Source organism: uncultured Sphingomonas sp., from assembly GCF_937871615.1.
Lineage (GTDB): Bacteria > Pseudomonadota > Alphaproteobacteria > Sphingomonadales > Sphingomonadaceae > Sphingomonas.
This window is the reverse complement of sequence record NZ_CALMPA010000045.1, coordinates 223,528-276,045: the sequence shown is the minus strand read 5'-3', so window position 1 is coordinate 276,045 and position 52,518 is coordinate 223,528. Positions and strand designations below refer to the sequence as shown.

At 66.0% G+C, this 52,518-nt stretch carries 55 protein-coding genes (1 of these 55 only partly in view); 35 read left to right on the top strand and 20 right to left on the bottom strand.

Features of this window, described 5'->3' with window-relative positions:
* Positions 1 to 104 precede the first annotated feature (104 nt).
* Both recO and leuB read left to right on the top strand, forming a co-directional pair.
* Complete coding sequence (gene recO, locus Q0316_RS12845) at positions 105 to 836, top strand: DNA repair protein RecO (protein WP_298673057.1); 732 nt, start codon at positions 105 to 107, stop codon at positions 834 to 836.
* Positions 837 to 880: 44 nt separating this feature from the next.
* Positions 881 to 1,924, top strand: a complete 1,044-nt coding sequence (gene leuB, locus Q0316_RS12840) for a 3-isopropylmalate dehydrogenase (protein WP_298673054.1) — start codon at positions 881 to 883, stop codon at positions 1,922 to 1,924.
* A gap of 6 nt (positions 1,925 to 1,930) precedes the next feature.
* Here the strand turns inward: leuB and Q0316_RS12835 are convergent, their stop codons facing one another.
* On the bottom strand, positions 1,931 to 3,181 hold the full coding sequence (locus tag Q0316_RS12835; RefSeq protein WP_298673052.1) for a glycosyltransferase family 39 protein: 1,251 nt from the start codon (positions 3,179 to 3,181) through the stop codon (positions 1,931 to 1,933).
* An 84-nt stretch (positions 3,182 to 3,265) separates the two neighbouring features.
* On the opposite strand from Q0316_RS12835, the gene metZ reads away from it, so the two are divergent.
* The 11 genes from metZ (at position 3,266) to tatC (ending at position 12,238) form a co-directional block, all read left to right on the top strand.
* The gene (gene metZ / locus Q0316_RS12830) at positions 3,266 to 4,474 is read left to right on the top strand and encodes an O-succinylhomoserine sulfhydrylase (protein WP_298673051.1); all 1,209 of its coding nucleotides are present in this window, start codon (positions 3,266 to 3,268) and stop codon (positions 4,472 to 4,474) included.
* Positions 4,471 to 4,869: a Co2+/Mg2+ efflux protein ApaG gene (gene apaG / locus Q0316_RS12825; protein WP_298673048.1), complete on the top strand. Its 399-nt coding sequence runs from the start codon at positions 4,471 to 4,473 to the stop codon at positions 4,867 to 4,869. The genes metZ and apaG overlap by 4 nt, the downstream gene beginning before the upstream one ends.
* Entirely contained in the window at positions 4,866 to 5,657 is a 792-nt protein-coding gene (locus Q0316_RS12820) for a LysR family transcriptional regulator (RefSeq protein WP_298673047.1), read from the top strand. Before apaG ends, Q0316_RS12820 begins: the two co-directional genes overlap by 4 nt.
* Positions 5,658 to 5,768: 111 nt before the next feature.
* Complete coding sequence (gene argS, locus Q0316_RS12815) at positions 5,769 to 7,493, top strand: arginine--tRNA ligase (RefSeq protein WP_298673045.1); 1,725 nt, start codon at positions 5,769 to 5,771, stop codon at positions 7,491 to 7,493.
* Between the two features lie 3 nt (positions 7,494 to 7,496).
* Entirely contained in the window at positions 7,497 to 8,237 is a 741-nt protein-coding gene (locus Q0316_RS12810) for an SPOR domain-containing protein (RefSeq protein WP_298673044.1), read from the top strand.
* A gap of 59 nt (positions 8,238 to 8,296) precedes the next feature.
* Positions 8,297 to 9,298 (top strand): beta-N-acetylhexosaminidase, encoded by a 1,002-nt coding sequence (gene nagZ, locus Q0316_RS12805; protein ID WP_298673043.1) that lies wholly within the window; start codon positions 8,297 to 8,299, stop codon positions 9,296 to 9,298.
* A 140-nt stretch (positions 9,299 to 9,438) separates the two neighbouring features.
* Entirely contained in the window at positions 9,439 to 10,170 is a 732-nt protein-coding gene (locus Q0316_RS12800) for a ScpA family protein (protein WP_298673042.1), read from the top strand.
* Complete coding sequence (scpB, locus tag Q0316_RS12795) at positions 10,167 to 10,742, top strand: SMC-Scp complex subunit ScpB (RefSeq protein WP_298673040.1); 576 nt, start codon at positions 10,167 to 10,169, stop codon at positions 10,740 to 10,742. The genes Q0316_RS12800 and scpB overlap by 4 nt, the downstream gene beginning before the upstream one ends.
* A 30-nt stretch (positions 10,743 to 10,772) precedes the next feature.
* Positions 10,773 to 11,009, top strand: a complete 237-nt coding sequence (locus Q0316_RS12790) for a twin-arginine translocase TatA/TatE family subunit (protein WP_298673039.1) — start codon at positions 10,773 to 10,775, stop codon at positions 11,007 to 11,009.
* 45 nt (positions 11,010 to 11,054) lie between these two features.
* Positions 11,055 to 11,459, top strand: coding sequence for a Sec-independent protein translocase protein TatB (gene tatB, locus Q0316_RS12785; protein WP_298673037.1), 405 nt, complete (start codon positions 11,055 to 11,057; stop codon positions 11,457 to 11,459).
* Positions 11,456 to 12,238, top strand: coding sequence for a twin-arginine translocase subunit TatC (tatC, locus tag Q0316_RS12780; protein ID WP_298673035.1), 783 nt, complete (start codon positions 11,456 to 11,458; stop codon positions 12,236 to 12,238). Before tatB ends, tatC begins: the two co-directional genes overlap by 4 nt.
* A 44-nt stretch (positions 12,239 to 12,282) precedes the next feature.
* On the opposite strand, the gene Q0316_RS12775 is transcribed toward tatC, so the two are convergent.
* From Q0316_RS12775 to Q0316_RS12765, 3 genes are all read right to left on the bottom strand, one after another.
* Positions 12,283 to 12,417 carry an entericidin A/B family lipoprotein gene (locus tag Q0316_RS12775; RefSeq protein ID WP_298673033.1) on the bottom strand — a complete coding sequence of 45 codons (135 nt, stop codon included), beginning with the start codon at positions 12,415 to 12,417 and terminating at the stop codon, positions 12,283 to 12,285.
* A gap of 264 nt (positions 12,418 to 12,681) precedes the next feature.
* The gene (locus Q0316_RS12770; RefSeq protein ID WP_298673032.1) at positions 12,682 to 14,223 is read right to left on the bottom strand and encodes a sensor histidine kinase; all 1,542 of its coding nucleotides are present in this window, start codon (positions 14,221 to 14,223) and stop codon (positions 12,682 to 12,684) included.
* A 64-nt stretch (positions 14,224 to 14,287) separates the two neighbouring features.
* Entirely contained in the window at positions 14,288 to 14,479 is a 192-nt protein-coding gene (locus Q0316_RS12765) for a NepR family anti-sigma factor (protein WP_298673031.1), read from the bottom strand.
* A gap of 237 nt (positions 14,480 to 14,716) precedes the next feature.
* Here Q0316_RS12765 and Q0316_RS12760 point away from each other — a divergent pair, with 237 nt between their 5' ends.
* Positions 14,717 to 15,514 carry a response regulator gene (locus Q0316_RS12760; protein WP_298673029.1) on the top strand — a complete coding sequence of 266 codons (798 nt, stop codon included), beginning with the start codon at positions 14,717 to 14,719 and terminating at the stop codon, positions 15,512 to 15,514.
* 298 nt (positions 15,515 to 15,812) lie between these two features.
* Positions 15,813 to 16,454: a sigma-70 family RNA polymerase sigma factor gene (locus Q0316_RS12755; RefSeq protein WP_298673028.1), complete on the top strand. Its 642-nt coding sequence runs from the start codon at positions 15,813 to 15,815 to the stop codon at positions 16,452 to 16,454.
* Between the two features lie 9 nt (positions 16,455 to 16,463).
* Here Q0316_RS12755 and Q0316_RS12750 read toward each other — a convergent pair whose 3' ends face one another.
* Positions 16,464 to 16,631: a hypothetical protein gene (locus Q0316_RS12750; protein WP_298673027.1), complete on the bottom strand. Its 168-nt coding sequence runs from the start codon at positions 16,629 to 16,631 to the stop codon at positions 16,464 to 16,466.
* A 54-nt stretch (positions 16,632 to 16,685) separates the two neighbouring features.
* On the opposite strand from Q0316_RS12750, the gene Q0316_RS12745 reads away from it, so the two are divergent.
* Both Q0316_RS12745 and Q0316_RS12740 read left to right on the top strand, forming a co-directional pair.
* Positions 16,686 to 19,400 carry a bifunctional [glutamine synthetase] adenylyltransferase/[glutamine synthetase]-adenylyl-L-tyrosine phosphorylase gene (locus Q0316_RS12745; RefSeq protein ID WP_298673024.1) on the top strand — a complete coding sequence of 905 codons (2,715 nt, stop codon included), beginning with the start codon at positions 16,686 to 16,688 and terminating at the stop codon, positions 19,398 to 19,400.
* Complete coding sequence (locus Q0316_RS12740; protein WP_298673021.1) at positions 19,369 to 19,815, top strand: peroxiredoxin; 447 nt, start codon at positions 19,369 to 19,371, stop codon at positions 19,813 to 19,815. Before Q0316_RS12745 ends, Q0316_RS12740 begins: the two co-directional genes overlap by 32 nt.
* A gap of 30 nt (positions 19,816 to 19,845) precedes the next feature.
* Here Q0316_RS12740 and Q0316_RS12735 read toward each other — a convergent pair whose 3' ends face one another.
* From Q0316_RS12735 to Q0316_RS12715, 5 genes are all read right to left on the bottom strand, one after another.
* Positions 19,846 to 20,538, bottom strand: coding sequence for a hypothetical protein (locus tag Q0316_RS12735; protein WP_298673019.1), 693 nt, complete (start codon positions 20,536 to 20,538; stop codon positions 19,846 to 19,848).
* Between the two features lie 81 nt (positions 20,539 to 20,619).
* Positions 20,620 to 21,090 (bottom strand): cyclic pyranopterin monophosphate synthase MoaC, encoded by a 471-nt coding sequence (moaC, locus tag Q0316_RS12730; RefSeq protein WP_298673017.1) that lies wholly within the window; start codon positions 21,088 to 21,090, stop codon positions 20,620 to 20,622.
* Positions 21,087 to 21,866, bottom strand: coding sequence for an indole-3-glycerol phosphate synthase TrpC (trpC, locus tag Q0316_RS12725; RefSeq protein WP_298673015.1), 780 nt, complete (start codon positions 21,864 to 21,866; stop codon positions 21,087 to 21,089). The genes moaC and trpC overlap by 4 nt, the downstream gene beginning before the upstream one ends.
* Positions 21,863 to 22,852 (bottom strand): anthranilate phosphoribosyltransferase, encoded by a 990-nt coding sequence (trpD, locus tag Q0316_RS12720; protein WP_298673012.1) that lies wholly within the window; start codon positions 22,850 to 22,852, stop codon positions 21,863 to 21,865. The genes trpC and trpD overlap by 4 nt, the downstream gene beginning before the upstream one ends.
* Entirely contained in the window at positions 22,849 to 23,418 is a 570-nt protein-coding gene (locus Q0316_RS12715; RefSeq protein ID WP_298673089.1) for an aminodeoxychorismate/anthranilate synthase component II, read from the bottom strand. The genes trpD and Q0316_RS12715 overlap by 4 nt, the downstream gene beginning before the upstream one ends.
* A gap of 137 nt (positions 23,419 to 23,555) precedes the next feature.
* On the opposite strand from Q0316_RS12715, the gene Q0316_RS12710 reads away from it, so the two are divergent.
* The 11 genes from Q0316_RS12710 (at position 23,556) to Q0316_RS12660 (ending at position 33,518) form a co-directional block, all read left to right on the top strand.
* Positions 23,556 to 24,041: a hypothetical protein gene (locus Q0316_RS12710; protein ID WP_298673011.1), complete on the top strand. Its 486-nt coding sequence runs from the start codon at positions 23,556 to 23,558 to the stop codon at positions 24,039 to 24,041.
* Positions 24,042 to 24,153: 112 nt separating this feature from the next.
* Positions 24,154 to 25,002: a formyltetrahydrofolate deformylase gene (purU, locus tag Q0316_RS12705; protein WP_298673007.1), complete on the top strand. Its 849-nt coding sequence runs from the start codon at positions 24,154 to 24,156 to the stop codon at positions 25,000 to 25,002.
* 124 nt (positions 25,003 to 25,126) lie between these two features.
* Positions 25,127 to 27,061 (top strand): heme lyase CcmF/NrfE family subunit, encoded by a 1,935-nt coding sequence (locus Q0316_RS12700; protein WP_298673006.1) that lies wholly within the window; start codon positions 25,127 to 25,129, stop codon positions 27,059 to 27,061.
* Positions 27,058 to 27,585: a redoxin family protein gene (locus tag Q0316_RS12695; RefSeq protein ID WP_298673005.1), complete on the top strand. Its 528-nt coding sequence runs from the start codon at positions 27,058 to 27,060 to the stop codon at positions 27,583 to 27,585. The genes Q0316_RS12700 and Q0316_RS12695 overlap by 4 nt, the downstream gene beginning before the upstream one ends.
* Positions 27,582 to 27,998: a cytochrome c-type biogenesis protein gene (locus Q0316_RS12690; protein WP_298673003.1), complete on the top strand. Its 417-nt coding sequence runs from the start codon at positions 27,582 to 27,584 to the stop codon at positions 27,996 to 27,998. Before Q0316_RS12695 ends, Q0316_RS12690 begins: the two co-directional genes overlap by 4 nt.
* 74 nt (positions 27,999 to 28,072) lie before the next feature.
* Complete coding sequence (locus tag Q0316_RS12685) at positions 28,073 to 29,284, top strand: LLM class flavin-dependent oxidoreductase (protein ID WP_298673002.1); 1,212 nt, start codon at positions 28,073 to 28,075, stop codon at positions 29,282 to 29,284.
* Positions 29,281 to 30,351: a zinc-binding dehydrogenase gene (locus Q0316_RS12680; RefSeq protein ID WP_298673000.1), complete on the top strand. Its 1,071-nt coding sequence runs from the start codon at positions 29,281 to 29,283 to the stop codon at positions 30,349 to 30,351. The genes Q0316_RS12685 and Q0316_RS12680 overlap by 4 nt, the downstream gene beginning before the upstream one ends.
* Positions 30,348 to 31,328 carry an alpha/beta hydrolase gene (locus tag Q0316_RS12675; protein ID WP_298672998.1) on the top strand — a complete coding sequence of 327 codons (981 nt, stop codon included), beginning with the start codon at positions 30,348 to 30,350 and terminating at the stop codon, positions 31,326 to 31,328. The genes Q0316_RS12680 and Q0316_RS12675 overlap by 4 nt, the downstream gene beginning before the upstream one ends.
* An 11-nt stretch (positions 31,329 to 31,339) precedes the next feature.
* The gene (locus tag Q0316_RS12670) at positions 31,340 to 32,695 is read left to right on the top strand and encodes a cytochrome P450 (protein WP_298672996.1); all 1,356 of its coding nucleotides are present in this window, start codon (positions 31,340 to 31,342) and stop codon (positions 32,693 to 32,695) included.
* 16 nt (positions 32,696 to 32,711) lie between these two features.
* Positions 32,712 to 33,083, top strand: coding sequence for a VOC family protein (locus Q0316_RS12665; protein ID WP_298672993.1), 372 nt, complete (start codon positions 32,712 to 32,714; stop codon positions 33,081 to 33,083).
* Between the two features lie 12 nt (positions 33,084 to 33,095).
* On the top strand, positions 33,096 to 33,518 hold the full coding sequence (locus tag Q0316_RS12660; protein WP_298672991.1) for an OsmC family protein: 423 nt from the start codon (positions 33,096 to 33,098) through the stop codon (positions 33,516 to 33,518).
* A gap of 23 nt (positions 33,519 to 33,541) precedes the next feature.
* Here the strand turns inward: Q0316_RS12660 and Q0316_RS12655 are convergent, their stop codons facing one another.
* A complete protein-coding gene (locus Q0316_RS12655) occupies positions 33,542 to 33,925 on the bottom strand; it encodes a VOC family protein (protein WP_298672989.1) in 384 nt (127 codons plus the stop codon).
* A 196-nt stretch (positions 33,926 to 34,121) separates the two neighbouring features.
* Here Q0316_RS12655 and cysQ point away from each other — a divergent pair, with 196 nt between their 5' ends.
* Positions 34,122 to 34,958, top strand: coding sequence for a 3'(2'),5'-bisphosphate nucleotidase CysQ (gene cysQ, locus Q0316_RS12650; protein ID WP_298672986.1), 837 nt, complete (start codon positions 34,122 to 34,124; stop codon positions 34,956 to 34,958).
* Positions 34,959 to 34,966: 8 nt separating this feature from the next.
* Here the strand turns inward: cysQ and Q0316_RS12645 are convergent, their stop codons facing one another.
* From Q0316_RS12645 to Q0316_RS12625, 5 genes are all read right to left on the bottom strand, one after another.
* On the bottom strand, positions 34,967 to 35,707 hold the full coding sequence (locus Q0316_RS12645; RefSeq protein WP_298672983.1) for an SDR family NAD(P)-dependent oxidoreductase: 741 nt from the start codon (positions 35,705 to 35,707) through the stop codon (positions 34,967 to 34,969).
* Positions 35,708 to 36,224: 517 nt separating this feature from the next.
* Positions 36,225 to 36,434: a hypothetical protein gene (locus Q0316_RS12640; protein WP_298672981.1), complete on the bottom strand. Its 210-nt coding sequence runs from the start codon at positions 36,432 to 36,434 to the stop codon at positions 36,225 to 36,227.
* 117 nt (positions 36,435 to 36,551) lie between these two features.
* Positions 36,552 to 37,616 carry a ribonucleotide-diphosphate reductase subunit beta gene (locus Q0316_RS12635; protein ID WP_298672978.1) on the bottom strand — a complete coding sequence of 355 codons (1,065 nt, stop codon included), beginning with the start codon at positions 37,614 to 37,616 and terminating at the stop codon, positions 36,552 to 36,554.
* An 82-nt stretch (positions 37,617 to 37,698) separates the two neighbouring features.
* Entirely contained in the window at positions 37,699 to 37,896 is a 198-nt protein-coding gene (locus Q0316_RS12630; protein ID WP_298672975.1) for a hypothetical protein, read from the bottom strand.
* Positions 37,893 to 38,519: a methyltransferase domain-containing protein gene (locus tag Q0316_RS12625; protein WP_298672972.1), complete on the bottom strand. Its 627-nt coding sequence runs from the start codon at positions 38,517 to 38,519 to the stop codon at positions 37,893 to 37,895. The genes Q0316_RS12630 and Q0316_RS12625 overlap by 4 nt, the downstream gene beginning before the upstream one ends.
* Positions 38,520 to 38,625: 106 nt before the next feature.
* On the opposite strand from Q0316_RS12625, the gene Q0316_RS12620 reads away from it, so the two are divergent.
* Positions 38,626 to 38,853: a DUF2171 domain-containing protein gene (locus Q0316_RS12620; protein ID WP_298672969.1), complete on the top strand. Its 228-nt coding sequence runs from the start codon at positions 38,626 to 38,628 to the stop codon at positions 38,851 to 38,853.
* A gap of 397 nt (positions 38,854 to 39,250) precedes the next feature.
* Here the strand turns inward: Q0316_RS12620 and Q0316_RS12615 are convergent, their stop codons facing one another.
* Positions 39,251 to 40,564 (bottom strand): AAA-associated domain-containing protein, encoded by a 1,314-nt coding sequence (locus Q0316_RS12615; protein WP_298672966.1) that lies wholly within the window; start codon positions 40,562 to 40,564, stop codon positions 39,251 to 39,253.
* A gap of 30 nt (positions 40,565 to 40,594) precedes the next feature.
* Positions 40,595 to 42,343, bottom strand: a complete 1,749-nt coding sequence (locus Q0316_RS12610; protein WP_298672963.1) for an ABC transporter permease subunit — start codon at positions 42,341 to 42,343, stop codon at positions 40,595 to 40,597.
* Positions 42,344 to 42,727: 384 nt separating this feature from the next.
* Between Q0316_RS12610 and Q0316_RS12605 the strand changes: the two genes are divergently transcribed.
* Positions 42,728 to 43,726, top strand: coding sequence for a phosphatase PAP2 family protein (locus tag Q0316_RS12605; RefSeq protein ID WP_298672961.1), 999 nt, complete (start codon positions 42,728 to 42,730; stop codon positions 43,724 to 43,726).
* 60 nt (positions 43,727 to 43,786) lie between these two features.
* Here Q0316_RS12605 and Q0316_RS12600 read toward each other — a convergent pair whose 3' ends face one another.
* Positions 43,787 to 45,676, bottom strand: coding sequence for a ribonucleoside-diphosphate reductase subunit alpha (locus tag Q0316_RS12600; protein ID WP_298672958.1), 1,890 nt, complete (start codon positions 45,674 to 45,676; stop codon positions 43,787 to 43,789).
* A gap of 532 nt (positions 45,677 to 46,208) precedes the next feature.
* Here Q0316_RS12600 and Q0316_RS12595 point away from each other — a divergent pair.
* A complete protein-coding gene (locus Q0316_RS12595; RefSeq protein ID WP_298673088.1) occupies positions 46,209 to 46,859 on the top strand; it encodes a glutathione S-transferase family protein in 651 nt (216 codons plus the stop codon).
* A gap of 12 nt (positions 46,860 to 46,871) precedes the next feature.
* Here the strand turns inward: Q0316_RS12595 and Q0316_RS12590 are convergent, their stop codons facing one another.
* Positions 46,872 to 49,526 (bottom strand): EAL domain-containing protein, encoded by a 2,655-nt coding sequence (locus Q0316_RS12590; protein WP_298672955.1) that lies wholly within the window; start codon positions 49,524 to 49,526, stop codon positions 46,872 to 46,874.
* 235 nt (positions 49,527 to 49,761) lie between these two features.
* On the opposite strand from Q0316_RS12590, the gene Q0316_RS12585 reads away from it, so the two are divergent.
* The 3 genes from Q0316_RS12585 to Q0316_RS12575 form a co-directional block, all read left to right on the top strand.
* The gene (locus tag Q0316_RS12585; RefSeq protein ID WP_298672953.1) at positions 49,762 to 51,963 is read left to right on the top strand and encodes a ribonuclease R family protein; all 2,202 of its coding nucleotides are present in this window, start codon (positions 49,762 to 49,764) and stop codon (positions 51,961 to 51,963) included.
* A complete protein-coding gene (locus tag Q0316_RS12580; protein ID WP_298672951.1) occupies positions 51,960 to 52,274 on the top strand; it encodes a hypothetical protein in 315 nt (104 codons plus the stop codon). Before Q0316_RS12585 ends, Q0316_RS12580 begins: the two co-directional genes overlap by 4 nt.
* 103 nt (positions 52,275 to 52,377) lie before the next feature.
* A protein-coding gene (locus Q0316_RS12575; RefSeq protein ID WP_298672949.1) for a carboxymuconolactone decarboxylase family protein crosses the window boundary here: on the top strand, positions 52,378 to 52,518 show its 5' portion. The gene runs 330 nt beyond the window's last position; the window shows 141 of its 471 coding nt (coding positions 1-141); its start codon is at positions 52,378 to 52,380; the stop codon falls past the right edge of the window.

Genomic DNA, 52,518 nt, shown 5'->3' with positions numbered 1-52,518 from the left:
CCGCGCCGCGCGCGCGCGCGCGCTGGCGGGCATCGCGCGCCGCATCCGCCGCGCCTGAGCGATAGCGCGAGCAATCGCGCGCGGCTTCGCCTACATTGTCGCTCATGCATCTGATCGCCGACGCCATCGTCCTCGCGGTTCGCGCGCACGGCGAACATGGCGCGGTGGTGCGCGCGCTGACGCCGGTGGACGGGGTGCAGGCGGGATATGTGCGCGGTGGCCGCTCCCGCCGGATCGGGCCGATTCTCCAGCCAGCGAATGTGATCCGGGGCGAGTGGCGCGCGCGTAGCGACGAGCAACTCCCCGCACTGGCGGTCGAGTTGCTCCGCAGCCGCGCGACATTGTTCGCAAGCCCGCTGCCCGCCGCCGCCATCGAATGGCTCACCGTGCTAACGGCGATCGCGCTGCCGGAGGGGCAGCCCTATCCGCGCCTCCACGAAGCGCTCACCGGCGTGCTCGACGCGATCGAGGCGGCCCCGGCGGCGCGTGGCTGGGCCGGGAGCGTCGCGCGTTACGAATTGCTGCTGCTTGCCGAACTCGGTTTCGGGCTCGATCTCGATCGCTGCGTGGTGACCGAGGGCGCGGGCGATCTCGCCTTCGTCAGCCCAAAATCCGGCATCGCGGTGAGCCGCGCGGCGGCGGCGGGGTATGAAGCCCGGCTGTTCGCGCTCCCCGCCTTCCTACGCGATGGCGGGGAAGCGGATTGGGGTGACGCGCTGGCCGCGCTGGCGCTGACCGGCCATTTCCTCGCGCGCGATATCCTGAGCGATCGCCGCGCCGAGCCGCTCGTGGCGCGCGAGCGGCTGCTCGACCGGCTGAAAAGGGCGGTTGCCTGAACGTCGGCACGGCCTAAGAGCAGCCGCGAACGAAAGGGACTTTCATGGCTTTGATCGCGATCCTCGCCGGCGACGGCATCGGCCCCGAAGTAACCGCGGAGGCGCGGCGCGTGCTCGACGCGCTCGGGCTCGATCTCACCTATGAGGAGGCATTGGTCGGGGGCGTCGCCTATCACGCGACCGGCCATCCGCTGCCGCCGGAGACGCTCGACGTGGCGCGGCGCGCGGATGCGATCCTGTTCGGCGCGGTCGGCGATCCAACCTGCGATGCGCTGGAGCGGCATCTGCGTCCCGAACAGGCGATCCTCGGTCTGCGCAAGGAACTCACCCTGTTCGCCAATCTGCGCCCCGCGCGGCTGTTCGCCGGGCTGGAGGAGGCTTCCGCGCTCCGCCCTGAAGTGGCGCGCGCGATCGACCTGCTGATCGTCCGCGAGCTGAACGGCGACGTTTATTTCGGCGAAAAGGGGATGCGCACCACCCCCGCCGGGCTGCGCCAGGGCTATGACGTGATGAGCTATGACGAGGCCGAGGTGCGCCGCATCGCCATCGCCGGGTTCGAGGCGGCGCGGCGCCGCGGCGGCAAATTGTGCTCGGTCGACAAGGCGAATGTGCTGGAAACCTCGCAATTGTGGCGTGATGTGGTGATCGAAACGGCGGCGGATTATGCCGATGTCGCGCTGACGCACATGTATGTCGACAATGCCGCGATGCAGCTCGTGCGCGCGCCGGGGCAGTTCGACGTGATCGTCACGGGCAATCTGTTCGGCGATATCCTGTCCGATCAGGCGTCGATGTGCGTCGGCTCGATCGGGCTGTTGCCATCGGCCTCGCTCGATGCGGCGGGCAAGGGGCTGTATGAGCCGATCCATGGTTCGGCGCCGGATATCGCCGGGCAGGGCAAGGCCAATCCTTGCGCCGCGATCCTCTCCGCCGCGATGATGCTGCGTCACTCGCTGGGGCAAGCGGAAGCGGCTGATCGGATCGAGGCGGCGGTCGCGAAGGCGCTGGCGGCGGGCAAGCGCACCGGCGATCTTGGCGGCAATTGCTCAACGCGTGAGATGGGCGACGCGGTGCTCGCGGCTTTGTAACCCGGTTCACACCCAGGACGGCAGCCACGTCCAGTAATGGAACGCTGCCGGCCCATCGAGCGCCTGGGCCGATAGCGCGGGGAAGAAATAGAGCGCCACCGCGAATGCGGCGAGCGTCAGCCCCGCGTCCCAGCGGCCCAGCCGTTCCCGCCAATGATCGAAGGCGGCGGCGATCGCGATCACGATGAAGATGCTGGACGGATAGTAATAATAATAAAATCCCAATGATTTCGGGATGATCGCGAAGATCGCCACGCTCGCCGTCCATAGCGCGAAAGCGGCGAGCAGCCGGGGGCTGGCGGTTTTCATCCAGCCCCACAGGCAGGCCGCCACCGCGATCAGCCCGCCCCACATCAAGAGCGGGTTGCCGATCAGCAGGATGCCGCGCTGCGCGCCCTCGATCGGCTCGTAGAGATACCAGATCGGTCGGATCAGCAGCGGCCATGTCCACCAGCTCGATTGATAGATGTGCGAGGGCAGCACCTGCACCTGCTGCGCATACATATAGTGCTGCAACGGCAGCAGCCCGCGCCAGGTCAGCGGGTCCGCCCTGAAATGGAAGGCGGGGAGGAAGGTGGCGAAATAGGTCGCGACGGAGATAACGCCCAGTACGGCCAGTGCCGGCAGCGGGCGAAGCCCCGGCCAGCGCCGCGCATTGCCCCGTTTCAGCAGCAGGAAAGCGATCGCGGCGAAGCCGACATAGGGCGCGGCGGCCCATTTGCACGCCGTCGCCGCGCCGAGCAGCGCGCTGCCCGCGATCCACTTGCCCCAACCGCCACGCTTCATCGCCCAGGCGATCATCGCGATCGCGGACAAGAGGAACGCCGCCATGAACCCGTCGAGTGTCGCCACCCGCGCCTGGACGAAAATCGTGCAATTGAGGATCGCCAGCACGCCCGCGAACAGGCTGGCGCGCAGCCGCCCGGTCATCGACTGGACGATCGCGAACACCGCGATCACCGTAGCGGTGCCGGCGAGCGTTGACATGAAGCGCCAGCCGACGGGCGTGTCGCCGAACAGGCGGATGCCGATCGCGATCAACTCCTTGGCGAGCGGTGGATGCTCTATGTTGAGCAGGCGCGTGTGATCGAGGAACGCGCGCGCCGCCGGCACGTAATAGATTTCGTCGAACACCGGCTTGTGCGGCACCGCGAGGCGCACGAGGAACAGCGCCTCCGCCACCGCGCCGAGCAGGATCGCGATCGGCAGCGGGCTTCGCGGAAGCCAGGAGGAGATCGCCGTGCGGGTTTCGCTCATTGGGGCAGGGTCTAGCGGGATGAGGCGCGGCGACAAGCCCGTGCATCTTGCGGTGGCCGGGGGTTTGCGGGCAAAGGGCTGGGCATGAAACGCCGTACCGGACAAGACCGCTCGATCACCGCCAACTGGCGCCCCGCCACCCGCGCGATTCGCGGCGGCACTATGCGATCGGAATTCGGCGAGACATCCGAGGCGCTGTTTCTCACCTCCGGCTATGCCTATGATTGCGCCGGTGATGCCGCCGCGCGCTTTGCGGGCGAGCAGCAGGGGATGACCTATTCCCGCCTCCAGAACCCGACGGTGCAGATGCTGGAGGAGCGGATCGCGCTGCTCGAAGGGGCCGAGGCGTGCCGCACCATGGCATCGGGCATGGCGGCGATGACAGCGGTGCTGCTGTGCCAGCTTCAGGCCGGGGATCATGTCGTCGCCGGGCGCGCGGCATTCGGCTCGTGCCGCTGGCTGGTCGATACGCTGCTGCCGAAGTTCGGCATTTCGACCACCGTGGTCGACGCGCGCGATCCGCAGACCTTCGCCGACGCCGCGCGCCCGGAGACGAAGCTGTTCTTCTTCGAGACGCCGGCCAACCCGACGATGGATATCGTCGATCTGCGCGCGGTGTGCGGCATCGCGCGGGAACGTGGCATCACTTCTGTGGTCGATAACGCCTTCGCGACGCCCGCGCTCCAGCGCCCGCTGGAATATGGCGCGGATGTCACCGCTTATTCCGCGACCAAGATGATGGATGGGCAAGGCCGCGTGCTGGCGGGTGCGGTGTGCGGCACGAAGGATTTCATCGAGAACACGCTGCTTTCCTTCACCCGCAATACCGGGCCGACGCTCTCGCCGTTCAATGCCTGGGTGGTGCTGAAGGGGATGGAGACGCTCGATCTGCGCATCCGCCACCAATCCGAAAGCGCGCTGAAGGTCGGTCGGTTCATGGAGGGGCGCGTGCCGCGCGTGCTCCATCCGGGGCTGCCGAGCCACCCGCAGCACGAACTGGCGATGTCGCAGATGGACGCGCTTGGCCCGATCTTCGCGTTCGAGGTCGATGGCGGGCGCAAGCAGGCACATGCCTTGCTCGATGCGCTGCAACTGATCGACATTTCGAACAACATCGGCGATTCGCGCTCGCTGATGACCCATCCTGCCACCACCACCCACAATTCGGTGGCGGAGGAAAAGCGGCTTGAGATGGGGGTGAGCGACGGGATGCTCCGCCTGAACGTCGGGCTGGAGGATGTCGACGATCTGATCGAGGATCTCGATCAGGCGCTGAGGGCGGCGGGATTGTGAAGGCGCTGTTTCCTTATGAGGAAACAACCGATGGCGTGACGGTGCGTGTAGCGGTCAGCTATCTGCCCGAACAGTCGGAGCCGGCGCGCGGCCGCTGGTTCTGGGCCTATCACATCCGCATCGAGAACGACGGCGACCGGACGATCCAGCTCCTCGCCCGGCGCTGGATCATCACCGATGCGCGCGGCGCGCATCATTCCGTGGAGGGCGAAGGGGTGGTCGGCGAACAGCCGGTGATCGCGCCCGGCGGCAGCTATGATTATGTATCGGGTTGTCCGCTTGCCACCTCGTCCGGCTCGATGCAGGGCAGCTATCGCATGACGGGGGATGATGGCGCGATGTTCGATGTCGGCATTCCGAAATTCGCGCTGCTCGCGCCGGCGGTGGGGGCATGAAGCGGACGCATCTGCCCCTGAACGGGCTGCGCGTGCTCGATGCGGCGGCGCGCCATCTGTCGTTCACCCGCGCGGCAGACGAACTGGCGGTGACGCCCGCCGCCGTCGGCCAGCAGATCCGCGCGCTTGAGGATACGCTTGGCGTGGTGCTGTTCCGCCGCACCACCAAGGGGCTGGAACTGACGCCGGAGGGCGAGGCGGGGCTTGCCGCGCTGCGCGATGGCTTCCTGCATTTCGAGGATTCGGTCCGCGCGATGCAGGCGGGGCAATCCTCCAAATCGCTCACCATCGCCGCCCCGCGCGACGTGACGCAGAAATGGCTGATGCCGCGCCTTGCCGAGATCGCGCGGAGGGATGGCGAGATGCGCTTCATCCTCGTCGCCGCCGACGATGTGATCGACTTCACCGAGGCCAATCTCGATCTCGCGATCCGCTGGGGTGAAGGCCCCGGCGCGCATGAGGGCGAGGCGCTGGAGAGCGAGGGGATGATTACCATCCAGCGCCCCGGCGCCGACAGCGAGTTGCGGATCGCATGGCCCGGCTGCGGGGCGGAGGATGCGAGCGCGCCGATCCGCGTCGCCGATGCCGGCCTCGCGATAGACGCGGCCGCGGCGGGGCTTGGGCGCGCGACGGTGCCGGAATTGCTCGCCGCGCGCGATCTGGCGGCGGGCCATGTGGTGCGCATCGGGGAGGCGAAGCCGTCGCGGATCGGCTATTGGCTGGTCGCGCCGCTTCCACAATGGCGGCAGAAGAAGGTGCAGGAACTGGTCGACGCGCTGACCGCCTGAGGTGAAAAGAAGGGCGTGCGCCCGCTCCGCGCGATCGCCAAATTTGAAGCCGGCGCCGCCTTGCTCTATCGGGCTCTGATTCCCGGCATTCCCGGCACCCGAACGGATACCATGACGCTTTATTCCCGCTTTGCCGCACACGTCGATGCGGCGCTCGATGCCCTTGTCGCCGCCGGTTCGCTGCCGGTCGATCTCGATCGCCGCAATGTGACGGTGGAGCCGCCGCGCGACACCAGCCACGGCGATCTCGCCACCAACGCCGCGATGGTGCTGGCGAAGGCCGCCAAAACCAATCCGCGCGCGCTCGCCGAGCAGATCGCGGCGGAAATGCGCAAGCTGGACGAGGTGGCGGCGGTGGAGATCGCCGGCCCCGGCTTCATCAACCTGCGCCTCACCGACGATACCTGGCGGGTGGAATTGTCCGCGATTCGCGATGCGGGGGGCGATTATGGCCGCTCACAGCGCGGGCATGGCACGCGCGTCAACGTCGAATATGTCTCCGCCAACCCGACCGGCCCGATGCACATGGGTCATTGCCGTGGCGCGGTGGTGGGCGATGCGCTGGCGACGCTGCTGGAATTCGCCGGCTATGACGTGACGCGCGAATATTATGTCAACGATGCCGGCGGGCAGGTCGATGTGCTCGCGCGCTCGGCCCACCTCAGATATCGCGAGGCGCTGGGCGAGCCGATCGGGGAAATCACCGAGGGGCTGTATCCGGGCGATTATCTCGTGCCGGTTGGCCGCGCGCTGGCCGATGAATATGGCGATCGCTATGTGGGGGCGCCCGAAAGCGACTGGCTCGTGCTGTTCCGCACTCGCGCGGTCGATGCGATGATGGCGCTTATCAAGGCCGATCTCGCACTGCTCGGCATCCATCACGCCGTGTTCGCGTCCGAAGCCGAGTTGCAAGCGGCGGGCAAGCCCGAGGCCGCCGAGCAATGGCTGCGCGAACGCGATCTCGTTTACGATGGCGTGCTCGAAGCGCCCAAGGGCGAGACGCCGGAAGATTGGGAGCCGGTGGAACTGCCGCTGTTCCGTTCGTCAAAATTCGGCGACGATCAGGATCGCCCGATCAAGAAATCGAACGGAAGCTGGACCTATTTCGGCGCCGATCTCGCTTATCATTTCCAGAAGGCCGAGGCCGCCGACGAACTGATCGACATCTGGGGCGCGGATCATGCCGGCACGGTGAAGCGGATCACCGCCGCCGTCGCCGCGCTGACCGAGGGCAGGACGCGCTTTGACGTGAAGCTCGTCCAGATGGTGCGGCTGCTGCGCGGCGGAGAGCCGGTGAAAATGTCCAAGCGCGCCGGCAATTTCGTCACGCTGGCGGATGTGGTGCGTGAAGTGGGCAAGGATGTGGTGCGTTTCACCATGCTCACCCGCCGCGCCGATGCCCAGATGGATTTCGATTTCGCCAAGGTGGTGGAGGCGTCGAAGGACAATCCGGTCTTTTACGTGCAATATGCCCATGCCCGCGTCGCATCGCTGCATCGCCGCGCGGCGGACGCGGGGATCGACGCGCTTGCGCCCGATCTGTCCCGTCTTGATACGGAAGAATTGGCGCTGGTGAAGCTCGCCGCGCAATTCCCGCGTGTCGTGGAAACCGCGGCGGCAGCGCGCGAGCCGCATCGGGTGGCCTTTTATCTCTATGATTTGGCAGCGGCTTTCCATTCGCTCTGGAACGTCGGCAATGATCGGCCAGATCGCCGCTTCCTTGTCGTGGAGGATGCGCAGGCGAGCGCGGCACGACTGCTCTTGGCGGATGGGTGTGCGCAAATTATCCGCAATGGTCTATCCATCATGGGGGTGGAGGCGGTCTCGGAGATGTAAGCCATGACGGGCGTTGATAAGGTCGATCTGAACAATCTGGATCGGCTGCCCTGGTTGGAATCGGCGGAGCCGGAGGATGATGGCGAGCCGGGCGCGCTGCGCATCGTCGCGCTGGTGATCCTTGGCCTGCTGCTGCTCGCGGGGCTGATTTTCGGTATCTACCGGATGCAGCAGACCAGCGCCGTTGCTGGCGCGGGCAACGGTGGCCTCATCAAGGCCCCGGCGGGCGAGTACAAGATCAAGCCGGAGGAGCCGGGCGGGCTGAAGGTCAGCGGCGAGGGCGATTCGGCGATCGCCACCAGCGCGGGCGCCAATTCCTCCGCCGCGATCGACCTGAAGGCGGTTCCCGAAACGCCGATCGACGGTCGCCGCGCGGCGGCGAAGCCGGTGCCGGCGCCCGATGCGGGCACGCGCACGGTCGCCGTCGCGGTGCCGGGGGCTGGCGGCAGGCTGAAGGCGGCGGAGCCGGTTTCCGCGCCGCGTGCGCCGGTGCCGGGCGCTGGATCGGGCGGATCGCTCGTCCAGCTCGGCGCCTTCCCGAGCGAGGCGGTGGCCAATGCGGCGTGGAGCGCGCTCGCCAAGCGCTTCACCTATCTCGCGACGCTGGGGAAATCTGTGCAGGCCGCCGATGTCAACGATCGCAAGGTCTATCGCCTGCGCGTCAATGCCGGCAGCGCGGATGCCGCCTCGGATATCTGCGGGCGGCTGAAGGTGGCGGGGGAAAGCTGCTTCGTGACGAGTTGATCGCCCGTGCGCCGCATCACCGCTTTCGCGGTGATCGCGGTGGCGGTATCGCCTTTCGCATGAAGCCAGTGATCTTCGGCCTCGCCGGCCACGCCCTCTCCGATGACGAACGCGCCTTCTTTCGGGAGGCGCGGCCAGCGGGTTACATTCTGTTCAAGCGCAACGTGGCCGATCGCGCCCAGCTTCGCGCGCTCACCGATTCACTGCGCGACCTGGAGGGGCGCGGCGATGTCGCGATCCTCGTCGATCAGGAAGGCGGGCGGGTCGCGCGGCTCGGGCCGCCGGAATGGCCGGCTTTTCCAGCCGGGCCGGCGTTCGACGCGCTGTATGAACGCGCGCCGATGTCCGCGATCGAGGCGGCGCGCGCCAATGCCCATGCGATCGGGCTGATGCTGGCGGAGGTCGGCATCACGGTCGATTGCCTGCCGCTGCTCGATGTCGCGCGCGAGGGGACGACCGAGGCGATCGCGTCGCGCGCTTACGGGCACGAGCCGAAGCGTGTCGCGGCGATGGGCCGCGCGACGCTTGAAGGGCTGGCGGCGGGCGGTGTCGTCGGCGTGGTCAAGCATATGCCGGGGCATGGCCGGGCGATCGTCGATTCGCATTATGATTTGCCCACCGTCACCGCCTCGGACGCGGAACTGGAGGAGGATCTCGCCCCGTTTCGCGCGCTCGCTGGCGCGGCGATGGGGATGACCAGCCATATCGTCTATGAAGCATGGGATCGCGAACGCCCGGCGACGCTGTCTCCCATCGTGATCGAGGGAATCATCCGCCGCCGTATCGGTTTCGATGGCCTCTTGATGACCGATGATATCGACATGAAGGCCCTGTCCGGCACGGCGGGGGAGAAAGCCGCTGGCGCGATCGCGGCGGGGTGCGATCTGGTGCTCGATTGCTGGGCGCGGATGGACGAGATGGTTGAGATCGCCGGGCGGCTGGGGGATATCTCCGCTGCGTCGCGCGCGCGGCTCGATCGCGCGATGGCGAGCGCCGCGCCGGGCGAGGGCGATCTCGCCGCGCTGCTCGCAAAGCGGGACGCCTTGCTCGCGCTGGCTTGAAGAAGCAAATGGCGCCAAACGCGACGCAATATTCACTCGTGCGAACTTCGTGAACTTCGCCCGTCAGGCCGGGGACTGTGCAACGCCGCATCGTTCTGCCAGCATGATGCAATGAAACCCAGCGCTCCTGATTGTCGCCGTTGACTGACGAAGCTGATACGCTGACGCTCGATCTCGACGGGTGGGAGGGACCGCTCGATCTGTTGCTCGCGCTCGCGCGGTCGCAGAAGGTCGATCTGAAGCAGATTTCGATCCTCGCGCTGGTCGAGCAATATCTGCTGTATGTCGATCGCGCGCGATCGCTGCGGCTGGAACTGGCGGCGGATTATCTGGTGATGGCGGCGTGGCTCGCCTATCTCAAATCGGGCCTGTTGCTGCCGCGCGACCCCGAGATCGAACCGAGCCCGGAGGAACTGGCGCTCAGGCTCCAGATCCGCCTCGAACGGCTCAATGCGATGCGCGAGGCGGGCGCGCGGCTGATGGCGCGTGACCGGCTGGGGCGCGACGTGTTCGCGCGCGCCATGCCCGAGGGGCTGCGCACCGTCCGCAAGGCGCGCTGGACGGCGGAAATCTATGATCTCATTGCCGCTTATGGCCGGGTGTCCGCGCGAACCCGGCCCGTGCTGCATGTCGTTCACGATCGCCAGGTGATGACGCTCGAAGCGGCGATGGAGCGTGTCTCGGGGCTGATCGGTGCGACGATCGAATGGTCGATGATCGAGCATTTCCTGCCGGATGGCGCCTCTGGCCCGTTCCGCAAGTCCGCGCTTGCCTCCAGCTTCCTCGCGGCACTGGAACTGGCGCGGCAGGGCAGGGTGGAACTGGCGCAGAAATCACCCTTCGCGCCGCTCTATCTCCGGGCGCCGACATGAGCCCGCCGGACGATCTCGCGCGCGCGGTGGAAGCCGTGCTGTTCGCCGCGAGCGAGCCGATGACGGTCGATGCGATCCGGGCGCACGTTGGCGAGGGCGATGTGGCGGGGGCGCTCCGGGCGCTTGTCGCGGATTATGCCGAGCGGGGGATCAATCTCGTCCGTCGGGGCGAGCGATGGCATTTCGAGACCGCGCCTGATCTCGCTCACCTGCTGCGCCGCGATCGCGAGGAAGCGCGCAAGCTAAGCCGCGCGGGCATCGAGACGCTGGCGATCATCGCCTATCACGAGCCGGTGACACGCGCCGAGATCGAGGCGATTCGCGGCGTGCAGATATCGAAGGGCACGCTCGATGTGCTGATGGAGGCGGGGTGGGTGCGCCCCGCCGGGCGCCGCGAAGTGCCAGGGCGACCGCTGATGTTCGCGACCACCGCGGGCTTCCTCGACCATTTCGGGCTGGAAAGCCGCCGCGACCTGCCGGGAATCGACGATCTGAAGGCGGCGGGGCTGCTCGACCCGGTCGATCTCGCTTTCGACCAACTCGCGGTGGAAAAAAGCGATGAGGATGACTAGATACGTCGCCTGTATTTCAGGAGAGCCGTCATGGGCGCGTTTGGCCCGCTGCATTGGATCGTCGTCGCCATCATCGCCATCCTTCTTTTGGGAGGTGGCCGCTTCTCGAACCTGATGGGTGATGTCGCGAAGGGCGTAAAGAATTTCAAGAAGGGCATGGCAGAGGAAGACGAGGATGCCGTCGCCAAGCCGGCGCCGCGTATCGAAACCCAGCAGCCGGTGCGGCCGGCCGCTGAAACGATCGTTCAGGACGAGAAGACGCGCTGATTCGCCGTCGCCTCGATCTGATCCTTCCGCACCGCCGGGCCGATCATGCTTGATTTCAATTTCTCCGAATGGGCGGTCGTGGCCCTGGTGGCGCTGGTTGTCATCGGGCCGAAGGATTTGCCCAAGGCGATGCGCGTTCTCGGCTATTGGGTCGGTCGCGCGCGTTCGGTCGCGCGCCAGTTCCGTTCCGGCTTCGACGAAATGATCCGCGAGGCCGAACTCGCCGAGATGGAAAAGAAGTGGAAGGAGGAGAATGCGCGGATCATGGAGATGCACCCGCCTTCACCTCCTGAAATGATCGAACATGCGCCCGCCGCGCCCGCCGCGCCCGATACGGAGGATGCGGCGCCGGTGATGGTGGAGAAGCCCGTGGTCGCCGCGCCGCCTGAAGCCGGGCCGGCTGACACGCCCGCGCCGGCTGCGGCGGGCCAGGAGAAGCCCGCGGCATGAAGGAGATAGACGACAGCAAGGCGCCGCTGCTCGACCATCTGATCGAACTGCGTCGGCGGTTGCTTTACTGCATCGGCGCGCTCATCGTGGCGTTCTTCGTCTGCTATTATTTCGCGGAGGACATCTTCGCGGTTCTCGTCCGTCCGCTGTTGCAGGCGGGGCAGACCAAGCTGATCTACACCCAGATATTCGAAGCGTTTTTCGTGAAGGTAAAGGTCGCCTTCTTCGCCGCGACGATGGTGTCGTTCCCCGTGATCGCCAACCAGTTATGGCAGTTCGTCGCGCCCGGCCTCTACCGCAAGGAGAAGCGGGCGCTGCTGCCGTTCCTGCTTGCGACCCCGGTGCTGTTCGGGATCGGGGCGGCGATGGCCTATTTCATCGCGGTGCCGATGGCGCTGCATTTCCTGCTGAGCTTTCAGGGCAATATCGGCGGCGTGCATCAGGAAGCATTGCCGGCGATCGGCAATTATCTGTCGTTCATCATGCAATTCCTGTTCGGCTTCGGCATTGCCTTCCTGCTGCCGGTGCTGCTGATGCTGCTGGAGCGCGCCGGTATTGTCACCCGCCAGCAGCTCAAGAGCGTGCGGCGTTATGCGATCGTCGCAGCTTTCGCGATCGCGGCGGTGCTCACGCCGCCGGACGTGGGATCGCAGCTTCTGCTCGCGATACCCTTGTGCATTCTCTACGAACTGGCGCTGATCGGCATCTGGTTCACCGAGCGCGGGCGCTCGCGCGAAGCGGCTGCAACGGTGGACGCGGACGTGGTGGCCGGGGAATAACGGGCGCGCTGCATCCGGCCCAAAGGGGATGCAGCGCCGGCGAATTACTTCGCGTCGTGCGCCGTCTTGGAAACGGTTTTGCCCGCGGAGGACACGTCCTTGCCGATGCCCTCGATCGTGTTGCACCCTGCCAGCAGCACCGCCGCCGTAACCGCCATCAATCCGAAAACCTTGCACATCGTGCGTCCTCCTGCGCGGGGCAGATGGTCGATTTCCGCCGAGAGCGCAAACCGGGATGGCGCCGAAAGACGATGACGGGACAAAATTTAAGGCCCGAAAGCGTCACCGGGGGGGAGGGGACGACGCTTTCGGGCCTGTGACTTGGATAGCGAGAGCGGGGGGGCAAATATTCGCTATCCGCAGGTCAGAACGATCCCAAATCCGCCGGGTTCCGATCGTCGCGAAAAAAAGTCGGCTGATGGCGCCACCGTCTTTGATCGTGGCTATTCGCGGCCGATGACCGGAATGGTGATGGCATAGGCGCCGTTTTCCGGATCATATTGCAACGGCGCGCGAAGTTGCCGCGACAGCCCTTCCATCACGCGGCCATAACGCTGTTCGAGCCGGGCGGACAGGGCCGCGCTCGGGATGAGCGCGGTGGAGGAAACGCGCAATATCGCGCGATCGTCATGTTCGCCATCCGGCTTCAGCGAGATGCGAATCTCGGCCTGGGCATCGTCGGCCAGCGCAAGTTCGACCGCCTCGGTGACGAGAAAGGCGATCGGAACCGCCACGTCCTGCCCGACATAGAAGGGATCGAGATCAAGCGCGATGCTCAGCCGGCTGCCCTCTGGCGCGGTCGCCCGGATATTGGTGGCGAGTTCGCTGATGACGGGACGAAGGCCAAGCCCGCGATTTTCCTCCATTTCGGCGAAGTGATTGCGATGCACCACGGCGAGCGCATCGACACGGCGCTGGATCGAGGCATAGGCCTGTGACGCGTCGGGGGTTCGCGCACTGCGGGCATGGAGGTTTATCAGGCTGGAGATCACCTGAAGATTGTTTTTCACGCGATGATGCACTTCACGCGTCAAACGTGTTTGTCGCACCAGCCCCTCCGCCAGCCCGGCCTCGTGCAAGGCCACCGTGCGGGTGAGCGCGCGCAGCGTGTCGCCGAGTTCACGAATTTCCTGCGCGGGCAGGGCGCGGAGCAGCGCCGGGTCCGGCTCCTCGCCGGGCGTCAGCGCCGCCATGCCGGCGCGCAGATCGCGCAGTGGCCGCACCAGCAGGCGATCGACGACGAACCAGGAAACGCCCGCCGCCGCCGCCCACATCAACAGCGGCAACAGCAACGCGATCACCAGCGAGGAGGTGATCGGCGTACTGCGCATCTGCATTTCCAGCGCGAGATCGGCAAAGCCCAGATTGGTTCGGTTGGTGGTGCGGCGTTCGAGCGCGGATTCGCGGGGCAGGTGATCGACGATCAGTTGATGCCCGCCATGCATCAGCACGAGTTGATAGGGGTGCGGCATTCCGCTCGGTCGGCTGACCGCCGCCAGGAATTCCCTGGGAAAGAAGGCCGCGCCGAACAGGCGATGTTGGGTCCCTGCCACGCCGAGTGAAAGGCCGCGTTCCGGCTGCACGCGGGCTGCGACCGTCGCGCCCTCGGCCTGCCGTCCGATATGGCGCGCGCCGACGAAAGGCGTGCCGCACAATGCCCGGCCTTCGCGATCGAAGATCACAAAACGCGTGCCGTTGGTCGATAGCTGCGCGAACACCCCCTTCACGCGCGCGCAACTTGGCGCATCCTGCGCGTCCGCGGCGAGCGCGTTGACCGCGGAGCGTAGCGCGGTCATGTCGCCGATAAGCTCGATCGCCATCGCCCGGCTGCTTTCGGCGGAGGCGAGGCGCAGGCCGGCGCGCGATTCGCTATCGGCGTTGCGCGTGGTTTGCAGCGTTGCGAAAACGGCGATCATCGCCAGCGGCAGCAGCGCGATGCTCAGGATGAGGAATAATTTGGCCCCGGTCGGCCAGCGGGCGATCATCAGTGCCGCGAAAGCCGTTGCGGAGCCGGGACGATCCACCTTCCCAGCCATTGCGATCGGCGTCCTAATCCAGCTTCCCGAGCAGCAGCAGCATCTCGTCCGGGATCTTTTCTTCTATGGTTTGCTGATAGATCGAGCGCAACGCGGAGCCCATGTCACGATCCTTTGCGGGAATCGTCGCGTTCTTTTCTCGATGCGGTAATTTTGCCTGATCGTCCGAACTCAACACCTGCCCCCCGGAACCGCCCGACCGCACGGGATTTCTACATTTCTAAAAGACGCGGCTGGGTAAAACCGCAAGCCCCGATACGCATCGCATTCCAGGGAGAACCTATGAAACCAAAGACGCGCTCGTTGGTTCCACTCCCAACAACAAAATCATCAAAGCGGCGTGGGCCTGCGATACGGGATTGCATGTCGATACGTTAGAGGTTTTGAGATCGTTGGGGCGGCGTTCGCGCAGGCCCGGTTTGGTACGGAGAAAATAACGCCCATGTCGCTTGGACAACAGCTCGCGCCGCACCTTCCATTCCTCCGGCGTTATGGCCGCGCGTTGACCGGAAGCCAGCACCACGGCGACAAATACGTCCGCGCCACGCTGGAGGCGATCGTCGCGGCGCCGGAGGAGTTTCCGCGCGATGTGGACCCCCGGCTTGCCCTTTACCGGACGTTTCAGGCGATCTGGGCATCATCGCATATCGACGAATTGCCGGAGGCGGGCGACGCCAACGAGCAGGAAATGGTGGCGCGCGCGCGGCTCGCGCGGATGACCCCGCTTTCGCGGCAAGCGCTGCTGCTTACCGCGATGGAAGGCTTCACCCCGGAGGACGCGGCCTATCTGATCGACGTCGGGGCCGATGAGGTCGAGGATCTGGTCAGCGAGGCGATGGCGGAGATCGAGCGGCAGACGCGCGCGCGCGTGCTGATTATCGAGGATGAACCGATCATCGCGATGGACGTGGAAACGATCGTCCGCGATCTCGGCCATGATGTGACCGGCGTGGCGGTGACCCGTGACGAGGCCGTTGCGCTGGCGATGGAGGATCGCCCCGGCCTGGTGCTGGCCGATATCCAATTGGCCGACGACAGCTCCGGCATCGACGCGGTGAAGGATATTCTCGCCGAATTCCGCGTGCCGGTGATCTTCATCACCGCCTTTCCCGAACGGTTGCTGACGGGCGAACGACCGGAGCCGACCTTCCTGATTACCAAACCGTTCCAGCGTTCGACGGTGAAGGCCGCGATCAGCCAGGCATTGTTCTTCGATCAATCGACCGTTCCCGCCCTTTGAGGTTGATACGGACCCAAAACGGTTCTTGTTCGTTTGGCCTTCATGACAGACGAACAGGAACCGATCCATCGAAGCACGGAGGAGGCGAGGGCCGGGGCCACACCGCATATGACGCGGTATATCCTTGGTTATTCGCTCGCGCTCGTGATCGTGATCTTTGCCATCGTGGTGTTCACCCGGCTTTAGGCAGCGCCTGAATTGCGTTGCCGGGGCGGGTGGAAAAACGCGCCCGTTGGCCATATCTTATTGAAACTGGCCGGACTGGTTTCCGGTCGCGGCGGGGAATGATCGCGACAGAATGACGCAGGATCCATCTCAGACAGATGGCGCGGGCGCCGATGCGCAGGGCGAGCACGTATCGCTCTCCGATCCCGAATTCAAAGAGCAACTCGCGCGGGTGATCCCGCACCTGCGTGCCTTTGGGCGTTCCCTGTCGGGGAATCGCGACCTCGCCGACGATCTCGTGCAGGAGACGCTGCTCAAGGCGTGGGCCGCGCGCAAACGCTTCCAGGCCGGTACGAATATGCGCGCCTGGACCTTCATCATCCTGCGCAACCTGTATCTCTCTCAGATGCGGCGCGCGCGTTTCAAGGGCGAATGGGATGATCTGGTCGCCGATCGCCTGCTCGCCGCGCCCGCCGGGCAGGACAAGCATGTCGAACTGGCGGATATGCAGCGCGCGCTGATGCACTTGCCACAGCCGCAGCGCGAGGCGCTGATTCTGGTGGGCGCCGGTGGCTTCGCCTATGAGGAAGCCGCGGATATCTGCGGCGTCGCGGTCGGCACGATCAAAAGCCGCGTCGCGCGCGGCCGCGTTGCGCTGGAAGCGTTGATGAACGGCAAGGATATGACGCCTCGCACCGGCCACAAGAGCGAGGGCAGCGGGACCGTGCTTGATGCGATCATGAGCGAGGTGAACGAACTCAGCCGGGATCGTTGACCGGCGCCGTCAAGCGATCCGATCGAGCCGCGCGAGCAGATCGCTCATTTCCATCGCGCTGCTCCTTGGCCGAAACGCCTGACGCAGCGATTCGCCGATCGCGTCGCTCGCGCGCGGTTTCGGCACGAATTGGGGCGGCGCGGTATCTGCATCGTGAAGGGCGGTGGGGCGATCCATGGCGATTAAAACGGTTGAATGACCACGAAGTTTCTCGGCAGGTAAGCACCAGCCATGATTGATTCTGCCGTACCCGAAAAAATCGCCGCGCAAGCCGCGGCGCATGACGCGATCGAGCGCGCACGAACGAATGCGCCCTTCCTCGCGATGCTGCTCGATCGCGAGCCGGAGCTTGCCGCCACGCTGGAGACCGGCGCATTGCCGCTCGCGGCTGTCGCGTGGCTCGACGAGGGTGGAGCGGCGCGGACGCTCAGGCTCGCGCGGCGACGGCTCGCGCTGACGGCGGCGATCGGCGATCTTTCCGGTGCGCTTGATCTCACCACCGTTACCAACGCGTTGTCCGATTTCGCCGATGCCGCGCTGGATCGCGCGATCCGCGCGGCGATCGAGGAGAGGACGCCTGGCGCCGAACCCACGGGCTTCGCGGCGATCGCGCTCGGCAAACTGGGCAGTCGCGAGCTGAATTATTCGTCGGATATTGATCCGATCCTGCTGTTCGACCCGCTGACCTTGCCGACCAGGCCGCGCGAAGACCCGGCGGATGCCGCCGTGCGGATCGGTCGGCGCGTGATTGAATTGCTGCAGGCGCTGGACGCCGACGGTTATGTCCTGCGCATCGACTTGCGGTTGCGGCCATCGCCGGAGGTGACGCCGATCGTCATCTCGGTGGACGCCGCGATCGGCTATTATGAATCGCAGGCGCTGCCATGGGAGCGCGCCGCGTTCATCCGCGCGCGGGCATGTGCGGGCGATATGGCGCTCGGCTTGCGCTTTCTGGAGGCGATCCGGCCCTTCGTATGGCGCCGAAGCCTCGATTTCGGTGCGATCGGCGAGATCGTCGATATCACGCGCCGTATTCGCGATCACCATTCGCAAGGGCAGGCATTCGGCCCCGGCTATGATCTGAAGCGCGGGCGCGGTGGCATCCGCGAGGTGGAGTTTTTCGCGCAGATTCATCAGTTGATCCACGGCGGGCGCGATCCGGCGCTGCGGATGGGGGATACCCGTGCCGCGCTGGCTGCGCTGGCCGCGGCGGGGCGAATCGACCCCGATGACGCACGGGCGCTGACCGAGGCCTATGTCGCGCTGCGCACGATCGAGCATCGCGTGCAGATGATCGACGATCGCCAGACGCATCATCTGCCGGTGGGCGACGCGCTCGATCGCGTCGCGCGGCTCGACGGGCGGGCGGACGGCGCGGCGTTGCTCGATCACCTGCGCCCGCATGTCGAGCGGGTGGCCGCGGTGTTCGACGTGTTGGCCGCGCCCGCGGGCGCTGCGCTCTCGGCGCATCACGAACGGCTGGTGGAGCAACTCGCCGCCGCCGGCTTCGCGGACGCGGAAGGTGCGGCGACGCGGATCGGGTTGTGGCGCTCCGGCCGCTATCCGGCGTTGCGCAGCCCCGCGGCGAAAGCGGCGCTGGAGGCGGTGCTTCCGGGCATCGTCGCGGCCTTCGCCGATGCGCCGGTGCCGCGCGCGGCGCTGCAACGGCTGGACTTGCTGCTCGAACGGCTACCAAGTGCGATCAACATCTTCCGTCTGCTCGAAGCGCGCCCGGCGCTGACCAGCCTGCTCGCGGCGATCCTGAGCCATGCGCCGACGCTCGCCGAGGAGCTGGGCCGACGCCCCGATCTACTCGACGGGCTGATCGACGCCACCGCGCTCGCCCCGGTCGGCGATCTTGCCGCGCTGGTCGCGGAAATGGAGGCGGTCGAGCAGGATGCCGATTATCAGGAGCGGCTCGATCATGCGCGCCGCGTGGTTGGCGATAAAAGGTTCGCGCTGGGCGCGCAGATCGTCGCCGGCGTGGCCGATCCGCTTGAGGTGGCGACCGGCTATGCGCGCGTCGCCGAGGCCGCGATCGAGGCGCTGACGAGCGCGACGATCGACGAATTCGTCCGCGCGCATGGCCGGGTGCCCGGCAGCGAGTTCATCATCCTCGCGCTTGGCCGGCTCGGTGGCGGGGCGCTTACGCACGCATCCGATCTTGATCTCATCTATTTGTTCACCGGCGAATTTTCGACCGAATCCGATGGGCCGAGGCCGCTTGGCGCGACGCTATATTACAACCGCCTGGCGCAACGCGTGACGGCGGCACTGTCGGTCGCCACGGCGGCGGGGCCGCTCTATTCGGTCGACACAAGGCTGCGACCATCGGGCGCGCAGGGGCCGCTGGTGGTGAGCGTCGATTCGTTCGCGCGATATCAGCGCGAGGATGCCTGGACTTGGGAGCATATGGCGCTGACCCGTGCGCGCCCCGTTTTCGGGTCCGAGGTCGCGCGCGCCGCGCTTCAGGCCGAAATCCACGCGGTGCTCGCCGGCGCGCGCAAGGATCGCGACGTGGTGGCGGATGCGGCGAAGATGCGCGAGGAGATGGCGGCGCACAAGAAACCCGCCGGCCCGCTCGACGCGAAGTTGCTGCCGGGTGGGCTCGTCGATCTCGAATTCGCGGTGCATACGCTGCAACTCGAACACAAGAGCGGCTTCGATCCGCGACTGGCGCGCGCGATCGATTTGCTCGGGCCGCTGCTGCCGGCGGGGATCGGCGCGGCTTATGAATTGCTGACGCGTCTGCTCGTCACCTTGCGGCTGGTCGCGCCCGATGCGCAGGAACCGGAGGCGCTGGCGACGAGCGCGCTGCTGGCACGGGCGCTTGGGCTGAATGATTGGGCGCAGGTGCTTGCCGGGCTGGATGCGGCGCGGCAGGAGGTGCGCGATACCTGGCTGGGAGTGATAGATGGACGCGATTCCCGATCTGACGCTGGTTGATCCGCGCGGCGCGCCGGTGCAACTCGCCGCGCTGCCCCGGCCGCTGGTGGTCTATTTCTATCCCAAGGACGATACGACCGGCTGCACCCGCGAGGCGCAGGACTTTTCCGCGCTGGCGGCGGATTTCGCGCAAGCAGGCGTGGCGCTGCTCGGCGTGTCGAAGGACAGCCCGAAGCGACACGGCAATTTCATCGCGAAATATGGTCTGACCGTGCCGCTGGCGAGCGACGAGGATGGCGCGGCCTGCGAGGCGTTCGGCGTATGGGTCGAGAAATCCATGTACGGTCGCAAATATATGGGCATCGAGCGCGCGACCTTCCTGTTCGGCAAGGATGGCAAACTCGCGCGCGAATGGCGCAAGGTGAAGGTGGCGGGTCACGCGGCGGAAGTGCTGGAGGCGGCGCAGGGATTGTAGCCGGCGAGCCGGTGCCCGGCGCGAATCCGGTTACGCGAGCATGACAATATCGAAGGTGAAGGCAAGTACGCCCGGTTCGCTCGACTGAACCGGCTTGCAGATGACCGTTGCCGGATTGCGCCGCCGCGCCGTTAGTGTCGAAAGCAGAATGTCGGTCTGATTGAGGCTCTCGCCCGGAAAGTACATTTGGGTGACAAGCCGATAATCGGCGTGGGTCACGTCCCAGTGGATATGCGGCGTGCGGATCGTTCCCGATGGCTCGGGATACGGTCCAGGCTTGATCGTGCGTATGCGATAAGTGCCATCCTGAGCAGTCTCGAAGTCGACCACGCCGAGGAAGTTCGGATCAAGTGGCGCGATATTGGTGTCGACGGGATTGGTGTAGCGACCGGCGGCATTCGCCTGCCACAACGTGACAGCGGTATGCGGCAGCGGATTCCCCCTCCTGTCAGTGACTCGCCCGCTGAGTTGCATAACCTGACCTGCCGCCCGACCGCGCTTGCCCGGATAATGGGTTAGGTCGAGATCATGTCCGCGTGGTCCCCGGACGGGATAAAACGGACCAAAGGTTTCCTGCCCCGTCGGCGACAGGAGATTTGTCGGCTGGTCCGGCGCGACGGATGATCGGGCCATCAGCGGGAGCGATAATCCTCCGAGCATTGCATCGCGGCGTGACACATCCATCGCAATCGCCCCTGCGTGGTCGCGGCTGTGTTTTATCATTCAGGCCGGGTTCGCGCAATTTATGCGCCGTATCGGCTTTCCGACAATCCCGGCCCCGTCAGCTTACTTGCCGGTTTCAGGTCAGTCGGCGTGCCAGTCCCCGGAACGGCCACCGCTTTTGGCGCGCAGGCGGATGCCCTCGATCCGCATTCCACGATCCAGCGCCTTCGCCATGTCGTAGATCGTGAGCAGCGCGGCCGAAACCGCGGTCAGCGCCTCCATCTCCACGCCGGTCTTGCCGTCGGTCGCTGCCGTCGCCGTTGCTTCGACATGGTCGTTGCCCAGCGACAGATCGAGCGACACGCGGGTGAGGGGGAGCGGGTGGCAGAGCGGGATCAGGTCGCTGGTGCGCTTCGCCGCCATGATCCCGGCGACCCGCGCCACCGCCAGCACATCGCCTTTCGCCACCGCGCCATCACGGATCGCGGCGGCTGTTTCGGCGGACATCAGGATGCGGCCGGTCGCTGTGGCCTCGCGGCGGGTCACCTGCTTGTCACCCACATCGACCATGCGCGCGGCGCCGGCCTCGTCGAGGTGGGTGAGGCGCGTCATCCCACCAGCGCCCGCGTCGCCGCCTCAACATCGGCCTGACGCATCAGCGATTCGCCGATCAGGAAACAGCGCACACCATGCGCGGCCATCGCATCGAGGTCCGCGCGGGAGGTGAGCCCGCTCTCGGCGACAAAGGTGCAACCGGCGGGGGCGTGCTCCACCAGTTCATAGGTGCGCGCGAAATCGACCGTGAAGTCCCGGAGATCGCGGTTGTTCACGCCGATGAGGCGTGATTTCAGCTTGAGCGCGCGTTCCAGTTCGCCGGCATCGTGGACCTCGACCAGCACGTCCATCCCGCGCTCGATCGCGGCCGCCTCGATCTCCGCCAGCGCCACATCGTCAAGCGCCGCCATGATGAGCAGGATCGCATCCGCGCCGATCGACCGCGCCTCCGCCGCCTGCCACGGATCGACCATGAAATCCTTGCGCAGCACCGGCAGATCACACGCCGCGCGCGCGGCGATCAGATAGGCATCCGCCCCTTGAAAATATTGTTCGTCGGTCAGCACTGAGAGGCACGCTGCGCCTCCGGCCTGATACGCGCGGGCATGGGCGGGCGGATCGAAATCGGCGCGGATCAGCCCTTTCGACGGGCTGGCCTTCTTGATTTCCGCGACAAGGCCGTAGTTCGGCGCGCGATCCAGCGCGGCGCGGAAGCCGCGTGGCGCGCTCTGTTCGCTGGCGCGCGCGTCCAGATCGGCGATCGAGGCGCGCGCGCTGCGGGCACGCACCTCATCGCGCTTGGTGGCGAGAATCCGGTCGAGTACGTTCGTCATTTCCATGCGATCCAGCGGTCGAGCAATGCCTCCGCCGCGCCCGTGTCAATCGCTTCCGCCGCGCGCGCGACACCGGCGTGCAGCGTTTCGCCGACCAGCGCCAGCGCGGCGGCGGCGTTGAGCAGCACGGCGTCGCGATAGGCGCCATGCTCCCCGCGTAACAGGCGGCGCAGCGCGGCGGCGTTATAGCCAGGGTCTCCGCCGTGGATCGCGGCGATCGGGTGGCGCGGCAGCCCGGCGTCCTCCGGCGCGATGCGTTCGGGAAGCGCGATCGCGCCTACCGATACCGCGATCGTCGGCCCGGCGCCGGAAACCTCGTCCAGCCCTTCCTCGCCGGAAACGACGAGCGCGGCTTCCGACCCTAGTTCGGCGAGCGCGGCGGCATAGACCGGCGCGTAATCCGGGCGCGCGATGCCGATCAACTGGCGGGTGACGCGTGCCGGATTGGCGAGCGGCCCCATCAGATTGAAGATCGTGCGCTTGCCGATGTGGCGGCGGATCGGGGTGATGCGCCGCATCGCCGGATGATGGTTCGCCGCGAACAGGAAACAGATGCCGAGTTCGCTGAGCGTTTCCTCCGCGCCGGCGCCGGCGCGATCCATGTCGAGGCCAAGCGCCTCCAGCGTATCGGCCGCGCCCGCCTTTGACGAGGCCGCGCGATTGCCGTGCTTGGCAACGGGCACGCCACAGGCTGCGACGATCAGGCTGACGGCGGTGGACACGTTGAGCGTGTGGTGGCCGTCACCGCCGGTGCCGCAAACGTCGATCGCGCCGGCGGGCGCGCTGATCGGGATCAGGCGTTCGCGCAGCGCGCGGGCGGCTTCGGCGATCTCAACAGCGGTTTCGCCGCGATCGCTCAGCCGGATGAGGAACTGGGCGATCGCCTCCTCGCTCGCGCGCGCATCGAGAATGTCGGCGAACGCCCGCGCGGCGTCTTCGCGGGCCAGTGGCAGCGCCGGATCGGGCAACTGGACGAAACTGCTCATGCCGTGCCGGTGGCCTTCAGGAAATTGGCGAGCAGCGCGTGCCCGTGTTCGGTGGCGATGCTCTCGGGGTGAAATTGGACGCCATGGATCGGCAGTTCGCGATGCCGCAATCCCATCACCGAACCGTCCGGCGCGGTGGCGTTGACGACCAGCGCATCCGGCACGTCCTCTACGATCAGCGAGTGATAGCGCGTCGCCGTGAACGGTGAGGGGATGCCCGCGAACACCCCCGTGCCGTCATGCGTTATCGGCGAAGTCTTGCCGTGCATCAGCCCGCCGCGCACCACATGGCCGCCGAAATGCTGGCCGATCGACTGGTGGCCAAGGCACACGCCGAGCAGCGGCCGGGCGGTTTCCGCACAGGCGGCGACAAGCCCCAGGCTGATCCCCGCTTCGTTGGGGGTGCAGGGGCCGGGCGATATCAGAAAGCCCGTCGCGTTGGTCGCCAGCGCATCCGCCACGCTCATCGCATCGTTGCGCACGACGCGGACCTCCGCCCCCAGTTCCATCAGATAATGGACCAGGTTCCAGGTGAAGCTGTCATAATTATCGACAACGAGGATCATCTCGCTGGCCTTACTCCATTCCGTTCGCATCGCAACGGCTGTTGCGATGCGGAAACTTGCGGTAACCGGATCGGAACGTTCAGCCGGGATACAAGGCCGCCGGACGACGTTACGTTGTTTGCCGAGGAGACCATGCGATGTTCCGTCCCCTGACCATGCTGGCGTTCGCCACTTTGCCGGCGGCGGCACTCGCGACGCAGGCGACGCAACCGGCTCCATCCGCCAAGCTCGCCGAAACCGTGCATCAGGAGATGCAGACGCAAACCGGGGAGCCGCCCAAGCGCATCCGCAGCGTGACGCTTACCGGCAACGAGAAATGTCCGCCTTCCACCTCGAACGAGGTGGTGGTGTGCAACCGGCTGGACCCCAACGAGCAATATCGCGTGCCCAAGGAATTGCGCCGCCCGCCGGAGGTGCCCGCGAAGAACCAGAGCTGGGTCAATCGCGCGCAGACGGTGGATGAGGTGGGGCGCACCGCGGGCGGCCTGCCCAATACCTGCTCGGCGGTGGGCACTGGCGGGCAGACCGGCTGCGCCCAGATGAACGCGCGGCAATGGTATCTCGAACGGCAGGCGATCAAGCGCGCCGAACAGGCCGGCACCAGCCCGCCGCCGCAGGATTGAGCGCGGATCGCCTTTCGACAACGCTCTTTTGACAGACCAGACGCTCGCCGCACCCCCCGCGCCGGTGCGTTTCAATCAACACTGCCGTGCCCGACGGGCGGAGGTTTCCCCGATGACCGATACGATTGTCCTGCGCCTTTCATGCGAGGATCGCCCAGGCTTGGTCGCGACGGTCGCGGGCTTTCTCGCGGGCCACGGCGGCAATATCATCGACGCGCAGCAATTCGACGATCGGCTCAACGGCCGGTTTTTCATGCGCGCGGTGTTCCAATGCGACGCCGGTGTCGAAGGGCTGCGTGAAGGTTTCGGCCCGATCGCGGATGCGGTGGGCGCGGACTGGTCGATGGAATCGGCGGCGGTGCGCAAACGCGTGCTGCTGATGGTGTCGAAATTCGATCACTGTCTCGCCGATCTGCTCTATCGCCATCGGATCGGCGAACTGCCGATGGACGTGGTGGCGATCGTCTCCAACCATCCGCGCGAGGCGCTGCACGCCGCCGCGATCGGCGATATTCCGTTTCACCATCTGCCCGTCACCAGGGAGAACAAACCGGCGCAGGAAGCCGCGCTGAAGCGGATCGTGACCGGGAGCGGAGCGGATCTGGTGGTGCTGGCGCGCTATATGCAGGTGCTGTCGGACGATCTGGCGGCGTTCCTTTCCGGGCGCTGCATCAACATTCACCACAGCTTCCTGCCCGGCTTCAAGGGCGCCAAACCCTATCATCAGGCCTATGCCCGCGGGGTGAAGATGATCGGCGCGACCGCGCATTACGTGACCGCCGATCTCGATGAAGGCCCGATCATCGCGCAGGATGTGGAGCCGATCAGCCACGCCGATACGCCCGATGATCTGGTTCGCAAGGGCCGCGATATCGAACGGCGCGTGCTGGCGGAGGCGGTGACCTATCACCTTCAGGATCGCGTGCTGCTCAACGGCGCGCGCACCATCGTCTTCCGCTGAGGCAGCGCGGCCTTGTATCGCGCCGGTTCGTGTCGCAAGAGCGACGCCGGCACGCGGGGGAACCCGCCACGGGGATTGGTGAGATCAAGGTGACGCTCGAAATTAGCGCGTGGACGCGGGCCGCATGACCGCCGAAGCCGGGCTGGCCGCTCTGTGGTTCGCCGCCGCGCTGGCCGCGTTGCAACTGGTGCTGGCGGGAATCGCGGTGCGTCGCGCCGATGCGACGCTGCTCGCCGCCGTCCGCCCTGTCGCGGTGGTGCAGGGGCTGATGGCCGCGCTGTCGATGATCGCGCTGATCGCGGTGTTTTGCGTCTCTGACATGTCGGTCGCGCTGGTCGCCGCGAACAGCCACTCGGCCAAGCCGCTCCTCTACAAATTCGCCGGCGCGTGGGGGAATCACGAAGGCTCGATGCTCCTCTGGGTGACGATCCTTGGCGTCGCGGGCGGTGCGGTGGCGTTGCTCGAACGCCGGCTCGACGAGCGCCCGTTGATCGCGACGCTCGGCGGACAGGCGGCGATCGCGCTTGGTTTCTACGCGTTTCTGCTGTTCGCCTCCAATCCGTTCGCCCGGCTCGATCCGGCGCCGCTTGACGGGCAGGGGCTGAACCCGCTGCTGCAAGACCCTGGTTTGGCCTTCCATCCGCCGACGCTTTACATCGGCTATGTCGGCCTATCGGTGGCCTTCTCCTTCGCGATCGGCGCGCTGGTGACGCGCGAGGTGGGGCCGGCGTTCGCGCGCGCGATGCGGCCCTGGGTGCTGGGCGCATGGATATTCCTGACCTTGGGCATCACGGCGGGGAGCTATTGGGCCTATTACGAACTCGGCTGGGGCGGCTGGTGGTTCTGGGATCCGGTGGAGAATGCCTCGCTGATGCCGTGGCTGGCGGCGACCGCGCTGCTCCATTCGGTGACGGTGCTGGCGACGCGTGATGGCTTGCGCGCGTGGACGGTGATGCTGGCGGTGGTCGCCTTCTCCATGTCGATGATCGGCACCTTCCTCGTCCGTTCGGGCATCCTCACCAGCGTCCACGCTTTCGCCGTCGATCCCGAGCGCGGGGCGTTCATCCTCGCGCTGCTGGCGATCTATATCGGCGGCGCGCTCACGCTGTTCGCCACCCGCGTGGGCACGGTGCGCGCGGGCAATACCTTCGAGTTGCTGAGCCGCGAGGGCGGGTTGGTCGCGAACAACCTGCTGCTTTCGGTGATCCTCGGCATCGTGCTGATCGGCACCTTCTATCCGATCGTCGCGGCGGCGATGGGGACGCAGCTTTCGGTCGGCCCGCCGTTCTTCGACAAGACCGCCGGGCCGGTGGCGCTGGTGCTGGTGGCGATCATGGCGGTCGGGCCGCTGCTGCGCTGGCGGCGGGACGAGGCGCAGGCGGTGCTGGAGCGGATGATGTGGCCGATCGCGGCGACCGTCTTTACCGCCGCTGGTCTCGTCGTGCTCGCGGGCGGGATGAGTTTTCTGCAACTCGCGGGGCTGTCGCTCGCGACCGGGTTGGCGGTGGCGAGCGTGGCGCCGCTGTGGAAGCGCGATCTGCGACGCGCTCCCTTGTTCCTCTACGGCATGGTGATCGCGCATCTTGGCATCGCGGTGAGCCTTGCAGGGATGGCCGCATCAACCGCATGGACGCAGGAGCGGCTGGTCGCCGCGCGCGTTGGCGAGCCGGTTCAGGTCGGGCCGTTCAGTGTCACCTTCGAGGGCGTGAATCCGCTGATCGGCCCCAATTGGTCCGCGCTGGAGGCGCGGCTGAGCGTCAGGCGCGGCGAGGACGGCGAAATATTCTATCTCCGCCCACAATCGCGGTTCTTTTCCAATCCGCCCACCACGACGAGCGAGAGCGCGATCGCGACGCGGCTCGATGGCCAGCTCTATACCGTGCTCGGCCAGCCCGATAATGCCGGGCGCTGGCAGCTTCGCCTGTGGTGGAAGCCGTTCGTCACGCTGATCTGGCTTGGCGGCGGGCTGGTTGCGCTGGGCGGGGCGCTGTCGATGCTCGGTCATATCCTGCGCGAGCGTCGCTTGGCACGCCGGGCGCGGGAGGCGGCGTGGCAATGAGGCGCTGGCTCCCCTGGCTACCACTCTTGGCTGTGGTGGTGGTGCTGGCCTTTGCGGCGCGCGAGCTGATGAAGCCTGCCGATCGCACCGTCTATTCGGCGATGATCGGCAAGCCGATGCCCGATTTCACGCTCGCGCCGCTCGTTCCCGGCAAACCGGGGCTCGATGCCGCCGCGCTACGTACCGGGCAGCCACGCCTGCTCAATATCTTCGCGAGTTGGTGCATCCCGTGCATCGCAGAGGCGCCGCAACTCATGCGGTTGAAAGCCATGGGTGTGCCGATCGACGCGATTGCGATTCGTGACACTGGGCCGGCGGTGAGCGAATTTCTTCAGCGTTATGGTGACCCTTATCGCGCGATCGGTGACGATAAGGTGAGCGAAGTGCAACTTTCGCTGGGTTCCTCCGGCGTGCCGGAGACATTCATCATCGACGGCGCCGGACGGATCGTGAAACAGCATGTCGGCGACATCCGCGCCGACGACGTGGACGCCATCTACCAGGCATGGCGGCGCGCGAAATGAGGCGGCTGGCGCTATCCGCGTTGCTGCTGCTGGCCGCGCCGGCGGTGGCGGATTCGGGGCTGCCGCCCGCGATGCTCGCTTATACCCAGCTTCCCGATCCGAAGCAGGAGGCCGAGGCCAAGGCGCTGATGGAGACGGTGCGCTGCGTCGTCTGCCAGGGCCAGTCGGTGGCGGATAGCGATGCGGATATGGCGGGCGACATGCGCGCGCTGATCCGCCAGCGCATCGCCGCGGGGGAAAAGCCCGCCGAAATCAGGGCATGGCTGATCGCGCGTTATGGCGATTACATCACATATGATCCCCCGCTTTCCGGGGTGACGCTGCCCTTGTGGCTTGCGCCGCTGGTGTTGCTGGCGCTTGGCGCATGGGTTGCGCGCGGCAGTTTCCGCCGGCGCAAGCGCCGTTCCGAATAGGGCTGGATTCTCCCCTCACTCTCCCATAGCCTTCGCTGCAGAACAAAAGTTACGTAGCAAGGAGAGACCGGCTTATGGGCCAGAAGTTGCGATTCGGCACGTTCATCGCGCCGTTCCATCCGCTGCGCGAAAATCCGACGCAGGCGCTGGAACGCGATCTCGATCTGGTCGCCCATCTCGACAAGCTCGGCTATGACGAAGCCTGGATCGGCGAGCATCATTCCGCCGGCTACGAACTGATCGCCAGCCCGGAATTGTTCATCGCCTTCGCCGCCGAACGGACGAAGCATATCCGCCTTGGCACCGGGGTTTCCTCGCTCCCCTATCACCATCCGCTGATGCTGGCGGATCGCATCAACCAACTCGATCACATGACGCGCGGACGGGTGATGTTCGGCGTCGGGCCGGGGGCGCTCCCTTCCGATGCGTTCATGATGGGCATTCCGGTGGCGAAGCAGCGCGACCGGATGGACGAGGCGCTCGACGTGCTCGTGCCCTTGCTGCGCGGCGAAACGGTGACGAAGAAGACCGACTGGTTCGAGCTTGCCGAGGCGCGGTTGCAGATGACGCCATATAGCCGCCCATCGGTGGAGATCGCGGTGGCGAGCCAGGTTTCGCCCACCGGCGCGCAGGCCGCCGGGCGGCACGGTGTCGGCATCCTTTCGATCGGCGCGACGCAGACCGGCGGGTTCAACGCGCTCGCCTCCAACTGGGCGATCGCGGAGGAGGTGGCGAGGGAGCGGGGCCAGCACATGAATCGCGATGGCTGGCGGCTCGTTGGCCCGATGCACGTCGCCGCGACGCGTGAGGAAGCGCGCGCGCAGGTGCGCTTCGGGATCGAGGACTGGCTTTATTATTTCCGCGAAGTCGCAGCCCTGCCGCTGGCGCCGACCGACGGCGATCCGATCGACGCGCTGGTGAACAATGGCATGGCGGTGGTCGGCACGCCTGAGGATGCGATCGCGCAGATCGCGCGGCTTCAGCGGCAATCTGGCGGCTTCGGCGCGTTCCTGACGCTCGACACCAATTGGGCCGAGTGGGATGCGAAGAAGAAATCCTATGAACTGATCGCGCGTTACGTGATGCCGAAGTTCCAGAACCTCAATTCCAGCCGCGATGCCTCGCTGGCATGGGCGCGGGACAATCGCCCGCGCTTCATCGGTGAGGCGCAAGCCGCGGTGGGCGCGCGGGTGGCGCAGCATATCCGGGAGAAGGGAACGGAGAATATCCGCCCCGAAATCCTCGCCGCGATGGGGCTCGACAAGAAACAGGATGCGGCGGAATGAGGGCCGTTGTCCGCCGCGGCGCCGAACTGGTGCTGGATAACGTGCCCGATCCGGTGCCGGGCGCGGGGCAGGTGCTGGTCAAAACCCTGTGCTGCGGCATTTGCGGTTCCGATCTCCACGCCGTCCATTCGATGGAGAAGATGGTCGACCTGGGCCGCCGCAGTGGCGAGCCGGTGCTGATCGATCCGGCGAAGGATATCGTGTTCGGCCATGAATTCTGCGCCGAGATACTCGATCACGGCCCCGGCGCGGACAAGCGGCTGAAAACCGGCACGCGCGTCGTGACGGTGCCGGTGGTCGCCGCGCCGCAGGGATTCGAGACGGTGGGTTATTCGAATCGCTTCCCCGGCGGCTTCGGCGAAGCGATGGTGTTGACCGAACAGATGCTGCTGGCGGTGCCCAACGGCCTGTCCGACGTGCAGGCGGCGATGACCGAGCCGTTCGCGGTGGGCGAACATGCGGTGGCGCAAAGCGATGCCGGGCCGGATACGGTGAACCTCGTGGTCGGCTGCGGCCCCGTCGGCCTCGCGGTGATCGCCGCGCTCAAGGCGCGCGGGCTGGGGCCGGTGATCGCATCGGATTATTCGCCCGCCCGCCGCAAGGTGGCCGAGGCGTTCGGCGCGGATGTGGTGATTGATCCGGCGGCGGAGAATCCGCACGCCCGCTGGAGCGCGATGGGCGTGCCGCATTCGCGCACCGAACGATCGGTGCTGGCGATGGGCGGCAATGCCGGCAAGCGGGCGATCGTGTTCGAATGCGTCGGCGTGCCGGGCGTGATCCAGTCGCTGATCGAGGCGGTGCCGGTCGCGTCGCAGATCCTCGTCGTCGGCGTGTGTATGCAGACCGATGCGATCGAGCCGTTCCTGTGCATCAACAAGAGCCTGGAGCTGAAATTCGTGCTTGGCTACACGCCCGATGAATTCGCCGCGACGCTCCACCATATCGCTGAAGGAACGATCGACGTGCGCCCGGCGATCACCGGCGAAGTCGGGCTGGATGGCGTGGCGGCGGCGTTCCGCGCGCTGGGCGATCCCGAAGCGCAGTGCAAGATGGTGGTGCGGCCATGAGCGGGGATGCGCTGCCGGGGATGCCCCCGCTCACTTATGTCGAGACGAACGGCATCCGCATGGCATGTTACGACGTGGCGGGGCGGGGCGTGCCGGTGGTGTTCTGCCATGGCTTTCCCGAACTGGCTTATTCGTGGCGCCATCAGCTTGCCGCCTTCGCCGCCGCCGGGCATCGTGCGCTGGCGCCCGATCAGCGCGGCTATGGGCTGACCGACCGGCCCGAGGCGATCGAGAGCTACGACATGGAGCAGCTTTGCGCCGATCTCGTCGGGTTGCTCGATGCCAAGGGGATCGAGCGCGCGATATTCTGCGGGCATGATTGGGGCGGGTTCGTCGTGTGGCAGATGGCGCTGCGCCATCCGGCGCGCGTGGCCGGGGTGATCGGGCTGAACACGCCGTTCATGCCGCGCATGTCCGCCGATCCGATCGCGCTGATGCGCATGGCGCTGGGCGAGGACATGTATATCGTGTGGTTCCAGAAGCCGGGCGAGGCGGATGCGGCGCTGGCGAAGGATGTGGACAAGACCTTCCGTTTCTTCATGCGCCTGCCGACGATGACGCCGGCGGAATTCGCCGCGCTGCCCGCCGAGCAGAAGAATTTCGCGCTGGGGCTGATGCTGGAGAGCTATGACCCGGCGGGCGATGCGCATCAGTTGCTTGGCGACGAGGAGCGCCGCGCGTTCGTCGACACCTTCGCCCGCACCGGCTTCACCGGCGGGATCAACTGGTATCGCAATTTCACGCGCAACTGGGAACGCTCGACCGGGATCGCCGATCGCGTGAATGTCCCCGCGCTGATGATTACCGCCGAATGCGATCATGTCCTGCCCCCGTCGATGGCGGCGGGGATGGAGAAATATGTTCCCGATCTCGATCGGCACATGGTCGCCGGATCGGGCCATTGGACGCAGCAGGAAAAACCGGCGGAGGTAAGCCGCGTGATCCTTGACTGGATCGCGCGCCGTTTCCCCGATTGAGGAGAGATAAGATGCGGCTTGTGAGTGAGCATATCGTAGAGGGGCGGCAGGGGCCGACCTTCCCGCAGGTCTATCCGACGCTGGAGGGCGTGGACCTGGGCGACATCCATGCCTTTACGAAGGGCCAGCCCTGGGCGGATTATGCGCGGATGCGCGCTGAGGCGCCGGTGATGTGGCACCCGCTGCGGCGCGAAGGCGTGGGCTTCTGGGCGGTGACGCGCTTCGAGGATGTGAAGCGCGTGAATGGCGATCCGGAGACGTTCAGTTCGGAAAAAGGCGGCATCCTGATGGCGCTCGGGCCGGAGGAGACGCGGCATCCGACGCTATTCTCCGCCTCGACCAACTCGATGATAAACCTCGACGCGCTGCCGCATCGCCAGCTCCGCAAGGAGCATATGCCCTATTTCACCGCGAGCTATGTCAAGGGCTTGCGCGAACGGGTTTCGGGGGAGGTGACGCGGCTCCTCGATACGATGGCGCCGCTCGGCAAATGCGACATGGTGGAGAAGTTCAGCCAGCGGCTGCCGATCTTCACGCTGTGCGAGATGCTGGGTGTGCCGCTGGCCGATCGCGAACGCTTCATGTCGTGGATCCATTTCCTCGAAATGGCGCAGCAGGTGGCGATGGAGCAGATAGATCAACTCGCCGGCCTGTCGGAGCCGACGCCCGAGATCGCCGCGTTCATCGAGCTGTTCAACAAGAACGTGGCCGAGATGTTCGATTATGGCCGGCATATGCTCGCCAAGCGCCGCGCCGATCCGCAACCCGATCTGATGAGCGCGATCGCCAACGCGGTGGTGGATGGCGAGCCGCTGCCCGATCCCTATCTGGATGGCGCATGGCTGCTGATCGTGTTCGCGGGCAATGATACGACGCGCAATTCGCTGTCCGGTGCGATGAAGCTGTTCACCGAAAATCCCGATCAGAAGGCGCGGCTTCAGGCGGATGGCGGGCTGCTCAGCAATGCGGTGCACGAGATCACGCGGGTGGTTTCCCCCGTCATCTACATGCGGCGCACCGCGACGCGCGATACCGAGATCGGCGGCCAGCGGATCGCGGCGGGCGAGAAGGTCATCATGTATTATGGCGCGGCCAATCGCGATGCGGCGATGTTTCCCGATCCCGATCGGTTCGATATCGCGCGCGCCAATGCGGAAAAGAACATCGCCTTCGGCTATGGCCCGCATATCTGCATCGGGCGGATGACCGCGCAGTTGCAGCTCGAGGAAGCCTATCGCCAGTTGTTCGCGCGCTTCCCCGATATCCGCTGGACCGGCGACATGGATATCGCGCCCAATAATTTCGTCCATGCGGTGCGGCGGCTGGAGGTGGAGTTCACGCCGGAACGCGCGGTGAAGGCGGCATAAAGGGGAGGGGGCGGCGATGCTCGATCACATCACTTTCGGTGTTTCGGATATCAGCCGCTCGATCGCCTTTTACGATCGGGCGCTGGCCCCGCTCGGCGTGCGTCGCCTGCATGACGGCAGCGACGGCGCGGTGCGGGTGGCGGCTTACGGCGATGACCGGGCGTGGTTCTGGATCGCGGAACACGATCCGACGCGCGGCAAGCTGCACATCGCGCTGACCGCGCGGGATCGCGCGGCGGTGGACGCGTTCCACCGCGCGGGACTCGCGGCGGGCGGCGCGGATAATGGCGCGCCGGGCCTGCGCCCGCATTATCATCCCGGCTATTACGGCGCCTTCGTGCTCGATCCCGATGGGCATAATATCGAAGCGGTGTTCCACCGCGGATGAAGGACGCGGGCGATGAGCGAACTGGCGGTGGAATATCAGGGACGATTACGCTGCCGGACGGTGCATGAGGAATCCGGCGCCGCCATCATCACCGATGCGCCGCGCGACAATCACGGATTGGGGGAGGGGTTTTCGCCCAGCGATCTGCTCGGCGTTGCGCTCGGAAGCTGTATCCTGAGCGTTCTGGGGATCGTCGCGCGCAACCATGAACTCGATATCGCGGGCGCCAGAGCGACGGTGGAAAAGGAAATGGCCAGCCTGCCGTCACGCGCGATCACGCGGCTGGCGGTGACGATCCACATGCCGCGCCTTCTCGCCGACGATCATATCCGCCGGCTGGAGGCGGCGGCGCACACCTGCCCGGTCCACCGCAGCCTCCACCCCGATCTCGACGCCCCGATCCGCTTCGTCTGGGGCGAGGCGCCGGCGGCCTGAGCGCACCGGCGCCGGCACCCGTGTTACGCGGGCATCCGATGTAGCGCGCAAAGCTTGTTGCCATCCGGATCGCGCAGATAGGCGAGGTACATGCTCATCGCCGGGCTGGCGCGGACGCCGGGCGCGTCCTCGATCGCGGTGCCGCCGTTTTCGGTGCCGGCCTTGTGCCACGCATTCGCCTGCTCCGGCCCGTCCATCGCGAAGCCGATCGTGCAGCCGTTGCCATGCGTCGCGGGCTTGCCGTCGATCGGCTGGGTGACCATGAAAATCCCGCCATTGTGCAGATACATCAGCCGGCCCTTATCGTCCTGGATGCCGGGCTTGCCGCCGATCGCGCCGAACAGGGCATCATAGAATTTGCGCGAACGAGCGATATCGTTCGATCCGACCATCATATGGCTGAACATGGCTTTCTCTCCTTCTTGGTGCGTTATCGAGTCGTGTCTCGCTGAACCGCCTTTTCCGCATAAGCGTGCGCGCCCGCGCGGCAAAGGGATTGGCGATTCCGCCGGTTGAGTTTGCCCCCTAGCCGTGCTTGGCCGCGCATAGGAAAGTCTTGCTGGCGCGGCGGCGTTCGGCGGAGCTAGCGCGTTGAGGATGAACATGACAGGCACAGCGAACGTCGACGGTCTGGATCGCGCGGCATTGATGGACGCGCTGGTCGCGCTGGCGGAGGCCGGTGGTGATATCGTGTGGCGGCATTTCCTCGACGGCGCGGACGTGACGATCAAGCCCGACGAATCCCCCGTCACCGCCGCCGATCATGCGGCGGAGGCCGCGATCCTCGCGGGGTTGATGGAGGTCGCGCCGCATATCCCCGTGGTCGCCGAGGAGGCCGCCGCCGCCGGTCGCATCCCCGCGGTGGACGGCGCCTTCTTCCTGGTCGATCCGCTCGACGGGACCAAGGAATTCATCCGGCGCGGCGACGATTTCACGGTCAATATCGGGCTGATCGAGCAGGGCGCGCCGACGATGGGGGTGGTCTATGCCCCCGCGCGCAAGGCGCTTTACTGGGGCGATGCGGCAAGCGGCGTGGCGCGTCGGGCCGAGCGCACGCCGTTCGCCGCGCGTGGGGCCGAAAGCGAAATCGCGGTGCGCCCGATCCACACGCCGCCCTGCGCGGTGGCCTCGCGCAGCCATGCGGATCCTGCGACCGCGGCCTGGCTCGACGCGGGCGGGATCTGCGACTGTGTGTCGGTCGGCTCCAGCCTGAAGTTCGTGCTGGTGGCGAGCGGCGAGGCGGATGTCTATCCGCGCACCGGCCCGACGATGGAATGGGATACCGCCGCCGGCGATGCGGTGTTGCGCGCCGCCGGGGGGAGAACGCTCGATCCCGACAATCGCCCGTTCCGCTATGGCAAGCCGGGGTTCCGCAATAGCGGCTTCATCGCTTGCGGGCGCTATGAGCCGGCGCCGCTCAGGCCCTTCGTCACCGGCTGAACGCGCGATCAGCATCCCCCGTCGCAGCGGATCACCGCGCCGGTGACGAAGCTGGAGGCGGGGCTCGCCAGATAGAGCGCGGTGGAGACGATCTCCGCCGGCCTGCCGGGGCGCCCCAGCGCATTGTCGGAATGCTCGCGCGCCTCCTTGCTCCATGCTTTGGAGATATCGGTCAGGAACGGCCCGGCGGCGATCGCGTTGATGCGCACCTTCGGCCCATATTCGTGCGCCATGCTTGCCACCATCGCGTTGAGCGCTGCCTTGGCGGCGGCATAGGGGACGACCTGCGGCGTGGGCCGCAGCGACGCGATCGACGAGGTGGCGAGGATCGCGCCGCCCTCGCTCTCCGCCATGCGCTGCGCGATATTGGCGATCAGGCGGAATGGCCCCTTGAAATTGAGCCCGACGACGCTGTCGAACAGCGATTCCGACACCTCATGGCTGGGCACCAGCGGCCCCATCCCGGCATTGGCGACGAGCAGATCGAGGCGCCCGAACGCATCCCACGCCGCCGCCGCCAGCCGATCCATCTCATCCCATTTCGCGGCGTGGGCGGGCAGCGCCAGCGCGCGGCGGCCCTTCGCCCTGATTTCGGCGACCACCGATTCGCACGCATCGGCCTTGCGGCTGGAGACGATCACGTCCGCGCCGGCATCGGCGAAGGCCAGCGCGATTTCACGCCCCAGCCCGCGCGAACCGCCGGTGATGAGCGCAACCTTGCCGGAAAGATCGAACAAGGGGTGGGGCATCGCTGATTTCCTCTCCGCGCCGGGCTTTGTGCGCCCGATCCATAACAGTTGTTATGCCCGTTTCCGGGCGGTGCGCAACCGCCGGCCATTGGAGTAATTTCAGGACGGGTAAGCCACCTGCTGGCTCGGAGAAGGAGGATTGAGCGGCGATCCGATCCAGTCGGATCGAAACCGCTTCGACGGTCCGGCAGCGGGGAGGGACATGCGGCGCGGCGGGCAATGCGGCGTTCTTTTTCAGCGCGACAGAATGGGTGGCGAAATCCGGCCAACGCACACGAAACCGAATCGTCTTTTATCTTGCACTGCAACAATTCCGGGGCCAGTGCGTTGGTCCTATCCCGGCGTATCGAAACGGTGCGACCGTTTGGTCGATGCCGGGGAAACGAAATTGTACCGTCATGACGAGTTCCGCGCGCGTAGCGTATTCGCGCGGGCATGGCGGGAGGGGCGGGGCGGCGACGTTCCCGCCCCTTCTTTCGTTCGGTGCGATCTGGAAGGCGGTGGAAGTGAGGCCGCGCTAGCGCCCCATCACGTTCGCGAGCGTCGCGAGATCGCGCTGATCGACTGGCATACCAACCGCGTCAGTCGCGGGGGCGGGCGCCGCCATATTGTTGGCGGGGGCGTCCGGCTGGGCCGAGCCGGCTACGTCGATCGCGAACCAGATGATGCCGCCCGCCCATAACAGGGCGAACCAGCGGCTCCGGAAAATGCGCGGCGACGGCAGCATTCCCGCACCCTGCCCCCATATTGGTTAAGGCGCGGTGGATCGCGCTGGTTGATGCCGGGCTGACCAGATCGGCGGGTGGGCCGGCGCCGGAACTTGCCGGCCCACCGCGTGATGCGCTTATTCCGCCGCGACGCCGGCTGCCGAGAACATGTCGCCCTCGCCATGGCCGTCGCCACTATCCTCGTTCGCGGCGATGCCGGTCTTCGCCTTCTGGCGCTTGTCGAACGAATCCCACACATCGGACCATTGGCCGCGCGTTGCCGCCTTGGAATATTCGGTCGCGCGGGTTTCGAAGAAATTGGCGTGCTCCACGCCGTTGAGCAGCGGGGTGAGCCAGGGGATCGGATGCTCGTCGATCATGTAGATCGGCTTCAGCCCGAGCTGCCCGAGCCGCCAGTCGGCGATATAGCGGATGTAACGCTTGATATCCTTCGGCGCCATGCCGTTGACCGGCCCCATCTCGAACGCGAGGTCGATGAAATTGTCCTCCAGCCGGATCGTCGTCTGGCATTGATCGGCGATATCGTCCTTCACCGCCTTGGTGAGGCAGCCGCGTTCCTTCACGAAGGTGTGGAACAGCTTGATGATCCCCTCGCAATGCAGGCTCTCGTCGCGCACCGACCAGGAGACGATCTGCCCCATGCCCTTCATCTTGTTGAAGCGCGGGAAGTTCATCAGCATCGCGAAGCTGGCGAAAAGCTGCACGCCCTCCGTAAAGCCGCCGAACATCGCCAGCGTGCGCGCGATATCCTCATCGTTATCGACGCCGAACTTCTGGAGATAATCGTGCTTGTCCTTCAGCTCGGCATATTCGAGGAAGGCGCCATATTCGCTTTCGGGCATCCCGATCGTGTCGAGCAGGTGCGAATAAGCGGCGATATGCACCGTTTCCATGTTGCTGAACGCGGTCAGCATCATCTTGATCTCGGTCGGCTTGAATACGCGGCCGTATTTCTCGTGATAGCAATCCTGCACTTCCACGTCCGCCTGCGTGAAGAAGCGGAAGATCTGGGTGAGCAAATTGCGCTCATGATCGGTAAGCTTCTGCGCCCAATCGCGACAATCCTCGCCCAGCGGCACTTCTTCTGGCAGCCAGTGAAGCTGCTGCTGACGCTTCCAATATTCGAACGCCCATGGATATTCGAATGGCTTGTACTGTTTGGATGCTTGGAGGAGGGGCATGGATTTTACTCCGGAAGAAACTGAATAAGAAAGAAGGCGGAAAGGCCGATAATAGCCGCGGTGCCAGGGACGAAGCCGCTCATCACTCCAGCCCCCCGCGCCACATCGCGGTGGCGCTCATCGCGAGCACCGCGCTCGCAGCCAACGCCATGATCCCGGCCATGCGGAAGACATAGACCTTCGCCGGGCCACTCGGCCGCGTGAGCGCGAGCAGCAGGCCCGCGCCGACCAGCGCCAGCAGCGCCGCGACAAGATACATGATGGCGACCGGCAGCGTCATCGGATCGCGATCAACGATTTGGTGAGCGGGCCGATGCGCTCGCGCTCGATCCGCGCATCGGGGAACAGCGCCCCCATCTGGCGCGCGGTGAGCAGCGCCACCGACTGGATGTTGCGCATCGCCTCGTCATAATCGGATGCGATGCGGAAGCCCCGGCGCCGGTTCACCAGCCGCGCGGCGCGATAGGATTCCGGCAGCCAGTGAAACATCACCGAGCGATAATGCGGCTCCACCGGGAACCAGAAATTGGGCGTCTGAAGGTAATAATGCGGGGCGAGCCGACGCACTTCGCGCGCCATCGCCGCCATTTCCGGCCAGCGCCCGACATGTTCGATCACGCTGTTCGAATGAACCACATCGAACGCCATATCGGGATATTGGAGCGCGCACGCATTATCCGAACGCAGATGATAGATATCATCGTCCTCGGCTGGCTGATCGAGGTTGACGATCGTGATGTCTACTTTGCGCCCCTCCCATAGCGGGCGGAGCGCCTGCCAATATTCCCTGGTGCCGCCGATATCGAGGATACGCGTAGGGCCGTCCTTCGCGGGCAATTTATCGAGCAGCGAAAGAAAGCGCGCGAAACGCTTCATCCGGAAGCGATTGCCGTCAACCTTCATGCGTGGTGCCTTTCGGATGATGGCTGCGATAAATATCTGCGCGAGGATGCGGCGCTTTGCCGCTGCGCGCGTTGAATCCCCCGAGCGGATCTGCGCGGGGGAATTGATGCACGACCTCAATAATATCAGGCCGGCGATGCGGATCGTTGCCGCCGACGGCATCCATATCGGCACGGTCGACGGGATGGATGGCGCGCGGATCCGCCTGATCCCGCCCGACGGCGCGGATCATCGCTATCTGGCGGTTGGCCTGGTGATTGCGGTGCGTGGCGACACGGTGTGCCTCGCCGCCACGGCGCAGAACACGCGCGAACTGTTCGAGGAATATGACTGATCCGCCGCGCGCCCGTGGCGGGCGGATGTTCCCGCCCGTGGCGAGGACAGCGATCGCGCGAGGGTGCATCGGATCGAGCGCGGGCGATGCTGCCGAGATGCGGGGTACATGCACCTTTTTCGCCTTTCCGAATGACTTGCCCCAGCGTGATACGAAGGGGCGAATACGCTCCCCCGACCGCTAATCGGAGCTTAACCCGAGCGGCCTCCGGCTCCAACGCCTAAATTGCCCGATCACCAGAAATATTCTGTGGGTAACACCATCCCTAGTGGTGGAATGGCTTGACTGGGCGCGATATAGGCGAAGCGAGCGGATATTCGCGTTTTGTTCGATCGGCGCGCCGCGATTTCGCATCGTGCCATCGCGAACAGGCTTGCGGGCGCTGATCCGCGTGGGCTCAGGCGGGATTGTCGAGGCTGAATTCGTCCGCATCCTCATCATAAGCGAACAATTCGGCATAGCGGCACCAATGCGTCACCGAGCGCAGAGTCTCATCGGCATAATCGGGGGACATGTGATCCTCCAGCTCATCGCGGAAGCGACGCGCTGGGGCGGTGTGGCTCGGCCGCTCGTCGAGGATGCGGCGGATATGCTGGGCAAGCGGCACATGCTGGACGAGCGCCTGGGCGAAGATCGCCTTGCGCCCGTCGGTATCGGCCTGCGCATAGCGGCGCGCGGCGGGGGTGAGCAGCAGATCGCCCCCGGACAGATCGGCGAAGCGCATCAATTGCAGCGTTTCGGCCATGGGGAACAGATCGTCGATCTCAAGCTGCAACTGATCGGCAAGGTCCGCCATCGCCGCGCGGCCATCGAAGGGGGCGGCGTCCACCTCCTCGACCAGCCCGGCGAGCGCGTTGGTGGAAACGACCGGCAGGACCATCGAGATGCCGGTGCCGGGGAACAGCCCGTCGCGCGCGGGCTGCGCCGCCGCCCGCGCGGTCATGCGGGCATAGATATCCTCCACCAGCGCGCGGAAGGCCGGATCGAGCCGATCGCGCGGCTGCGGCAGATCGACCCTGATCTCGGCGGCGATGCGCCCCGGATTGGAGGCGAAGACGAGGATGCGATCGCACATCAGCACCGCCTCCTCGATATTATGCGTGACGATCAGGATCGACTTGATCGGCATCCGCCCTTCGGACCACAGATCGAGCAGATCGGTGCGCAACGTCTCCGCCGTCAGCACGTCCAGCGCGGAGAATGGCTCGTCCATCAGCAGCAGTGAGGGATTGACGACGATCGCGCGCGCAAGGCCGACGCGCTGGCGCATCCCGCCCGAAAGCTCCTTGGGGAAAGCATTTTCGAACCCGTCGAGGCCGATCAGGTCGATCGCGGCCAGCGCGCGGGTGCGGCGTTCCTCGGCGGGCACGCGCTGCGCCTCCAGCCCAAGCTCGACATTCTGGAGCACGGTGAGCCAGGGGAACAGCGCGAAGGTCTGAAACACCATGCTGACGCTTGGCTCGCTGCCGTCTTCGCGCGGCACGAAACGGATTTCGCCTTCGCTTGGCGCGATCAGCCCGGCGATCGAGCGCAGCAGCGTCGACTTGCCCGAGCCGGAGCGCCCGAGCAGCCCGACGACCTCGCCTTCGTTGAGCGTCAGATCGACATTCTCGAGCACCAGCAGGTCGCTCGCGCCCTTGCCGTAATGATGGCGCACGCCGCTGACCGTGACGACCGGGCTGGTGGCGGGGAGGCGGGCGAGGGTAGCCATATGGGCGTCTCCTGTCGGTGATTCAGCAAATCAGCCGAGCCGCAACCGGCGGTCGGCATAAGTGTAAAGCGGGCGCCACAGCAGCCGGTTGATCCCGATCACGAAGATCGACATCACCGCGATGCCCAGCGTCACGCGCGGGAAATCGCCCTCGGCGGTCGCCTGCGCGATATAGGAGCCGAGCCCCGCGGCTTCGAGCTTGCGATTCCCCCAGGTCACCAGCTCGGCGACGATGCTGGCGTTCCACGAACCACCCGAGGCGGTGAGCGCCCCCGTCACGTAATAGGGGAAGATGCCGGGGATCGCGAGCGTGCGCCACCATTGCCAGCGCCTCACGCCGAACATCCCGGCCGCCTCGCGCAGGTCCGTCGGGATCGCGCTCGCGCCGGCGATGACGTTGAACAGGATATACCATTGCGTGCCCAGCACCATCAGCGGCGATAGCCACACATCGGGATCGAGCTGCCAGCGGACGATGGCGATCACCGCGAAGGGAAACAGCACGTTGGCGGGGAAGGCGGCGAGGAATTGCGCGACCGGCTGAAGCCGCTCCGCCCAGCGCGGGCGCAGGCCGATCCACACGCCGATCGGCACCCAGATCAGGCTGGCGAGCGCGATCAGCACCAGCACGCGCAGCAGCGTGATAAAGCCCAGGCCGAACGCATCGAGCACGTCCCCCGGCGCGAGATTGCGCGAGACGTAGCTCGCGATCAGCCACACCGCCCAGCCGACCGCGCCGACGACGATCGCCAGCCACAGCCGGCGCCCGGCGCTCGAGCGTTCCTCCGCCCGCCGCCGCGCGGGCCGCGCGGGGCGGCGATCAATCGCCAGCAGCGCGCGGCTAAGCCCGATCGCTGGCGAGAACAATACGGGCAACAGGCGGGTGCGGCGGAACAGATCATAAGCCCATGAACGTGGGCGGTGCGCGCTCGCGGTCTGCTCGAAGCGGAAGCGATCGGCCCATACCACCACCGGGCGGAACACCAACTGATCGTAAAGCAGGATCACCACCGCCATCGCCGCCACCGCCCAGCCGACATGGCCGAAATCCTGATGGTCGATCGCGAGCGCGAGATATGATCCGATCCCCGGCAGCATGATCCGCGTATCGCCGACGCTGATCGCTTCCGATGCGACGACGAAGAACCAGCCGCCCGACATCGACATCATCGCGTTCCACACCAGCGCCGGGGTGGCGAAGGGCAGCTCAAGCCGGATGAAGCGGCGCCACGGCGACAGCGCGAAGCCGCGCGTCACTTCCTCCAGATCGGTCGGCACCGAGCGGAGCGACTGATAGAAGCTGAACGCCATGTTCCACGCCTGGCTGGTGAAGATCGCGAAGATCGCGGCCAGCTCAACGCCGATCTGGCGCGCCGGGAACAGCCCCATGAAGAAGGTGACGGTGAAGGTGAGGAAGCCGAGGATCGGCACCGATTGCAGGATATCGAGCGCGGGGACGATCACCATTTCCGCCCGGCGGCTCTTGGCGGCGAGCGTGGCGATGACGAAGGTGAAGACGAGGCTGGCGCCAAGTGCTGCGAACATGCGCAATGTGGTGCGCAGCGCATAGCCCGGCAGATTGGCCGGATCGAGCGTGACCGGCGCGATATCAAGCCGCGCGAGCGGCGCGATCATGCCTTCCGCCCCCTGGATCACCAGCACGGCGACCCCGGCGAGCAGCAGGAAGGCGATCGCGTCGGCCCAACTCGGCGCGACATTGCCGCGCCATTGACGCGACAGGCTCAGCAGGCCGCGTGCGGTCTGTGGTACGAAGTCCATGTCTCATCCCATTCGTGCGCCATCGGCGGCACCCGTTGGGCGAGACTGATGCGATCAGGCCCGGCCGGGCGCCTCCGATGGCGCGTTCATTCGACTACTGTCGCTTGGCATTGCGGTTGTTGTTTCCTGACCGGCCACGGGAATACGCAGCCCGGATCGCCCCTGCGACGGGCGTGCGAAGGAGTCAATCGGGGACGTGGGGGCCGCGCGATCATACCGCCGGGGCCGTGCCGGCGAAACCCGTGGCTAATGCATGATTCACACACCTCGCGCGTCTTCTCGTCTCACCGCGATTTTAGTGGATGACAACGACGCGCGCGACGCTCATTCATGAAAGCGAAAGCATGTTCGGTCGAGGCGATGGCCTCTTTGAAAGCCTAGTCATTGCCGTCCACCAGTTCCGCCGCCGCCCCGCTGATCCCAACGCTGACCGAGGGCGCGGCCCGTGTTTTCCCTCCGGAACCATCCTCGCGCGGCCATGGCTGGCTGATCTTCGCCGGGCTGATCGCCAGCATCGCGACGCTCGGCGTGCTGATGCACATCGCCGAATTGCGGATCGACCCGATCGGGCGCGGCATCCTGCCTTATTATGGCGTCGCCGCCCTGCTGCTGACGCTGCGGCTCGGTGCGCCGCGCTGGATGGCGCGCCATGGACGGATGATCGCCGATTGCGCCGAATATGTCGGGCTGTTCATGCTGATCTCGCTGGTTGGCGCGATCGCCAGCTATCCGGTCGCCGCGTTGACCAGCACGATGCACGACGCGACGCTGCAACGCATCGACGAGGTGCTGGGGTTCGACTGGCTGGCCTGGTATCGCCTCGTCGCCGATCATCGCGCGCTGCAATGGCTGGGGCTGGCCGCCTATCGCATGATCTACGTCACCCCGGCGATCCTGCTCGGCTGGTATGCATGGACCGGCGAACGCGGGGCGGCGCATCGTTTCTTCATCACCTTCTGGCTCGCGGCGCTGCTGACGCTCCTGCTCTATCCGCTGATGACGGCGGTGGGGCCGTTATCGCATTTGTGGCACGGGCCACTGCCGTATCTTCCCGAAAGCGAGGAATGGCAGGCGACGCTGATCCCGGCGCTGCGCGCGCATCAGGTTCATTATGTCGATCTGGCACAGTTGCGCGGGCTGGTTTCCGCGCCAAGCTTTCACACCGTGGCGGCGGTGCTCTATATCCATGCCGCCTGGCCGCATCGTGAGCTGCGCGCGCCGCTCGTGGCGGTGAACGCGGCGATGTTGCTGTCCACCCCGGTGGAGGGGACGCATTATCTGATCGACATGATCCTTGGCGCGGCGGTGGCGATTGTCGCCATCCTCGCCGTGCGCCGGTTCCTTGCCGTCAACAGCCGCCGCAGCAACGCCGCGCTCGCCTGACAGGGGCGGAAGCGGCGCGAAGGCCGCTTCCGTTATCCGGCCATCCAGCCGCCGTTGCGTTCACTGGCAGGCGAGGCACTCGTCATAATCGGTGGTCTCGCCCAGATCGAACTTGGGCTTTTCCAGCGTGTTATCCGCCTCCACGCCGCCCGCGAAGCCGGCGCGCTGCACCGATTTGGAGCGGAGATAGTAAAGCGATTTGATCCCCAGTTCCCATGCGCGGAAGTGGAGCATCAGCAGATCCCACTTCTCCACATCGGCGGGGATGAACAGATTGAGCGACTGCGCCTGGTCGATGAACGGCGCGCGATCGCCCGCCAGTTCGAGCAGCCAGCGCTGGTCGATCTCGAACGAGGTTTTGAAGCAATCCTTCTCGTCCAGCGACAGGAAATCGAGATGCTGGACCGATCCGCCCTGTTCGAGGATCGAATTCCACACCGCATCGGTGTTCTTCGCCTTTTCGATCAGCAGCTTTTCAAGATACGGATTGCGCACGACGAAGCTGCCCGACAGCGTCTTGTGCGTATAGATATTGGCCGGGATCGGCTCGATGCAGGCGCTGGTGCCGCCGCAGATGATCGAGATCGACGCGGTCGGCGCGATCGCCATCTTGCAACTGAAACGCTCCATCACGCCCATGTCGGCGGCGTCGGGGCAGGGGCCGCGTTCCACCGCGAGCTGCATCGACGCCTCATCGACCTGCGCCTTGATGTGCTTGAAGATGCGCAGGTTCCACGATTTCGCCATCGCGCCTTCGAACGGCAGGCCGCGCGCCTGAAGGAACGAGTGGAAGCCCATCACACCCAGCCCGACCGAACGCTCGCGCGCGGCGGAATAAGCGGCGCGCTCCATCCCCGGCTCGTGGCGCTCGATATAATCCTGCAGCACATTGTCGAGGAAGCGCATCACGTCCTCGATGAAATTCTTCTCGTCCTTCCACTCGTCCCATGTTTCCATGTTGAGCGAGGACAGGCAGCAGACCGCCGTGCGATCGTTGCCGAGATGATCGCGTCCCGTCGGCAGCGTGATCTCGCTGCACAGGTTCGAGGTGGAAACCTTCAGCCCCAGATCGCGGTGATGCTTGGGCATGTTGCGGTTCACATGATCGGCGAACACGATGTATGGCTCGCCGGTCGCCAGCCGGGTTTCGACCAGCTTCTGGAACAAGGCGCGCGCATCGACCTTGCCGCGCTCGCTGCCGTCCTTGGGGGATTTGAGCGCCCATTCCGCGCCATCGCGCACCGCTTCCATGAACGCGTCCGGGATCAGCACGCCGTGGTGCAGGTTCAGCGCCTTGCGGTTGAAATCACCGGAGGGTTTGCGGATTTCGAGGAACTCCTCGATCTCCGGGTGCGACACATCAAGATAGCAGGCCGCCGAGCCGCGCCGCAGCGATCCTTGCGAGATGGCGAGCGTCAGGCTGTCCATCACGCGGACGAAGGGGATGATGCCGCTGGTCTTGCCGTTGAGGCCGACCGGCTCGCCGATCCCGCGCACATTGCCCCAATAGGTGCCGATCCCGCCGCCGCGCGATGCGAGCCAGACGTTCTCGTTCCAGGTGTCGACGATGCCGTTCAGGCTGTCCGGCACCGAATTGAGGTAGCAGGAGATCGGCAGGCCGCGCCCCGTGCCGCCGTTCGACAGCACCGGGGTTGCCGGCATGAACCACAGTTTCGAGATATAATCGTACAGCCGCTGCGCATGGGCGGCATCGTCCGCATAAGCCGATGCGACGCGGACGAACAGATCCTGATAGGTTTCGCCCGGCAGCAGATAGCGATCGGTGAGCGTATCCTTGCCGAAATCGGTGAGCAGCGCGTCGCGGCTGTGATCGACCTCCACCGCATAGGCCGGGCGGCGGGCCGCCTTGTCCGTGCCCGTGCCGGTGCCGCTCGTCGCTTCCAGTGTCTCGGTCGCCATGTTCGCCTCGCTCGAGTCTCTGAAATCCATTGCCGCCATTCCCTTGTTCACGGTCCGTTCGAATCGCGAACGAACCCTTATACTACACTCGGAGCGTCGATCGCCGTGAGAACAAAATGTGACCAAATGCCGCGCGGCCACGCGCGACAAGCCACGCCGCAATATGGGGATGCGGCAAAGTTCCTACCAGCGATTGGGCTCGCCCCCGAAACCAACCCCAACAGATTGTGGCAATCGCGCGCGGGCCGCAAGACCGTAAATTACGGCTGCGACGAACGGTTCGTCGCGGCAGGGATTCATTTCGTCGCACCGGATGCGCCGCGACGCGCGGACTTCCGCGGCATTCCGGGAAGGCAAGGGAACGGGCGGGGAACGAAAATATATTCCGGCGGATATGTTCCCGCATCGCCCGGCGGCAAATCGCGCACCCGATCGCCGAGATCGCGCCGCCCCGCGCCGATCGCCCGGAATCGTGACAGCGCGGCGCTGACGGGTGATATAGGCGCGGATGAGGCGCGACGATCCGGGAACGATGGTCAACCCGCGCCCGCTGGAGAGGAAAATGGCCTTCACTTTGTATGAGCACCCGCTCTCATCCTATTGCCAGAAAGCGAAGACGGCTTTTTACGAAAAGGATATTCCGTTCGAATCGCGGATGCTCGACGGATCGGAGCCGGTGGCGTCCGACTTCGCGGCGCTGTGGCCGATCGGCAAGTTTCCCGCGCTCACCCACGGCGACAGATTCGTTTTCGACGCGACCGGGATCATCGAATATCTCGACGCGCTTCACCCCCGTAGCGCGCCGCTGCTCCCCGCCGATCCCGTCGCCGCGGCGGAGGCGCGGATGATGGATCGCTTCTTCGATAATTACGTGAATTATCCGCAGCAACGCATTGTTGTCGGGAGAATAGGGCGCGACGACGCCACGCGCGAGCCGCAATGGCGGGCGGCGCTGGAACGGGCCTATGCGTGGCTGGAGAAGCGGCTGGCCGGGCGCGAATGGGCGGTGGGGCAGGGGTTCACCCTCGCCGATTGCGCCGCCGCGCCGGCGCTACTCTATGCCGACTGGACCCACGCCATCCCGCGCGATCATGGTGCGCTCCACGCCTATCGCGCGCGGCTGCTGACGCGCGCCAGCTATGCCCGCGCGCTGGATGAGGCGCGGCCCTATCGCCACATGTTTCCGCTCGGCGCGCCGGAGGGGCGCGACTGAGGCGCGGCGGCGTCAGGCGACCTTGCGCGGGCGCCCGCCGCCGATCGCCGGCGTGGCATGGGTGAGCCGCTCGACATCGAAATCCTCGGCGAACTGGAGGCCGGCGCGCCCGTTCGTCGCCCAGCGGACGGTGGCGGGAAAGAGCTGGTCCTCGATCAGTTCGATCAGCACGTCCGCGCCCACCGCTTCCCTGGGGAAATCGACCCCGTCGATCATCGCCCCGGTGGTGGAAATGTTGCGGATGCGGATATCGCCCGCCTCCTTGCCGATCTCCAGTCGCGCGGTGCGCAACACCGACGAGCGCGGGCTGCGGCTGATCTTGTGGCCGATCGGCGTGGCACCGCCGGCGTCGGCGCGCAATTGCTCAAGCACGTCGGCGGCACGCGCGGGGCGGCCATAGACGAAGCCCTGGATGTGGCTGCATCCCAGATCGCGGATCAGCGCGATCTCGTCCTGCTGCTCGACGCCCTCGGCGGTGGTTTCCATGCCAAGCGTATCGGCGAGCGAAACGATCGCCCGGATGATCGCGGCGTTGCGATTGCCCGGCTGGATCGCGCCGCGCACGAAGCTCTGGTCGATCTTGATCTTGTCGAACGGCGCCTTTTTCAGATAGCCGAGGCTGGAATAGCCGGTGCCGAAATCATCGAGCGCCAGCCGCACGCCGACGCCCTTGAGCGCGCGGAACATCAGCTCTGACGAGGTATCCTCCCGGAGGAACACGCCTTCGGTGATCTCCAGTTCAAGGCGGTGCGGCGCGATGCCCGAGCCCGCGATCGCGTTGGTGACGATCGCGGGCAGCATCGGATTGGCGAATTGCAGCGGCGATACGTTGACCGCGACGCGCACGTGATCGGGCCATTGCGCGGCCTCGGCGCAGGCGGTGCGCAACACCCATTCGCCGATCTGCTCGATCAGCCCGCATTCCTCCGCGACGGGGACGAATTCCGCCGGGCTGATCGGCCCGCGCGAGGGATGATCCCAGCGCAGCAACGCCTCATAGCCGACGATGCGCTCGTCCGCGGTGGAGACCACCGGCTGATAGGTGAGGTGAAATTCGTCGCCGGCGAGCGCCTGGCGCAGATCGTCCTCCAGCCGCTTGCGGTTCTGCGCGCCGGCGAGCAGCTCCGGGCGATAGAAGCGGTGAACGCCGCGCCCGTCCGCCTTGGCGGCGTAAAGCGCGAGATCGGCGTTGCGCACCAGCGTTTCGACATCCTCGCCATGTTCGGGCGCGATCGCGATGCCGACCGAGCAGCCGATCGTCAGCGTGGCGCCGGAGATGAAATAGGGCGCGGAAAGCGCGGTGATGATATCCTGCGCGATCTCGGTCAGTCGCGCGCGCTCCGGCTGGCGTGGCAGGACCACCTCGAATTCGTCGCCGCCAAGCCGCCCGACCAGCCCGGAATCGCCGACCGCGCGCTGGAGGCGGTGCGCGACCTGCTTGAGCAATTCGTCTCCCACCTGATGCCCGAGCGTGTCGTTCACCGCCTTGAAACGATCGAGATCGAGCAGGAACAGCCCGGTCGACGATGGCGAATTGCGTTCCGAACCCAGCGTCTTTTCCAGCGAAAGCCGCATCCGCTGGCGGTTGGCCAGCCCGGTGAGGCTGTCGAACAGCGCAAGGCGGGTTATCTCCGCTTCGGCCCGGCGCTTTTCGGTGAGATCCGAGCCGGAGCCGATAAATCCTTGAAAGAAACCGAGATCGTCCAGAACCGGGCGGCCCGAGATCGACCAGCGCCGATCGACCGAACTGTCGAACGCGGGGCGCACCGAATAATCCGAGAAGCTGGTGCGGGACGACAAATGGAAGGTCAGTGTGCGTTCCGTCTCGACCAGTTCCGAATCGACGCGGAAGATGTTCACCAGCCGCGCCCCGATCGGGGCAACGCCCATCCGGCGGAGTTCGTCACCCACCTTGCCGGTGATATAGGTGAGATTGCCCGCACGATCGGTTTGCCAGAACCAGCCGGTGCCCTGTGTCTCGAATTCGTCGACCAGCCGCGCGGCGAGCCGGTTCGCCTCGCGCTCGCCCGCGCGCTCCGCCTGCTGCGCAAGATCACGCCAGGCGACGCGGATCAGCCCGCCGGTGAACAAAGTGGCGACGATTCCCGCGATCGCAAAAGCGAGGCCGGGGCCGGCGTGGAGCATAATCATCGCCGCCATCGCCAGGGTGAACGCGATGCTCGCCGCGCGGATCGCGTGCAACGATACCGCGCAGGCGATGATCGCGCCGAATACGGCGACGAAGGCGGCGAAACAGGTTTCCGGTGGGCCCAGCGTCTGGGCGGAATCGAGCAGCATCGACAGCGTGATCGCGAGTGCGGCGGCCAGCGCCGAAATGGCGACGATCCGTTGATACGCGGGGCGATCCTCGCTTTTCGGATAAGCGAGCACCAGCCAGATCATCAGCCCGAACAGCGCCGCCAGGCCGGCATAATCGAGAAACGGGCTGCCGGTGCTGCGATCGAACAGGCTGCGGCCAAGCACCGCGAGCGGCCCGAACAGCAGCACCGCAAGCGTGACCGGCCAGATCGTCCGCGCGTCGCGCAGGCTGCCCGCGCGCGCGCTATCCACCGTCGCATCGGGCGTCGGCGCGAGCCCGAGCGCATCCATCAACGACGGAGACGCGGCGGATTCGTTCTTGTTCGCGATACGACGAGATCTGCTCATGCGCCGCGACATACACGCGGGCTTGTTCGAATCCGGTTAGCGATCGCGCTTAAGATTTGATGGACGGCCTTTAGTTAAATGATGAAAATCAATGCGATAGGAGGGGTGTTTTCATTTTAACCGGCGCGCGCGGCTGACAGGTTAGGGGTGGGTGGCCCGATTCCTGGCGGCGATGCTCCCGCCGTCCGAGTTCTTGGCGCGTGACGCTGGCGTCCGCAGCGCCTATCTCCGCGCAATGCGAAAACCAAAGGCCGGCCTGCCGACGCGCCAGCAGATCATGGACTTCATCGCGTCGAGCGATAACCCCGCCGGCAAGCGCGAGATCGCCCGCGCCTTCGGCCTGACCGCGCAGGAGAAGATCGCGCTCAAGGCGCTGTTGAGAGACATGGCCGACGAGGGGCTGATAGATTCCGCCCCCGGCCGCGCTTTCCACAAGATGGGCGGCGTGCCCAAGGTGACGGTGCTGCGCGTCGTCGATGTCGACGATGGCGGGAACGTCTGGGCGGTGCCCGAACGCTGGGAAGCGGAAACGCCGCCGCCACGGCTGCGCGTCCGCGAGCGCAAGCGCGGCGCGCTTGGTGTCGGCACGCGCATCCTCGCGCGGACCGAGGAGGCAGGCAGCGGCTGGATCGCGCATCCGATGAAGGCGCTCGCCCCAGCGTCCGAGCAACTCATCGGTGTGCTGCGGGGCGAGGGGGACCGGCTGTGGCTGCAGGGCGTGGAAAAGAAGGAGCGGCGCGAGTTTCCGGTTTCCGACGCGGGCGATGCGCAGGCCGGCGATCTGGTGCTGGCCGAGCGCGCCGGGCGCCCGCCGCGTATCACCGCGCGCGTCGTGCAGCGGCTGGGCGATCCGTTCGCGCCGCGCAGTTTCTCGCTGATCGCGATCCATCATTTCGGCATTCCCGATCGCTTCGCCGATGAGGCGCTGGCCGAGGCGGCGCGCGTCGCGCGCCAGCCGCTGGGCGAGGGGCGCGAGGATCTGACGCATCTGCCGATCGTCGCGATCGACCCGGCAGACGCGCGCGATCATGACGATGCCGTCTGGGCCGCGCCGGACGACGATCCCGCGAACGCGGGCGGCTGGAAGGCGATCGTCGCGATCGCCGACGTCAGCTTCTACGTCCGCCCCGGATCGGCGCTCGATCGCGAGGCGCGCGCACGCGGCAATTCGGTCTATTTCCCCGATCGCGTCGTGCCGATGCTGCCCGAGGTGCTGTCCGCCGATATCTGCTCGCTGAAGGAGGGGGAGGATCGCGCCGCGCTCGCCTGCCATATCCAGGTGAGCAAGGCGGGGGCATTGAAATCGTGGCGCTTCACCCGCGCGACGGTGCGGATCGCGGCCAATATCGCCTATGAGGACGCACAGGCGACGATCGACGCCGGGGCCGGGCCGATGCTCAATGCGCTGAGGCCGCTATGGGGTTGCTGGGAGTCGCTCGCCGCCGCGCGCGACAGGCGCGAGCCGCTGGCGCTCGATCTGCCCGAACGGCGCGTGGTGCTCGATGAGAAGGGCCGTATCATGTCGGTCGCCGCGCGCGAGCGGCTCGATGCGCACCGGCTGATCGAGGATTATATGATCGCCGCCAACGTCGCCGCCGCCAAGGCGCTGGAGGCGAAGAAGGCGCCGGTGATGTATCGCATCCACGAGCCGCCGGCGCGCGAAAAGCTGGTTGCGCTGAAGGATTATCTCGACACGTTCGATATCCCGTTCGCGCTGGGGCAGGTAATCAAGCCCGCCACGTTCAATCGCATTCTGGAGCGGGTGGGCGATGCGGATTTCCGCCCGCAGATCATGGAGCAGGTGCTGCGCACGCAGACCCAGGCCTATTATTCGCCGGCCAATCATGGCCATTTCGGGCTGGCGCTGGGCAGCTATGGGCATTTCACCTCACCGATCCGGCGCTATGCGGATCTGATGGTGCATCGCGCGCTGGTCTCCGCTTATGCGCTCGGGCCGGGCGGGCTTGGCGGCGACGAGGATTTCGAGCGCGTCGGCGAGGCGATCAGCCGGCTGGAGCGCCGCGCGATGGAGGCCGAACGCGACACGATCGACCGCTATGTCGCGGCCTATCTTGCCGAGCGCGTCGGCGAGACGGTGGAGGTGCGGATCACCGGGGTCGCCAATTTCGGCTTCTTCGCGACGGTGGAGGGCGTGGGTGGCGACGGGCTGATGCCGGTGCGCGATCTGGGCGGAGAATATTTCCGCTTCGATGAGGCGGCGCGCACATTGGTGGGTGAAACGAGCGGAGAGGAATATGCGCTGGGCCAACGGATGAGCCTGCGGCTGGCGGAAGCGAACCCGGTTTCGGGCGCGCTGCGCTTCGAACTGCCCGAGGGCAAGGGCGCATCGCCGCCAGCGCGAAAAGGGGGGCCAAGGCGCGAGATCAAGCGACGCGGCCGCCCCGCCAATATCCGCCATCAGGGACGCAGGAAATGAAGCTGAACCTCGTTGGCCGCATCGCCGAACAGATCGCGGTGCGCGCGCAATCGGTGATCGTCGCGCATTTCGTCGACGCGAACGCCACCGCCGCCGAACGCGCGATCGTGTTCGAGCCGGAAGGCCGCGCACAGCAGCGCGTGTTTCGCCGCATGACCCGTTTCGGCGCGATCCTGCCGGCGGAGAATGGGCGGTGGTTTCTCGACGAGCAGCGGCTGCTCGATTTCCGCAAGGAGGAACTGGCGCGTCTGCTCGGCGTGATCGCGCTCACCGGCTTCGCGGCGGCGGGCGCGATCGCGCTCGGGCGCTAGCGCCGCTTGTCGCGCGCGCCGCGAGCGATTTTTTTTTGCGCGGTATGTCACATCGTGACGCGGTCGTTCGTCATGCTTTCCGAACCACGAAAGGAACCGGACCATGACCGCCAAGCTGAACCCTTATGCCGCCGCGCCGCAGCTCATGAAGCAGTGGACGGACGTATCGCAGGCGATCGCCGCCAGCCTTGAGCCGCAACTGATCGAACTGGTGAAGATCCGCGCCTCGCAGATCAACGGCTGC

Coding starts and splice junctions, on each gene's coding strand:
- recO (WP_298673057.1), top strand. CDS start 105: ATGCATCTGATCGCCGACGCCATCGTCCTCGCGGTTCGCGCGCACGGC.
- leuB (WP_298673054.1), top strand. CDS start 881: ATGGCTTTGATCGCGATCCTCGCCGGCGACGGCATCGGCCCCGAAGTA.
- Q0316_RS12835 (WP_298673052.1), bottom strand. CDS start 3,181: ATGAGCGAAACCCGCACGGCGATCTCCTCCTGGCTTCCGCGAAGCCCG.
- metZ (WP_298673051.1), top strand. CDS start 3,266: ATGAAACGCCGTACCGGACAAGACCGCTCGATCACCGCCAACTGGCGC.
- Q0316_RS12820 (WP_298673047.1), top strand. CDS start 4,866: ATGAAGCGGACGCATCTGCCCCTGAACGGGCTGCGCGTGCTCGATGCG.
- argS (WP_298673045.1), top strand. CDS start 5,769: ATGACGCTTTATTCCCGCTTTGCCGCACACGTCGATGCGGCGCTCGAT.
- Q0316_RS12810 (WP_298673044.1), top strand. CDS start 7,497: ATGACGGGCGTTGATAAGGTCGATCTGAACAATCTGGATCGGCTGCCC.
- nagZ (WP_298673043.1), top strand. CDS start 8,297: ATGAAGCCAGTGATCTTCGGCCTCGCCGGCCACGCCCTCTCCGATGAC.
- scpB (WP_298673040.1), top strand. CDS start 10,167: ATGAGCCCGCCGGACGATCTCGCGCGCGCGGTGGAAGCCGTGCTGTTC.
- Q0316_RS12790 (WP_298673039.1), top strand. CDS start 10,773: ATGGGCGCGTTTGGCCCGCTGCATTGGATCGTCGTCGCCATCATCGCC.
- tatB (WP_298673037.1), top strand. CDS start 11,055: ATGCTTGATTTCAATTTCTCCGAATGGGCGGTCGTGGCCCTGGTGGCG.
- tatC (WP_298673035.1), top strand. CDS start 11,456: ATGAAGGAGATAGACGACAGCAAGGCGCCGCTGCTCGACCATCTGATC.
- Q0316_RS12775 (WP_298673033.1), bottom strand. CDS start 12,417: ATGTGCAAGGTTTTCGGATTGATGGCGGTTACGGCGGCGGTGCTGCTG.
- Q0316_RS12770 (WP_298673032.1), bottom strand. CDS start 14,223: ATGATCGCCCGCTGGCCGACCGGGGCCAAATTATTCCTCATCCTGAGC.
- Q0316_RS12760 (WP_298673029.1), top strand. CDS start 14,717: ATGTCGCTTGGACAACAGCTCGCGCCGCACCTTCCATTCCTCCGGCGT.
- Q0316_RS12755 (WP_298673028.1), top strand. CDS start 15,813: ATGACGCAGGATCCATCTCAGACAGATGGCGCGGGCGCCGATGCGCAG.
- Q0316_RS12750 (WP_298673027.1), bottom strand. CDS start 16,631: ATGGATCGCCCCACCGCCCTTCACGATGCAGATACCGCGCCGCCCCAA.
- Q0316_RS12745 (WP_298673024.1), top strand. CDS start 16,686: ATGATTGATTCTGCCGTACCCGAAAAAATCGCCGCGCAAGCCGCGGCG.
- Q0316_RS12740 (WP_298673021.1), top strand. CDS start 19,369: ATGGACGCGATTCCCGATCTGACGCTGGTTGATCCGCGCGGCGCGCCG.
- Q0316_RS12735 (WP_298673019.1), bottom strand. CDS start 20,538: ATGATAAAACACAGCCGCGACCACGCAGGGGCGATTGCGATGGATGTG.
- moaC (WP_298673017.1), bottom strand. CDS start 21,090: ATGACGCGCCTCACCCACCTCGACGAGGCCGGCGCCGCGCGCATGGTC.
- trpC (WP_298673015.1), bottom strand. CDS start 21,866: ATGACGAACGTACTCGACCGGATTCTCGCCACCAAGCGCGATGAGGTG.
- trpD (WP_298673012.1), bottom strand. CDS start 22,852: ATGAGCAGTTTCGTCCAGTTGCCCGATCCGGCGCTGCCACTGGCCCGC.
- Q0316_RS12715 (WP_298673089.1), bottom strand. CDS start 23,418: ATGATCCTCGTTGTCGATAATTATGACAGCTTCACCTGGAACCTGGTC.
- Q0316_RS12710 (WP_298673011.1), top strand. CDS start 23,556: ATGTTCCGTCCCCTGACCATGCTGGCGTTCGCCACTTTGCCGGCGGCG.
- purU (WP_298673007.1), top strand. CDS start 24,154: ATGACCGATACGATTGTCCTGCGCCTTTCATGCGAGGATCGCCCAGGC.
- Q0316_RS12700 (WP_298673006.1), top strand. CDS start 25,127: ATGACCGCCGAAGCCGGGCTGGCCGCTCTGTGGTTCGCCGCCGCGCTG.
- Q0316_RS12695 (WP_298673005.1), top strand. CDS start 27,058: ATGAGGCGCTGGCTCCCCTGGCTACCACTCTTGGCTGTGGTGGTGGTG.
- Q0316_RS12690 (WP_298673003.1), top strand. CDS start 27,582: ATGAGGCGGCTGGCGCTATCCGCGTTGCTGCTGCTGGCCGCGCCGGCG.
- Q0316_RS12685 (WP_298673002.1), top strand. CDS start 28,073: ATGGGCCAGAAGTTGCGATTCGGCACGTTCATCGCGCCGTTCCATCCG.
- Q0316_RS12680 (WP_298673000.1), top strand. CDS start 29,281: ATGAGGGCCGTTGTCCGCCGCGGCGCCGAACTGGTGCTGGATAACGTG.
- Q0316_RS12675 (WP_298672998.1), top strand. CDS start 30,348: ATGAGCGGGGATGCGCTGCCGGGGATGCCCCCGCTCACTTATGTCGAG.
- Q0316_RS12670 (WP_298672996.1), top strand. CDS start 31,340: ATGCGGCTTGTGAGTGAGCATATCGTAGAGGGGCGGCAGGGGCCGACC.
- Q0316_RS12665 (WP_298672993.1), top strand. CDS start 32,712: ATGCTCGATCACATCACTTTCGGTGTTTCGGATATCAGCCGCTCGATC.
- Q0316_RS12660 (WP_298672991.1), top strand. CDS start 33,096: ATGAGCGAACTGGCGGTGGAATATCAGGGACGATTACGCTGCCGGACG.
- Q0316_RS12655 (WP_298672989.1), bottom strand. CDS start 33,925: ATGTTCAGCCATATGATGGTCGGATCGAACGATATCGCTCGTTCGCGC.
- cysQ (WP_298672986.1), top strand. CDS start 34,122: ATGACAGGCACAGCGAACGTCGACGGTCTGGATCGCGCGGCATTGATG.
- Q0316_RS12645 (WP_298672983.1), bottom strand. CDS start 35,707: ATGCCCCACCCCTTGTTCGATCTTTCCGGCAAGGTTGCGCTCATCACC.
- Q0316_RS12640 (WP_298672981.1), bottom strand. CDS start 36,434: ATGCTGCCGTCGCCGCGCATTTTCCGGAGCCGCTGGTTCGCCCTGTTA.
- Q0316_RS12635 (WP_298672978.1), bottom strand. CDS start 37,616: ATGCCCCTCCTCCAAGCATCCAAACAGTACAAGCCATTCGAATATCCA.
- Q0316_RS12630 (WP_298672975.1), bottom strand. CDS start 37,896: ATGACGCTGCCGGTCGCCATCATGTATCTTGTCGCGGCGCTGCTGGCG.
- Q0316_RS12625 (WP_298672972.1), bottom strand. CDS start 38,519: ATGAAGGTTGACGGCAATCGCTTCCGGATGAAGCGTTTCGCGCGCTTT.
- Q0316_RS12620 (WP_298672969.1), top strand. CDS start 38,626: ATGCACGACCTCAATAATATCAGGCCGGCGATGCGGATCGTTGCCGCC.
- Q0316_RS12615 (WP_298672966.1), bottom strand. CDS start 40,564: ATGGCTACCCTCGCCCGCCTCCCCGCCACCAGCCCGGTCGTCACGGTC.
- Q0316_RS12610 (WP_298672963.1), bottom strand. CDS start 42,343: ATGGACTTCGTACCACAGACCGCACGCGGCCTGCTGAGCCTGTCGCGT.
- Q0316_RS12600 (WP_298672958.1), bottom strand. CDS start 45,676: ATGGATTTCAGAGACTCGAGCGAGGCGAACATGGCGACCGAGACACTG.
- Q0316_RS12595 (WP_298673088.1), top strand. CDS start 46,209: ATGGCCTTCACTTTGTATGAGCACCCGCTCTCATCCTATTGCCAGAAA.
- Q0316_RS12590 (WP_298672955.1), bottom strand. CDS start 49,526: ATGAGCAGATCTCGTCGTATCGCGAACAAGAACGAATCCGCCGCGTCT.
- Q0316_RS12585 (WP_298672953.1), top strand. CDS start 49,762: ATGCGAAAACCAAAGGCCGGCCTGCCGACGCGCCAGCAGATCATGGAC.
- Q0316_RS12580 (WP_298672951.1), top strand. CDS start 51,960: ATGAAGCTGAACCTCGTTGGCCGCATCGCCGAACAGATCGCGGTGCGC.